The organism is Salinispora mooreana, from assembly GCF_000379065.1.
Lineage (GTDB): Bacteria > Actinomycetota > Actinomycetes > Mycobacteriales > Micromonosporaceae > Micromonospora > Micromonospora mooreana.
The window spans coordinates 663011-720681 of sequence record NZ_KB900614.1; the positions used below are offsets into that span (position 1 = coordinate 663011).

Annotated in this window: 46 protein-coding genes, 2 tRNA genes, 3 rRNA genes and 1 pseudogene (2 of these 52 running past the window's edge); 12 read left to right on the forward strand and 40 right to left on the reverse strand. The window is 68.7% G+C overall.

The genetic code is table 11. From position 1 onward, the window contains the following. Both lepA and SALPAC6_RS0103150 read right to left on the reverse strand, forming a co-directional pair. Positions 1–1871: the 5' portion of a translation elongation factor 4 gene (gene lepA / locus SALPAC6_RS0103145; RefSeq protein ID WP_018251996.1), read on the reverse strand. 10 nt of this gene lie to the left of the window's left edge; only the first 1871 of its 1881 coding nucleotides appear in the window; its start codon is at positions 1869–1871; its stop codon lies beyond the left edge, outside the window. Between the two features lie 196 nt (positions 1872–2067). Beyond that, the gene (locus SALPAC6_RS0103150; RefSeq protein WP_026189276.1) at positions 2068–2604 is read right to left on the reverse strand and encodes a DUF4240 domain-containing protein; all 537 of its coding nucleotides are present in this window, start codon (positions 2602–2604) and stop codon (positions 2068–2070) included. A 198-nt stretch (positions 2605–2802) separates the two neighbouring features. Here SALPAC6_RS0103150 and SALPAC6_RS0103155 point away from each other — a divergent pair, with 198 nt between their 5' ends. Together SALPAC6_RS0103155 and rpsT are read left to right on the forward strand one after the other, a co-directional pair. After that, the gene (locus tag SALPAC6_RS0103155) at positions 2803–3864 is read left to right on the forward strand and encodes a phosphotransferase family protein (RefSeq protein WP_018251998.1); all 1062 of its coding nucleotides are present in this window, start codon (positions 2803–2805) and stop codon (positions 3862–3864) included. A gap of 164 nt (positions 3865–4028) precedes the next feature. Beyond that, complete coding sequence (gene rpsT / locus SALPAC6_RS0103165) at positions 4029–4295, forward strand: 30S ribosomal protein S20 (protein WP_018251999.1); 267 nt, start codon at positions 4029–4031, stop codon at positions 4293–4295. Positions 4296–4423: 128 nt separating this feature from the next. Here the strand turns inward: rpsT and SALPAC6_RS0103170 are convergent, their stop codons facing one another. The 10 genes and pseudogenes from SALPAC6_RS0103170 to pepN all read right to left on the reverse strand — a co-directional run bounded on the left by SALPAC6_RS0103170 (position 4424) and on the right by pepN (position 15446). Next, on the reverse strand, positions 4424–4903 hold the full coding sequence (locus SALPAC6_RS0103170; RefSeq protein ID WP_018252000.1) for a hypothetical protein: 480 nt from the start codon (positions 4901–4903) through the stop codon (positions 4424–4426). Then, positions 4900–5880, reverse strand: coding sequence for a DNA polymerase III subunit delta (holA, locus tag SALPAC6_RS0103175; RefSeq protein WP_018252001.1), 981 nt, complete (start codon positions 5878–5880; stop codon positions 4900–4902). Before holA ends, SALPAC6_RS0103170 begins: the two co-directional genes overlap by 4 nt. 113 nt (positions 5881–5993) lie before the next feature. Then, complete coding sequence (locus SALPAC6_RS0103180) at positions 5994–8414, reverse strand: ComEC/Rec2 family competence protein (protein ID WP_018252002.1); 2421 nt, start codon at positions 8412–8414, stop codon at positions 5994–5996. Beyond that, the gene (locus tag SALPAC6_RS0103185; RefSeq protein WP_026189277.1) at positions 8411–9238 is read right to left on the reverse strand and encodes a ComEA family DNA-binding protein; all 828 of its coding nucleotides are present in this window, start codon (positions 9236–9238) and stop codon (positions 8411–8413) included. Before SALPAC6_RS0103185 ends, SALPAC6_RS0103180 begins: the two co-directional genes overlap by 4 nt. Positions 9239–9392: 154 nt before the next feature. Further along, positions 9393–10253, reverse strand: coding sequence for a DegV family protein (locus SALPAC6_RS0103190; protein WP_018252004.1), 861 nt, complete (start codon positions 10251–10253; stop codon positions 9393–9395). Positions 10254–10406: 153 nt separating this feature from the next. Beyond that, a pseudogene (locus SALPAC6_RS0103200) lies at positions 10407–10901 on the reverse strand (hypothetical protein); the annotation flags it as partial. Between the two features lie 91 nt (positions 10902–10992). Beyond that, positions 10993–11625, reverse strand: a complete 633-nt coding sequence (locus SALPAC6_RS0103205) for a histidine phosphatase family protein (RefSeq protein ID WP_018252007.1) — start codon at positions 11623–11625, stop codon at positions 10993–10995. Further along, positions 11622–12020: a ribosome silencing factor gene (gene rsfS / locus SALPAC6_RS0103210; protein ID WP_018216623.1), complete on the reverse strand. Its 399-nt coding sequence runs from the start codon at positions 12018–12020 to the stop codon at positions 11622–11624. Before rsfS ends, SALPAC6_RS0103205 begins: the two co-directional genes overlap by 4 nt. Positions 12021–12129: 109 nt before the next feature. Beyond that, positions 12130–12726: a nicotinate-nucleotide adenylyltransferase gene (gene nadD / locus SALPAC6_RS0103215; RefSeq protein ID WP_026189279.1), complete on the reverse strand. Its 597-nt coding sequence runs from the start codon at positions 12724–12726 to the stop codon at positions 12130–12132. 206 nt (positions 12727–12932) lie between these two features. After that, positions 12933–15446 carry an aminopeptidase N gene (gene pepN / locus SALPAC6_RS0103220; RefSeq protein ID WP_018252009.1) on the reverse strand — a complete coding sequence of 838 codons (2514 nt, stop codon included), beginning with the start codon at positions 15444–15446 and terminating at the stop codon, positions 12933–12935. 64 nt (positions 15447–15510) lie between these two features. Between pepN and SALPAC6_RS0103225 the strand changes: the two genes are divergently transcribed. Both SALPAC6_RS0103225 and SALPAC6_RS0103230 read left to right on the forward strand, forming a co-directional pair. After that, positions 15511–15729: a DUF397 domain-containing protein gene (locus tag SALPAC6_RS0103225; protein ID WP_018216626.1), complete on the forward strand. Its 219-nt coding sequence runs from the start codon at positions 15511–15513 to the stop codon at positions 15727–15729. 211 nt (positions 15730–15940) lie between these two features. Further along, entirely contained in the window at positions 15941–16411 is a 471-nt protein-coding gene (locus SALPAC6_RS0103230) for a DUF4383 domain-containing protein (protein WP_018252010.1), read from the forward strand. A gap of 81 nt (positions 16412–16492) precedes the next feature. On the opposite strand, the gene obgE is transcribed toward SALPAC6_RS0103230, so the two are convergent. From obgE to SALPAC6_RS0103260, 6 genes are all read right to left on the reverse strand, one after another. Continuing rightward, positions 16493–17938 (reverse strand): GTPase ObgE, encoded by a 1446-nt coding sequence (gene obgE / locus SALPAC6_RS0103235; protein ID WP_018252011.1) that lies wholly within the window; start codon positions 17936–17938, stop codon positions 16493–16495. A gap of 93 nt (positions 17939–18031) precedes the next feature. After that, positions 18032–18286: a 50S ribosomal protein L27 gene (rpmA, locus tag SALPAC6_RS0103240; RefSeq protein WP_018252012.1), complete on the reverse strand. Its 255-nt coding sequence runs from the start codon at positions 18284–18286 to the stop codon at positions 18032–18034. Between the two features lie 11 nt (positions 18287–18297). Continuing rightward, entirely contained in the window at positions 18298–18612 is a 315-nt protein-coding gene (gene rplU / locus SALPAC6_RS0103245; RefSeq protein ID WP_018223008.1) for a 50S ribosomal protein L21, read from the reverse strand. Positions 18613–18852: 240 nt separating this feature from the next. Beyond that, positions 18853–21960 (reverse strand): Rne/Rng family ribonuclease, encoded by a 3108-nt coding sequence (locus SALPAC6_RS0103250; protein WP_018252013.1) that lies wholly within the window; start codon positions 21958–21960, stop codon positions 18853–18855. A gap of 130 nt (positions 21961–22090) precedes the next feature. Continuing rightward, entirely contained in the window at positions 22091–22816 is a 726-nt protein-coding gene (locus SALPAC6_RS0103255) for a TIGR03936 family radical SAM-associated protein (RefSeq protein ID WP_080635991.1), read from the reverse strand. Between the two features lie 106 nt (positions 22817–22922). After that, positions 22923–24908 carry a TIGR03960 family B12-binding radical SAM protein gene (locus SALPAC6_RS0103260; protein WP_018252015.1) on the reverse strand — a complete coding sequence of 662 codons (1986 nt, stop codon included), beginning with the start codon at positions 24906–24908 and terminating at the stop codon, positions 22923–22925. 105 nt (positions 24909–25013) lie between these two features. On the opposite strand from SALPAC6_RS0103260, the gene SALPAC6_RS0103265 reads away from it, so the two are divergent. After that, entirely contained in the window at positions 25014–26111 is a 1098-nt protein-coding gene (locus SALPAC6_RS0103265) for a hypothetical protein (protein ID WP_026189281.1), read from the forward strand. Between the two features lie 77 nt (positions 26112–26188). On the opposite strand, the gene SALPAC6_RS0103270 is transcribed toward SALPAC6_RS0103265, so the two are convergent. The 4 genes from SALPAC6_RS0103270 to ndk all read right to left on the reverse strand — a co-directional run bounded on the left by SALPAC6_RS0103270 (position 26189) and on the right by ndk (position 32774). After that, the gene (locus tag SALPAC6_RS0103270) at positions 26189–26887 is read right to left on the reverse strand and encodes a lysophospholipid acyltransferase family protein (protein WP_018252016.1); all 699 of its coding nucleotides are present in this window, start codon (positions 26885–26887) and stop codon (positions 26189–26191) included. A 191-nt stretch (positions 26888–27078) separates the two neighbouring features. Beyond that, positions 27079–30258, reverse strand: a complete 3180-nt coding sequence (ileS, locus tag SALPAC6_RS0103275) for an isoleucine--tRNA ligase (RefSeq protein WP_018252017.1) — start codon at positions 30256–30258, stop codon at positions 27079–27081. Between the two features lie 336 nt (positions 30259–30594). Beyond that, positions 30595–32154 carry an alkaline phosphatase D family protein gene (locus tag SALPAC6_RS0103280; protein ID WP_026189282.1) on the reverse strand — a complete coding sequence of 520 codons (1560 nt, stop codon included), beginning with the start codon at positions 32152–32154 and terminating at the stop codon, positions 30595–30597. Between the two features lie 194 nt (positions 32155–32348). Beyond that, on the reverse strand, positions 32349–32774 hold the full coding sequence (gene ndk, locus SALPAC6_RS0103285) for a nucleoside-diphosphate kinase (protein ID WP_020493533.1): 426 nt from the start codon (positions 32772–32774) through the stop codon (positions 32349–32351). Between the two features lie 141 nt (positions 32775–32915). Between ndk and SALPAC6_RS0103290 the strand changes: the two genes are divergently transcribed. Then, positions 32916–34250 (forward strand): VOC family protein, encoded by a 1335-nt coding sequence (locus SALPAC6_RS0103290; RefSeq protein WP_018252022.1) that lies wholly within the window; start codon positions 32916–32918, stop codon positions 34248–34250. Between the two features lie 59 nt (positions 34251–34309). Here SALPAC6_RS0103290 and SALPAC6_RS0103295 read toward each other — a convergent pair whose 3' ends face one another. From SALPAC6_RS0103295 to SALPAC6_RS0103305, 3 genes are read right to left on the reverse strand one after another with little or no spacing between them, the layout of a single operon-like run. Beyond that, on the reverse strand, positions 34310–34750 hold the full coding sequence (locus SALPAC6_RS0103295; RefSeq protein WP_026189283.1) for a DUF4233 domain-containing protein: 441 nt from the start codon (positions 34748–34750) through the stop codon (positions 34310–34312). Further along, on the reverse strand, positions 34747–36081 hold the full coding sequence (locus SALPAC6_RS0103300; protein ID WP_018252024.1) for a bifunctional folylpolyglutamate synthase/dihydrofolate synthase: 1335 nt from the start codon (positions 36079–36081) through the stop codon (positions 34747–34749). The genes SALPAC6_RS0103295 and SALPAC6_RS0103300 overlap by 4 nt, the downstream gene beginning before the upstream one ends. After that, positions 36078–38696: a valine--tRNA ligase gene (locus SALPAC6_RS0103305; protein ID WP_018252025.1), complete on the reverse strand. Its 2619-nt coding sequence runs from the start codon at positions 38694–38696 to the stop codon at positions 36078–36080. The genes SALPAC6_RS0103300 and SALPAC6_RS0103305 overlap by 4 nt, the downstream gene beginning before the upstream one ends. 70 nt (positions 38697–38766) lie before the next feature. Here SALPAC6_RS0103305 and SALPAC6_RS0103310 point away from each other — a divergent pair, with 70 nt between their 5' ends. Next, on the forward strand, positions 38767–39447 hold the full coding sequence (locus SALPAC6_RS0103310; RefSeq protein WP_018252026.1) for a hypothetical protein: 681 nt from the start codon (positions 38767–38769) through the stop codon (positions 39445–39447). A gap of 95 nt (positions 39448–39542) precedes the next feature. Here the strand turns inward: SALPAC6_RS0103310 and rrf are convergent. The 3 genes from rrf to SALPAC6_RS0103330 all read right to left on the reverse strand — a co-directional run bounded on the left by rrf (position 39543) and on the right by SALPAC6_RS0103330 (position 44786). Next, a 5S ribosomal RNA gene (gene rrf / locus SALPAC6_RS0103315) occupies positions 39543–39659 on the reverse strand. Between the two features lie 84 nt (positions 39660–39743). Beyond that, positions 39744–42854: ribosomal RNA gene (locus SALPAC6_RS0103320) — 23S ribosomal RNA — on the reverse strand. A 415-nt stretch (positions 42855–43269) separates the two neighbouring features. Next, positions 43270–44786 (reverse strand): 16S ribosomal RNA (locus SALPAC6_RS0103330). The 16S, 23S and 5S rRNA genes sit together here, the layout of an rRNA operon. 634 nt (positions 44787–45420) lie before the next feature. Here SALPAC6_RS0103330 and SALPAC6_RS0103335 point away from each other — a divergent pair. Beyond that, positions 45421–45642 carry a hypothetical protein gene (locus SALPAC6_RS0103335; RefSeq protein WP_018252028.1) on the forward strand — a complete coding sequence of 74 codons (222 nt, stop codon included), beginning with the start codon at positions 45421–45423 and terminating at the stop codon, positions 45640–45642. Positions 45643–45714: 72 nt separating this feature from the next. Here SALPAC6_RS0103335 and SALPAC6_RS0103340 read toward each other — a convergent pair whose 3' ends face one another. The 6 genes from SALPAC6_RS0103340 to SALPAC6_RS0103365 all read right to left on the reverse strand — a co-directional run bounded on the left by SALPAC6_RS0103340 (position 45715) and on the right by SALPAC6_RS0103365 (position 51196). Next, positions 45715–46521 carry a carbon-nitrogen hydrolase family protein gene (locus SALPAC6_RS0103340; RefSeq protein ID WP_018252029.1) on the reverse strand — a complete coding sequence of 269 codons (807 nt, stop codon included), beginning with the start codon at positions 46519–46521 and terminating at the stop codon, positions 45715–45717. 126 nt (positions 46522–46647) lie between these two features. Then, positions 46648–47937 carry an ATP-dependent Clp protease ATP-binding subunit ClpX gene (gene clpX, locus SALPAC6_RS0103345; protein WP_018252030.1) on the reverse strand — a complete coding sequence of 430 codons (1290 nt, stop codon included), beginning with the start codon at positions 47935–47937 and terminating at the stop codon, positions 46648–46650. 205 nt (positions 47938–48142) lie between these two features. Next, complete coding sequence (locus SALPAC6_RS0103350) at positions 48143–48805, reverse strand: ATP-dependent Clp protease proteolytic subunit (protein ID WP_018216646.1); 663 nt, start codon at positions 48803–48805, stop codon at positions 48143–48145. Positions 48806–48819: 14 nt separating this feature from the next. Beyond that, positions 48820–49461, reverse strand: a complete 642-nt coding sequence (locus SALPAC6_RS0103355; protein ID WP_018252031.1) for an ATP-dependent Clp protease proteolytic subunit — start codon at positions 49459–49461, stop codon at positions 48820–48822. 171 nt (positions 49462–49632) lie between these two features. After that, positions 49633–50979, reverse strand: a complete 1347-nt coding sequence (gene tig / locus SALPAC6_RS0103360; RefSeq protein ID WP_018252032.1) for a trigger factor — start codon at positions 50977–50979, stop codon at positions 49633–49635. Positions 50980–51122: 143 nt separating this feature from the next. Next, a tRNA-Pro gene (locus tag SALPAC6_RS0103365) sits at positions 51123–51196 on the reverse strand. A 280-nt stretch (positions 51197–51476) separates the two neighbouring features. Here SALPAC6_RS0103365 and SALPAC6_RS0103370 point away from each other — a divergent pair. After that, positions 51477–51550 (forward strand) — tRNA-Gly (locus SALPAC6_RS0103370). A 305-nt stretch (positions 51551–51855) separates the two neighbouring features. Next, a complete protein-coding gene (locus SALPAC6_RS0103375; RefSeq protein ID WP_018252033.1) occupies positions 51856–52077 on the forward strand; it encodes a hypothetical protein in 222 nt (73 codons plus the stop codon). Here SALPAC6_RS0103375 and SALPAC6_RS0103380 read toward each other — a convergent pair. The 4 genes from SALPAC6_RS0103380 to SALPAC6_RS0103395 form a co-directional block, all read right to left on the reverse strand. Further along, positions 52067–53035, reverse strand: a complete 969-nt coding sequence (locus SALPAC6_RS0103380) for an NAD(P)-dependent alcohol dehydrogenase (RefSeq protein ID WP_018252034.1) — start codon at positions 53033–53035, stop codon at positions 52067–52069. The genes SALPAC6_RS0103375 and SALPAC6_RS0103380 overlap by 11 nt on opposite strands. 10 nt (positions 53036–53045) lie before the next feature. Further along, positions 53046–53327, reverse strand: a complete 282-nt coding sequence (locus tag SALPAC6_RS0103385) for a hypothetical protein (RefSeq protein WP_033666881.1) — start codon at positions 53325–53327, stop codon at positions 53046–53048. Next, the gene (locus SALPAC6_RS0103390; protein WP_033666882.1) at positions 53327–53677 is read right to left on the reverse strand and encodes an ArsR/SmtB family transcription factor; all 351 of its coding nucleotides are present in this window, start codon (positions 53675–53677) and stop codon (positions 53327–53329) included. The genes SALPAC6_RS0103385 and SALPAC6_RS0103390 overlap by 1 nt, the downstream gene beginning before the upstream one ends. Positions 53678–54191: 514 nt before the next feature. Further along, positions 54192–54785: a hypothetical protein gene (locus SALPAC6_RS0103395; RefSeq protein ID WP_018252037.1), complete on the reverse strand. Its 594-nt coding sequence runs from the start codon at positions 54783–54785 to the stop codon at positions 54192–54194. A 131-nt stretch (positions 54786–54916) separates the two neighbouring features. Here SALPAC6_RS0103395 and SALPAC6_RS0103400 point away from each other — a divergent pair, with 131 nt between their 5' ends. Beyond that, positions 54917–56146: a GNAT family N-acetyltransferase gene (locus SALPAC6_RS0103400; RefSeq protein ID WP_018252038.1), complete on the forward strand. Its 1230-nt coding sequence runs from the start codon at positions 54917–54919 to the stop codon at positions 56144–56146. A gap of 22 nt (positions 56147–56168) precedes the next feature. Continuing rightward, on the forward strand, positions 56169–56483 hold the full coding sequence (locus SALPAC6_RS0103405) for a hypothetical protein (protein ID WP_018252039.1): 315 nt from the start codon (positions 56169–56171) through the stop codon (positions 56481–56483). A 10-nt stretch (positions 56484–56493) separates the two neighbouring features. Here SALPAC6_RS0103405 and SALPAC6_RS0103410 read toward each other — a convergent pair whose 3' ends face one another. Next, complete coding sequence (locus SALPAC6_RS0103410) at positions 56494–56961, reverse strand: ribose-5-phosphate isomerase (protein WP_018252040.1); 468 nt, start codon at positions 56959–56961, stop codon at positions 56494–56496. Between the two features lie 104 nt (positions 56962–57065). Further along, positions 57066–57671: the final stretch of a DUF1015 family protein gene (locus tag SALPAC6_RS0103415; RefSeq protein WP_018252041.1), read on the reverse strand. The gene runs 609 nt beyond the window's last position; 606 of the gene's 1215 nt are visible here — the last part of the coding sequence; its start codon lies off the right edge, out of view — the gene reads right to left on this strand; the stop codon is at positions 57066–57068.

The following is a 57671-nucleotide window of genomic DNA, read 5'->3' on the forward strand; positions in this document are numbered from 1 at the left end:
CCGGACGTCTTGCCGCCGCCCCCGGAGTCCGCGGAGAGCGCGGCGATGAATGCCTCCTGCGGCACCTCGACCCGGCCCACCATCTTCATCCGCTTCTTGCCTTCCTTCTGCTTCTCCAGCAGCTTGCGCTTACGGCTGATGTCACCGCCGTAGCACTTCGCCAGGACGTCCTTGCGGATTGCGCGGATCGTCTCCCGGGCGATCACCCGGCTGCCGATCGCCGCCTGGATGGGCACCTCGAACTGCTGGCGGGGGATCAGGGAGCGCAGCTTCGCGGCGATGGTGGTGCCGTAGGCGTAGGCCTTGTCCTTGTGCACGATCGCGCTGAACGCGTCAACCGGCTCGCCGTGTAGCAGGATGTCCACCTTGACCAGGTCGGAGGCCTGCTCGCCGGAGGGCTCGTAGTCCAGCGACGCGTACCCCTTGGTGCGGCTCTTGAGCTGATCGAAGAAGTCGAAAATAATCTCCGCCAGCGGCAGGGTGTAGCGCAGCTCCACCCGGTCGGCGGAGAGGTAGTCCATGCCGAGCAGCGTGCCCCGACGGCCCTGGCAGAGCTCCATGACCGCGCCGACGAAGTCGTTCGGGGTCAAGACCGTGGCGCGCACCACCGGCTCGTACACCTCGGCGATCTTGCCGGTCGGGTACTCGCTCGGGTTGGTCACCACGACCTCCTCGCCGTCCTCGTTGATGGCCCGGTAGACCACGTTCGGCGCGGTGGAGATCAGGTCGAGGTTGAACTCCCGCTCCAGCCGCTCCCGGATGATCTCCAGGTGCAGCAGGCCGAGGAAGCCGCAGCGAAAGCCGAAACCGAGTGCACCGGAGGTCTCCGGCTCGTAGGTCAGCGCCGCGTCATTGAGCTTGAGCCTGTCCAACGCGTCCCGCAGGTTCGGGTAGTCTGACCCGTCGATCGGGTAGAGGCCGGAGTAGACCATCGGCTTCGGGTCCTTGTACCCGCCGAGCGGCTCATCCGCCGGCCGCGCGTTGATGGTGACGGTGTCACCCACCCGGGACTGCCGGACATCCTTCACGCCGGTGATCAGGTATCCCACCTCGCCGATACCGAGCGCATCCGCCTTGACCATCTCCGGGGAGATCACACCGATCTCCAGCAGCTCGTGGACCGCGCCGGTAGACATCATCTTGATCCGGTCCCGGGCGCTGATCTGCCCGTCAACCACCCGGACGTAGGTGACCACGCCCCGATAGACGTCGTACACCGAGTCGAAGATCATTGCCCGGGCCGACGACTCCGCCACACCGACCGGCGGGGTGAACTGTCGGACGATCTCGTCGAGCAGGTGCGGTACGCCCTCTCCGGTCTTGCCGGAGACCCGGATGCAGTCCGCCGGATCGCCGCCGATCAGGTGGGCCAGCTCCTCGGCGTACTTCTCCGGCTGCGCCGCCGGCAGGTCGATCTTGTTGAGTACCGGGATGATGTGCAGATCGTTCTCGAGCGCCAGGTAGAGGTTGGCCAGGGTCTGCGCCTCGATGCCCTGGGCGGCGTCAACCAGCAGGATCGCGCCCTCGCAGGCCGCCAGGGAGCGCGAGACCTCGTAGCTGAAGTCAACGTGCCCAGGGGTATCGATCATGTTGAGCACGGCACTCTCGCCGGCCCGCTCCCCCTCCCGAATCGCCCACGGCATCCGGACGGCCTGGCTCTTGATGGTGATCCCGCGCTCTCGCTCGATGTCCATCCGATCGAGGTATTGCGCCCGCATCTGTCGGGGGTCGACCACACCGGTGAGCTGCAACATCCGGTCGGCCAGGGTCGACTTCCCATGATCGATGTGGGCGATGATGCAGAAGTTCCGGATGCGCGCCGGTTCGGTGGCACCAGGAGTGTTCGCGCCGGAATCGAGCGTCGGTGGCACAGCGGTCCGTTCTGGTCGACTGACGTTGAGCGGGCCGGCGCGGCACCGGCCCCCTCTATGCTCCCACGCCATGCTCACGGGTCCGCTGTGCGGGCAAACCCGAGCACGCCCCGCCGACGGACCGGGCCTACTCAGCGGCCGTCCGGACTCTTCGGCGGAGCAGCCCGGCGAAGAGCTGATAACTGAACCAAACCGACTACTCGCCCGGTGGCTCGACGAAGAGGGCGGCGAGTTTCGGGAGCCGGCGGCGCGCCTCATCCGCGTCGTCGAAATCCCAGAAGTCGTTCAGGTCCGGCACCGCAACCGGGTCCCGGTCCGCCGGCAGCTCGGTCGCGGTCGCCTTCCGGTACGCCTCCCACGGCACCGCCAGCATTCGGGCGCAGGCGAACTCCTCACCCGACAACGACGCGGTCCGTACCGGCGGCAGGTCGGCCAGCGAGTCCGGCTCGGCGACGGCACGCGCGAACACCTCGCGCCCCTGGGCCATCAGCCAGCCGCGGAAGTCGTGGAAGCCGTCGTCGGAGATACCACCGTTGATCAGGTACGCCGCACCCCAGAGGTCCACTCGGTGCGAGGCGGCCAGCACCCGGGCCTGATGGCGCGTGTATCCGAGGATCTCCTCCGGCTCCCGCGCCGCAAGCAGGTCCACAGCCCGAACGGCGACCGCGTCCGACGTTCCCCCGCCCCCTATCCGGGCCTCGTCGATCAGCTGCCAGAAGTCGTCGGTCCGCATGACCCGCCAGTCTTCCAGAACCACCGGTCGCGGGCGCCCAACCGCCTTCCCAAGCCCACCGGTCACGGCTCGCCGCAGACACCGGCCGTTCCCGCATCGACACACCGCCTCGTAACCGTCGACACATTGCCTGCTTTACCCGGTGGACTGGCAAATCCGTACGACACTGGAAAGATGCCGAGTTCGCCCCCGCACCCCGTGACCACCCGCCGGCCCGGCTGGTCCGACCTGCCAGTGGGTATGCGGGCCGCCCTCGCCGACCGCCTCGGTGCTCCTGTGGTCGCCACCCGTACCGCGACCGCCGGCTTCACCCGCGGCTTCGCCGGCGTGCTGTCCGCCGCCGACGGCGGCCGGGTCTTCGTCAAGGCCGCGCCCCGCGACTCCCACCTGGCCAACTGGTACTGGCGAGAGGCGACGGTCCTCGACCGGCTCCCACCCGGGCTGCCGGCGCCCCGAACCCGCTGGACCCTGGCGGAGTCCGGCTGGTTCGCCGTCGCCCTCGACGTGGTTGACGGCTATCCGCCCGAACACCCGTGGGAGCCGTCGGAGCTGACCACCATCCTGACCGCGTACGCAGAGGTCGCCGCCGCCCTGGACCCACCACCCAGCGACCTCGGCGCGCTCAACCCACCACACCTGGCCGACCTGGCCCAAGCCGACATCCTCCGCTGGGGTGACGTGACAGCGGGCCGAGAGCTCCCTCCGCCGCTACCGGCCGGGCTCGAACAGCGGCTGCCCGAACTGGTCGGGCTCGAGTCCCGACTCCCGGGCTACCTCGCCCCGGCGTCCGGGTTGATCCACGGCGACCTGCGGCCGGACAACGTGCTACTCACCGCACACGGGCAGGTGTGGTTCTGCGACTGGACCTGGCTCTGCCGCGGTCCGGCCTGGTTCGACCTGGTCACGCTTCTCCTCGGGGGGCAGGCCGTGGAGCAGCAGGAGGTCACCGTCGCAGCGCTGGCCGGGAGCGGCGGCGCAGGCTCCCCGACCGAGCCAGCGAGCTCCCCCTTCCCGGAGGCCGCCGTCGGACCGACGCCCGCCCTGACCACCGATTGGCTGGATGCCGCCTTCGCGGCCCACCCGGCTGCCGCCGACGCCCCGCCGGATGCCCTGGATGTCACGCTGGCGGCACTGGCCGGCTACTTCCTCACCACGGCGGCCACGGTTCCGGAGACCGCGACCGAGCAGCTCGCGGCCCACCAGCGCCGCAGCGGCGAGTACGCGCTCGACTGGCTCGCCCGCCGCCAGGGCTGGAACTGAACCCCGCCGGAGCTCCGCCACCACTCGCACCGCGCCCGTCGGGTGGCCCAGGAGGCAACTTTGGCGCTACCCGAGCGACCTGGTAGCCTGGCACTTCGCGCGACGATGACGCATGCTCGCCGCGCGGATGCAGACCAACCCGAGCTATCAGACGAGGCTGTCGCGTGGCGAACATCAAGTCCCAGATCAAGCGCAACCGGCAGAACGAGAAGCGCCGGCTGCGGAACAAGTCGGTCAAGTCGTCGCTGAAGACCGCCATCCGCAAGTTCCACGAGGCCGCCGAGACCGGCGACATGGAGAAGGCGACGGTTCTCATGCGCGATGCCGCCCGCAAGCTGGACAAGGCCGCCAGCAAGGGCGTTATCCACGCCAACCAGGCTGCGAACCGCAAGTCGGCTATCGCCAAGCGCGTGGCGTCGTTCTCCGCCTGACCCAGCCATACCAGGTTGGGACGAAACCCCGGTCCGATCCGGTCCGGGGTTTTGTGCTGCCCCGTCGCACGCCGCTGATGCCGACCGGGGCAGCGGTCGCGCTGCCGAAGTCAGCGCTCGGCCCGAAGTCAGCGCTCGGCCGGGGGCGCTCCGGTCGCGGGCAACTCCCGCGCTCTGGTCGGGGGCAACTCCCGCGCTGCGGCTGGAGCCAGCTCCCCGGGACGCTCCGGGGCGGACGAGACGGCGACGCCGGGAACGCTGTGCCAGATCCAGCCAACCCGCGCGGTGCCGACCACCGGCTCCATCTGGTGGCGGAAGCGGTCCCGCTCCTGGTCGGGCACGAGCGCCGCGGAACGGACGACCCGCGCCGCCACCACGTCGTTGATCTTCACCATCACCGCGACCATCGCCGGCAGCACCAACACCGACCACCAGCTGACCAGTTCAGCGAGCGCCAGTAGCGCCGCCAGCGCGACAGCCCCCTCGAAAAAGACGAAGCAGAGCACTCCACCCGGGTTGACGAACCGCAGACCCAGAAGGCGCGCGTACAGCGGCCGGTAGCGCTCCTCCTCCGCCACCAGGGTGGCCCACGACCTCGGTCCGGTCACCGGGCGCCGCCCTGCCGCGCCGCTGCCACCGAGAAGACGGCCCGCTCCAGGGCGTACGCCCGGTCGTCCGAGCCCCCCTTCACGGCCGCGTTGCACTCGGCCGCGGCCCGCATGGCCTGCACCAGCCCCTCCGGCGTCCACCCGCGGCTCTGCCGCTGGGCCCGCTCGATCTTCCAGGCCGGCATACCGAGGGAGCTGGCCAGCTGGTAGGGGCTTCCCCGCCCGGCGGAGGCGACCCGGGCCACGGTACGCACGCCGTCGGCGAGCGCATCAGCAATCGGCACCGGGTCAACGCCGACGTGTAGCGCCCAACGCAGCGCCTCCAGCGCGGCCGGCACGTCGCCCACCATCGTCGCGTCGGCGACGGTGAAGCCGGACACCTCGACCCGCCCCCGGTAGTACCGGGCCACCGTCTCCGGGCTGATCTTCCCGTCGGTGTCGGCCATCAACTGCGAGCAGGCGGCGGCGAGTTCGCGCAGGTCATTACCGACCGCCGCGATGAGCGCCTCGGCGGCGGAGTCGGTACACCGGCCACCCGCCCGCCGAAACTCGTCGCGGACGAACGCCGCCCGCTCCCGGTGCCCCTTCAGCCGAACAGCCGGCACCACGGTCGCGCCGGCCGCCTTCAGCCCGTCCGCGAACGCCTTGCCCTTGGCCGCACCGAGGTGAAGCACGACCAGCTGCACCTCGGGGTCGGGGTCCTTCGCATATGCGAGGAGGGCCGCCGCCAGATCCTTACGCGCGTCCTGGCCGGACCGCAGGATCAGCAGCCGCCGTCCGCCGAAGAGCGACGGACTGAGCATCTCCGCGATCTCACCGACGGTGAGGGAGCCGGCTTGATACTCGCGGACGTCCACCTCCGGATCCACACTCCGGCTCTGGGCGACCGCCTCGGTGACCGCGCGAGTAGCGAGAAGTTCCTCGTCACCGAGGACGAGCAGAATCGGAGCGAGGCTGGTGGCGGTCACGCCGCCCATATTCGCATGGTCAGCCGAGCACGCCAGCCCGGTCGTCCGCCCTCCGATGTCAGAGCCCGCACTCAGCGCAAATCCCGACTTTTACGTCTGTTTCACCTTGAAAACTGACATAACTAACGCCTGGTCGGGTCCTCGGCGCCGCGGGTGACGACGGCCAACCCGGACGGTCGGGTCACCACGGCAATGTCCCCATCAAGGTCGGTGCGGAGGATCCGGGCTCCGCCGCGGGCAAGATGACCCAGCACCGACGCATCCGGATGCCCGTAGGTGTTCTCCTGGCCGACCGGGACCACCGCGACCAGCGGCCGGACCGCGTCGAGAAACGCCGGGTCCTGATACGCCGAACCGTGATGGGCGACCTTCAACACGTGCGCGCGGAGCCCACCCGCCGGCGCATGGTCGAGCAGGGCCTGCTGCTCCTCGATCTCGGCATCTCCAGTCAACAGGATCCGCACCCCGTTGACGGTGGCCAGCAGGACAAGCGAGTTGTTGTTCGGATCGGAACGGGTGCCCCGCAGCGGAACCGGTGGACCGATCAGGGTCAACTCCACCGCACCGGCCCGGTAGCCCCAACCGGCCGGCGCGGAGAATATCTCGATGGGACCTGCCGCCGCCGCAACCTGGACCAGGTCCCGGCCGAACGCCGGCTCCGACCACGACGGAGCGAGCACAGCCGCGACCCGCCGCCCCCGGAGGACACCGGCCACCCCACCCACATGATCGTGATGGAAGTGGCTGATCACCAGCAGCGGTACCTCCCGGACACCGATCCGACGTAGGCAACGATCCACCACCCCCGGCTCCGCCCCGGCATCCACCACCACCCCCCGCCCCGGCCCAGCCGGCAGAACCAGCGCATCACCCTGACCGACCGCACACGCCACCACCACCCAACCCGCCGGCGGCCAACCAGCAGCCACCAGCCGCACCGGCAACGCACCGAGCACGGCCGCAACCGCGGTCACCGCCACCAGCCGGCGCACCACCCGGCGACGGACCGCCACCAGCAACGCCACAGTCAACCCCGCCAGCAGTAACGCACCCCCGACCCCCGCCGGCCAGGGCAACGCCCCGGCCGGCGCCCGCGCCCCGTAGTGCGCCACCGTGACCAGCCACCACGCCGGCCAACTGGCCAGCCAGGCCAGAAACTCCGCACCCGCCGACCAGAGCGGCGACAGCGCCGCCGCCACCACACCGAGCACCGTGGCCGGCGCGATAGCCGGTGCCACCAACAGATTCGCCGGCACCGCGACCACACTGACCGTGCCCGAAATCCCGGCGACCACCGGCGCGCAGGCCACCTGCGCAGCGGCCGGCACCGCCAACGCCTCAGCAACCCCCGCCGGCACCCGACGACGGCGTAAGGCGTCCCGCCAACGCGGCGCCAACAACAGCAACCCACCGGTAGCGAGCACTGAGAGCGCGAAACCGAAATCTCCCGCCAGCTCAGGATCGACAAGCACCAGCACCGTGACCGCCGCGGCCAGAGCCGGCAACGCCGCTCGCGGCCGACCAACGGCGAGCGCAGCCAGCCCGATCGCGCCCATCGCAGCCGCCCGCACCACACTCGGCGACGGACGAACCAAGATCACAAACCCCACCAACGCGACCACACAGAGCCCCGCGGCAAGCCAGGGACCCGCCCGCCCCCAACGAGCAAGCAGCAACACCGCACCAACGACGATCGCGACGTTGGATCCAGATACCGCTGTCAAGTGGGTCATTCCGGTGTCGAGAAAGTCCTCCCGCACCGAATCGGGCAGCCGACTCGTGTCGCCCACCACCAGGCCGGGCAGCAGGCCACCCCGCTCGTCCGGTAGCGGCTCGCAGGCTTCCTGGAGGCCGGTGCGGAGCGTGCCGGCGGCACGCTGCAAGCCCGGCGGCGACCCGTGTGGGACCGGAGCCCGGTTTGACGACAGGACCGCAGCGGTCAGATCGCCGCCCCGCGGAGCAGCGAGCCGACCTTCGGCGGTCAGCCGCTGCCCCGGCAGCAGTGCTCGCCAGGCCGGCTCGGTAGCGAGGACCAGCATCCGGACCCGCGCCTCGACCCGGTGCCCGTCAAGACCGGTGATGCGAGTCGACTCCGCTGCCACCAAGAACGTGGCGGGTCGCCCAGAACCAGACCGGACCAGCCGAGGATCATCCCGGACGACCAGGTCGACGGTTACGGTGGCCCGCTCCTCGACGAGGGCACGCACCGGGGTAGCGTCCCGTACGGCTACCCGGGCGGCGGTGACGCTCGCTCCGCACACCACGCCGAGCAGGACGGCGATGGCCGTCCAGCCATACCGGCGGACGGCTGCGGGCGGCCGGCCGAGAAGCCCAGACAGGTAGACCCCACCGGCGGCGGCCACCACAGCGGCGATCGCGGCGACGAGCAGCGACGCCCCGGCGTGCAGGTACAGGCCGGCCAGCGCGGCCAGCCACGCGGCGGTGGCCAGGCCAGCCAGCCGGAGGTCCGGCGGGTCGGATGCGTCTGGTGCAGTTGCCCGACGAGCAGGCCCAGGGCGCTGCCCGTCGCGGTGGCTTCTCACACCGTCACCAGGTCCTTGAGCTGCTCGTACCGGGTGTCGCCGATGCCGCCAACCTGGCGCAGGTCGCTCACCGACCGGAAGCCGCCATGCTCTTCACGGTGGTCGAGGATGCGCTGCGCGAGCACCGGGCCGACTCCGGGCAGCGTGTCGAGCTGCGCCAGGGTGGCGGTGTTGAGGTTGATCTTGCCGCCGGGCACCGCTCCCGCCTCCCCACCAGCGGGAGCCATCCCCGGTGGCGCGGTGACACCGATCAGGATGAGTTCCCCATCGGCTACCTTCCGGGCCGGATTGAACAGCGCGACATCAACACCGGGCAGCGCCCCACCGGCTGCCTGCACCGCGTCGGCGACGCGGGCACCGGCCGGCACCCGGACAAGTCCCGGTCGGCGGACCTTACCGGCGACCGCCACCACCAACTCACCACCCGCCTCCGTCGGTTCGACGGAGGCGGACGGAGCGACCGGTGTCACCGCTGCGACCGGCTCGACCGGCTCGACCTGAGGCCGGGACTGCCACGCCCAGAAGCCCGCCCCGAGCACCACCAGCACGGCGACGAGAGCCAATGCCCGCACCCCACGCCGCCCCGGATCGAAAGCGCCCGGTCCCGACAAGACTCGGCTCGCAGGCTCTCCGTCCAGTTGGGCGGTGGGCAGCGGCTCCCCCTCCCACCCGTCAGGTGGGGTGCCTCGTGGACTGTCCGGCGCCTCCGGTCGCGTCATCGTTGCCGGGGCCTCCGCCATCTGCTGGCCGATGCCGGACAGTTCGCCTGCCGGCAGCACTCGGTGCAGGCGGTCCCGGACCACCCTCTCCTCGTCGTATGACACGGCGCGACGCTAGGCCGACGGGCGAAATGAGTGCTCACCGCGCAAGGCTCCGCTGTGGATGGGAGCGCGCCTGTGGACAGCCCCCTGACCATGGTCGCGATGTGCTACCAATCGCGCCTCCGACAGCCCATCCGCTGGAGCACGAGCAGCCTGGTCAGCCCTCGGCAGGCGGACGGCGGTGCACGACCACGCAGACCAGGCCGGGCCCCGCATGCGCGGCGACCACCGCACCGGCCTCTGTGACGTACGTGCTCCGCAGGCGGTCACCGAACCGCGCCGCCAACGCCGTCTGGAGTGCCTCGGCGCGCTGCGGCGCGGCAAGGTGATGCAGAGCCAGGTCAACGTCGGCGTCCCCGGCAGCCTCGACAGCGAGGTCCACCAGGCGGGCGACGCCCCGGCTGGCGGTACGCACCCGGTCCCGGAGGACGATCACCCCATCCGGCATGTGCATGATCGGCTTCACCGAGAGCGCAGTGCCGAGCAACGCCGAGGCGGCATTGATCCGGCCGCCCCGACGGAGAAACTCCAACGTGTCGACGTAGAAGTAGATGGTGGTCCGCGCTACGGCCTGCTGGGCGGCAGCGTGAGCGGCGGTCAGGTCGGCACCGGCTGCCGCAGCCTCGGCAGCGGCCACCGCGGGGAATCCGATGCCCATGCCACAGGAACGGCTGTCCACCACCGCCACTCGGTCGCCGAACTCCGCGGCGGCCAGGCGCGCGGACTCGACAGTGCCGGAGAGCCCCGCGGACAGGTGCACCGAGACGATGCCGTCGGCACCGTCGTCGAGGAGTCGACGGTACGTGCGCACAAACTGCGCGGGGGCCACCCGGGAGGTACTGACTGACACCCGCCGCGCACTCAAGGCCTGGGTGGCGTCAGCGGGAAAGGTCTCCACCCCCTCCCGCCCTTCCACGCCGTTGAGCACGACGGTCAAGGGCACCACTGTTAGCTGGTGAGTGGCCAGCAGCCCAGGGGGAAGGTAGGCGGTGGAGTCGGTGACAACCGCGATGGGCATGCCGGAACGCTAGCCGATGCGGACCGGCGTCGCCGAGGCAGAAACCGGTCAGAACCGCCGGAGACGACTGGTGGCCGGCACCCTGGTTCGGGTGCTGGCCACCAGTTTCTTTCCCCCTTGTGTGGGTTGGGTCTGGTGTGTGGTGCGGGTGGGTTAGCTGGTCCAGTGCTCGGCGACGAGGTCGGCGGCCTGGGTCTCCCACTGGGCGTAGTGGAACGGGAACGCCGACACCTGCACCGTCTGCGCGGCTTCGGTCAGGGGCATGTCCTGCCAGCCCTCGACCTGCTTGAGAGCATCCAGGAACGCGGTGGTGGAGTAGGCGGGGTCGGTGATCTGCTCCACGCTGCCCCAACCACTGGACGGGCGCTGCTGGAACAGGCCCTGCGAGTCGTGGTCGTTGCGCGCACCCAGGTGGCCCAGGTTCTCCAGCTTCGACTCCTGCAGACTGGTGGCGATGGCGACCACGGCGGCCCGCTCGTCCATCCCGGTGGCCTTGGTGGCCTCGATGATGGCCTTCACGTTGCCGGTCTGCTCGTCGCCCAGGTCGATGCGGGACTGCTCACCCTGGGTGCCGTGCGGGATCAGCGTGCCCATGTCCGGCTTCTCCGCCCGCACCACAGCCGCGGCCGAGGCGGGGGTGGGGTCGGTGCCCCCGACCACACCCAGTCGGGCACACACCAGACCCCCGGAACTTAACCGATGTATGCCTACAAACCGGAGAGCCGCCGGCGGAGATCCGCTACAGGTTGCTACAGGTGAGGTCGGCGTCGTAGCGGGGCCCAATGTTGTGTGCCCGTAGGCGCCAACCCCGCAGTTCGTCGTGCCACAGCTCGGTCCAGTGGCAGTTACGCAGCGAGTCGATCGTACGCAGCACGGCGGGCTCCCAGCCGAGTAGCTGACCGATGCCCTGCCGGGCACCACCAGCATGGGTGGCGACCACCACCGTCCCGTCGCCGACGGTGTCGGCGGCCTCCTGGAACGCGACACCCAGCCGCTTACCGAGGTCGTCCAAGGTCTCGATGCCGGCTCCTGGGTCCGGGTCACCGGCCCGCCAGCGGGCGTACTCGTCCGGGTACTGTTCGGCCGCCTCGGTGAGCCGCAGCCCCTGCCAGGGCCCGAAGTGCCGTTCCCGCAGCCGGATGTCGGTGTGGATCGGCAGCCCGGTCAGGGCGCCCAGAGCGGCGGCCGTGTCTGCCGCCCGCCGCAGGTCACTGGCGAAGATCGCATCGGGCTGCAGCCCGGCGAGTAGCTGGGCCGCAGCACGGGCTTGCTCCCGACCGAGGTCGTTCAGACCGGTGTCGGTCTGCCCCTGCACGCGGCCGCTGGCGTTCCAGTCGGTGTTGCCGTGCCGCCAGACAATCAGCCGAGTCATTCGGCGGCGCCGGGCTCAGCGGCGGCAAGATCACGGTCAACGAAGGGAATCTGCGGGCAGTCCTTCCAGAGCCGGTCCAACGCGTAGAACTCGCGCTCCTCGGTGTGCTGGACGTGCACAACGATGTCCACGTAGTCGAGCAGCACCCAACGACCGCCCCGCTCCCCCTCACGCCGGACCGGCTTGGCCTTCTCCGGCAGCTGCAGCAGGCGCTCCTCGATCGCGTCAACGATGGCGAGCACCTGACGCTCGTTGGGGGCGGCGGCGAGCAGGAACGCGTCGGTGATGGCGAGCTGATCACCCACATCAATGATGACGATGTCCTGCGCCCTCTTGTCGGCGGCGGCCTGGGCGGCGGCGGTCGCCAGCTCGTGTGCGCGTTCGGAAACTGTCACCGTTCTCCTTCGATCATGCGTGCGACCCTCCAAGCGTCTCACATGAAAGGGCGAGACGGCCGGTCGGTTACGGCGCGTCCGGGCCGTAACGGCCCCAGACCGGGACGGATCACTGCTGGTAGAGCCGCCGTTTTGCGATGTACTGCACCACACCGTCGGGCACCAGATACCACAGCGGCTCGCTCCGGGAGACCCGGGCCCGGCAGTCGGTGGAGGAGATCGCCATCGCGGGCACCTGCACCAGGCTCACCGTGTCGGCGGGCAGGTGGGCGTCGGACAACCTGAAGCCGGGCCGGGTCACCCCGATGAAGTGGGCCAACTCGAAGGCCTCGTCCAGGTCCTTCCACGAAAGGATCTTCGCCAGGGCGTCCGCGCCGGTGATGAAGAAGAGCTGCACCTTGGCGCCATACAGGGCCCGCAGGTCACGCAGCGTGTCGATGGTGTAGGTGGGACCACCGCGGTCGATGTCGGCCCGACTGACCTGGAAGCGAGGGTTGGAGGCGGTGGCGATGACCGTCATCAGGTATCGGTCCTCGGCGGGGCTGACCGGCTCGTCTGCCTTCTGCCACGGCTGCCCGGTGGGGACGAAGATCACCTCGTCCAGCCCGAACCGATCGGCGACCTCGCTCGCTGCGACCAGGTGCCCATGGTGGATCGGGTCAAACGTGCCGCCCATGATTCCCACCCGCCGGATATCTTGCTCCACCCCGCGATCTTAGGCCGACCGCAGCCAGCACCGGCGCCGCCCCGGCTACCCGTCGCCCGAGGCCGACGCGGATCCGGCCTTCCCGCTGCACGAGGCCGACCCGGATCCGGCCTTCCCGCTGCCCGAGATCAACGCGGGCTCGGCCGAAAAGTGGGATTGCGCCGAGTCGGCTATGACTGTGTCCGCGCCGGCCTGACCCGCGCTCCTCAGGCGTCCACCGCCGCGACGGCGGTCCGGGCGACCAGCGCCCGGCGCATGTCGTCGTCCGCGTCGATCAACGTCCGACGAAGGCCTCGGGTGAGATCCCCCCGGGTGAGCAGCTTCGCGACGCCCTCCCGGGTGCTCTGTGCGACCGCATAGCGCGGGAACGCCCGCTCCGCGATCCGCTCCGCCGCCCACGGGGTACGCAACCGCGAGGCGGCCGGCATGTCGGCAAGGTACCGCCCCACGTATGGGGCGGTCAGCGTCGCCTGCTCCGGTTGCCAGAAGCCCCTCGCGGTAGCCTCAACCAGGCGGTTGGAGCATTCCGTGTCCGCCACGATGATCTCCCAGGCAGCCTCTTTGGCCGCCACGTCGGGCAGGGCCGCGCGACAACGAGCAGCCCGCTCGGCCCCGGTGGCACTCGGGTCGGCTGCCGCCTCAGCGGCGATCTCCGCCGCACCGGCTCCACCCAGCGCCACCAGCCGCCCCAGCACCGCCCACCGCAGCTCCGCGTCGATCGCGAGCCCCGGCGGCCTGCCCTGGCCGGCCAGCCAACCGGCCAGCCGGTCCACGTCGTCGGTCGCGGCGACCCACCCCCGAGCTGCGGCGAGCTGCAGCGAACCACCGGGCGGCGCGGTGGCGAGCAGCTGCCCGGTGGCGGCGGCGACCTGGGCCAGGGCCGCCTTGCGGGGGCGGGGGGCGAGGTAGCGGTTGATCAGCGACCGACTGATCACGACCACATCCTCGACGATCACCACCTCGGTCTCGGCCGGTAACGCGGTGGTGATCAGCTGCACCAGCTCCAGCACCGGCCGCTCCCCATCAGTGACGGCGTCCAGCTCGGCTCCCCAGAGCAGCGCCCGCGCGAGCGAGTCGGTCAGACGGGGCAGCAACAGCGGTACCGCGTCCGCCGATGCCGGGTCCAATCGGATCTTGGCGTAGGTCAGGTCGCCGGCGTTCGGCAGCAGCAGCCGGGCGGCCACCTGCCCAGCCAGGTCCGTGAGCACCGTGCGACCACCATCAACGGAGGGCTCAAGGTCCACCAGACAGTGCTCCGCGGTGCCGTCAGCGGCGTACCGAGCGACGCCGATCCGGTGCGGGCGCAGCACCGGGTGGGACTCCGGTCCGCTCTGCACCAGGGCCACCTCGGCGTATCGGCCATCGGCGTCGAGCGATACCTCTGCCCGCAGCGTGTTGACCTGCGCGGTACGCAGCCAGCACCGGGCCCAGCCGGTCAGGTCGCGTCCGCTGGCCGCGGTCAGGCTGGCCAGCAGGTCCGCCAACGTGGCGTTACCGAACCGGCGCTCGGCGAAGTACGCGTTGAGCCCGGCCAGGAAGTCGTCGTCGCCGAGCCAGGCCACGAGCTGGCGCAGCACCGCGGCGCCCTTCGCGTACGAGATGCCGTCGAAGTTGAGCATGGCCTGGGCGGCGTCGGTCACCTCCGCCGGGGCGACCGGGTGGGTCGACGGGCGCTGGTCGGCCGCGTACCCCCAGATCTTGCGCCGCATCGCGAAGGTCGTCCAGCCGCGATCGAAGCGGGTGACCTCCGCGATCACCCGGGTGGCCAGGTACTCGGCGAACGACTCGTTCAGCCACAGGTCGTCCCACCACCGCATGGTGACCAGGTCCCCGAACCACATGTGCGCCATCTCGTGCGCGATGGTGCTGGCCCGCCACTCGCGCTCGCTCTCGGTGACCGCGGACCGGAAGACGTAGTCATCCCGGATGGTCACCAGCCCCGGATTCTCCATGGCCCCGGCGTTGAACTCCGGTACGAACGCCTGGTCGTACTTGCCGAACGGGTACCGCTGCGCAAAGAGCTGGTGATACCGGTCCAGGCACTGTTTCGTGATCGTGAGAATCTCGTCGATCTCCGAGTCCAGGTGCCTCGCGAGCGACCGACGACACCAGACGCCGAGCGGGATGCCGTCATGCTCGTCCCGGTGGACGTACCAGGGCCCGGCGATCAACGAGACCAGATACGTGGCCAGCGGTGCGGTCGGGGCGAACTCCCACCGCCCTGGACGGGGCGCGGCAGCCAGTGCGCCGTTCGCGGCGACGGTCCAGTGCTCGGGGGCGGTCACCGTGAGGGTGACCGGGGCCTTGAGGTCGGGTTGGTCGAAGGCGGCGAAGATGCGCTGGGCATGGTCGAGGAAGGACATGGCGTACAGGTAGGTCTCCCCGTCGGCCGGGTCGACAAAGCGGTGCATCCCCTCACCGGTATTGGTGTACGCCATCTCCGCCTCGACCGTCAGCGTATTCCGCTCGGCGAGGTCGGTCAGTGGCAGCCGGTTGTCGACCAGCAGGGCGGGGTCAAGGTCGGTGTCGTTGATTCGGACCGAGCGCAGCGTCTGCGGCTGGCACTCGACGAACGTTCGGGAGCCGGGGGTCGCCCGAAATCGGATGGTGACCTGCGAACGAAACCCTTTGTCGCCGGTCACGTCGAGGTCCACCTGATAGGACTCGACGGAAATCACAGCGGCGCGCGCGGTCGCCTCTACGCGGGTAAGGCTCGGCATCCGCTTATCCTGCCCGATGGAACAATACGAACTCCCCCCACCCACGGCACTGGAGGACTGGACCATGACGACGCACCCCAAAGGCGACTTCGATGTCTCGCGGGCCGTCTGGCAGCGAGCCGAGGGCGACACCTCCGAGGCCGCCGTCGAGGTCGCGTTCGTTGACGACCTGATCGGCATGCGGAACTCCGCCGAGCCGGACGGACCGGTACTCGTGTTCACCCAGGCCGAGTGGGACGCCTTCGTCGCCGGCGCCCAGGACGGCGAGTTCGACCTGGACTGACTCGGCTGGACCGCCTCGGCCTGGATCTACGGTCCAGGCCGAGGCGCTGCGTCCTCCCCTTCGCCCGCACACCCGGGTTCTGGCCGGCCACCGGTGTGATCCACCGTTTGGCTGCGGAGTCCGCTGGTGGGACCGGACAATGATGGACTGTCGGGTCGGGGGCGAGCCCGCGCCACGGCGCCATGGGCTGCGGATCGACGGAGGTGCACGCATGGCAGAGCACGCACGAGCGCGGTCGAGGACCGGGCTCCAGGTCGCGGCCCTCGCCGTGGCGGGAATCCTCCTCCTACTGGGAGTACTCGGCTTCGTACCCGGAATCACCACCGACTATGACGAGTTGCGGTTCGCCGGGCCGGACTCAGGAGCGAAGCTGTTTGGCCTGTTCCAGGTCTCTTTCCTGCACAACATCCTGCTCCTGGGCTCCGGCCTGGCCGGGCTGGTGCTGGCCCGTCGGGTAGGCGGGGCACGGGTCTTCCTCACCGTGGGTGGCGCGCTCACCCTCGCCCTGTGGATCTATGGGCTCGCGATCGACCGGTCCAGCTCCGCCAACGTGATCCCGGTGAACGACGCCGACAACTGGCTACACCTCGGGCTCGGCTTCGCGATGCTCGTACTCGGCCTGCTCCTGTCCAACCAGAAAGGCACCGGGGGACGACTCGACACTCCCCTGGACCGGCCCTGACCCATCCGCCGGCCAACTGCCCGCCAGCCCAAACTGGCCCTCGCCCGGTGCGGAGGCCGGGCGCTCAGCCGGTGCGGTCGGTCACTCCGCGTCGTCGCCGACCGGCTCGCCGGTTTCGGCCTCGTCGTCTGGGCGCTGCCGCCGGGCCTTGCGGGCCGCCAGCCGCTCGGCGGCCGACGGCCGCTCCGACTTCTCCGCCAGCCGCTGGTCACCACCGCGTACCCCGGGGACGAACTCGGTGTACAGCGTCGGCTGCCAGTCGAACTCGCGTTCGCCGATTCGGACCAGGTCGCCCGCCTGCGCACCGGCCTTGCCGAGCTTCTCCTCGACGCCGAGCCGGGCCAGTCGGTCAGCCAGGTAGCCGACCGCCTCCTCGTTATCGAAGTTCGTCTGCCGGACCCACCGTTCCGGGCGGGTACCCCGCACCACCCAGGCACCGCCCGGCACAGCCTCCACGGTGAAGCCCGCGTCGTCGACGGCCTTGGGACGGATCACGGTCCGGGCGGGCTCCGCCGGCGGTGCCGCCGCACGCGCCGCCGCCACCAGCTCGCCCATGGCGTACATCAGTTCCTTGAGCCCGGCCCGGGTGGCCGCCGAGACCTCGAAGACGCGGAAGCCGCGGGCCTCCAGGTCCGGCCGGACAATCTCGGCCAGGTCCCGCCCGTCCGGCACGTCGACCTTGTTGAGGGCGACCAGGCGCGGCCGATCAACCAGGCCACCGTACGCGCCCAACTCCGCCTCGAGGGCATCGATGTCGGCCACCGGGTCGCGCTCCGTCTCCAGGGCCGCGGTGTCGACGATGTGCACGAGCACCGCACAGCGCTCGATGTGCCGGAGGAACTCCAGGCCGAGCCCCCTGCCGGTGGCCGCGCCCGGAATCAGGCCGGGTACGTCCGCGACGGTGAAGGTGTGGTTGTCCGCCCGGACCACGCCGAGGTTCGGCACCAGGGTGGTGAACGGGTAATCAGCGATCTTCGGCTTCGCAGCGGAGATCACCGAGATCAGCGACGACTTACCCGCGGACGGATAGCCGACCAGACCGACGTCGGCAACGCTCTTCAGCTCCAGCACCACGTCCGTCTGATCGCCGGGCTCGCCCAGCTCGGCGAAGCCCGGGGCCTTGCGGCGGGCGTTGGCCAGCGAGGCGTTACCCCGGCCACCTCGGCCGCCCCGGGCCACCTCGAAGGTCGTCCCGGCACCCACCAGGTCGGCGAGCACCGTACCGTCGGCGGTCTGCACGACGGTGCCGTTGGGAACCTTCAGGACCAGGTCGGCACCGTTCGCGCCGTCCCGGTTCGATCCGGCCCCGCCCCGACCGTTGGCGGCCTTGACATGCGGACGGAAGTGGAAGTCGAGCAACGTGTGCACCTGCGGATCAACCACCAGCGAGACGCTGCCGCCATGCCCGCCGTTGCCCCCGTCCGGACCGCCGAACGGCTTGAACTTCTCCCGGTGAACCGAGACACAGCCGTGCCCGCCGTCGCCGGCCTGCAGGTGTAGGACGACCCGGTCAACGAACGTCGTCACGCCACCAATCCTTCCAGCGGAGGGTCGTACTGATCACAAGAAAAGCCGAAGCGGGCCGGGACACCAGGTCCGCGGCCCGCTTCGCCGGAGAGCCTACTGCTGCGGAACGATGCTGACGGTCTTGCGACCGCGCTTGGAACCGAACTGGACCGAACCGGCGGCCAACGCGAAGAGCGTGTCGTCCCCGCCTCGACCGACCAGGTCACCCGGGTGGAACTTGGTGCCACGCTGGCGGATGATGATCTCGCCCGCACTGACGAGCTGACCACCGAAGCGCTTCACGCCGAGCCGCTGGGCCGCAGACTCACGGCCGTTACGCGAGCTGGACGCACCCTTTTTGTGAGCCATTGGAGGACGACCTACTTCCCGCTGGAGATGCCGGTCACCTTCACCTGGGTCAACGGCTGACGGTGACCCTGGCGCTTGTGGTAGCCGGTCTTGTTCTTGAACTTGTGGATCCGAATCTTCGGGCCCTTGGTGTGCGCGGCGATCTCACCGGACACCTCGACCTTGGCAAGCTTCGCCGCGTCGGTCACCAGGTCGTCACCGTCGACGAGGAGCACCGCGGCAAGCTGCACCGCGTCACCGGGGGCACCGGCGAGCTTCTCGACCTCGATCACGTCGCCCTCGGCGACCTTGTACTGCTTGCCGCCGGTCTTGACGATCGCGTACATCGGAGGCGGACTCCCTGTCGTTGAGGCTGCTGGCGGTCGTTCCCACGGCGGCTCGCCGGATGACACAGGCACGGCGGCGCGGGCACGCGGGAGGTCGGCACACCAAAGTGCGCCGTCGGCAAGCGTACGCCATGGTCTGGAGCTCCCCCAAACCGGCCGGCCGAAACGCCGAACCCTACCCGCCATGAGGGCGCGCCGACCGGACCCGCGGGGCGGGTTCCGGTCGGCGCGGCACAGCCGTCAGGGGCGGGTACGACGCCGCGTACCCGCCCGGCGGGAGCGCCGCCGGCCCACGGTCTCGGACTCCTCGCCGTCCTCGCCGCCCACCGCGTCCGGATCGTCGGGCGCCGCGAGCCGCGCCACCTCGCCGCCCTGGCCCGCTACCGCGCTCGGGGCAGCCGGCGCTTCCACCTCATACCGAGACAGGTCATAGCCCATCGTGTCGTAATAGTCAGCACCGGGTGTCGTCGAGGTGGCCTCCGGGGCGGTGGTGGTACTGGTGTCCCGCGCCTCCTCGCTCTCGGCCGCGGTCCGCTCGGCGGCTGCGGTCCCCTTCCGCGCCCGCCGGCGGGACGACCCGCCCGCCTCGGCCGACGCCACCGCCTTGACCCTCTCTCCGGTGCTGCCGCCCGCACGGGGCTTCTCCGGCACCGGCTCGGTGTGCAGGATCAACCCACGACCCTTGCAGCACTCACAGGTCTCGCTGAACGCCTCCAGTAGGCCGGCACCGATCCGCTTACGGGTCATCTGTACCAGGCCAAGTGAGGTGATCTCCGTCACCTGGTGCTTGGTGCGGTCCCGCCCCAGGCACTCAGTCAGCCGACGCAGCACCAACTCCCGGTTCGACTCCAGGACCATATCGATGAAGTCGACGACGACGATGCCACCGATGTCGCGCAGCCGCAGCTGCCGGACGATCTCCTCGGCGGCTTCCAGGTTGTTCCGGGTGACCGTCTCCTCCAGGTTCCCGCCGGCACCGGTGTACTTACCGGTGTTCACGTCCACCACGGTCATCGCCTCAGTACGGTCGATCACCAGGTGCCCCCCGGAGGGGAGGAAGACCTTGCGATCCAGACCCTTCAGGATCTGCTCGTCGATCCGGTACTCGGTGAAGACGTCCACGGTGCCCACGTGCCGACGCAGCCGGGCGACCAGGTCCGGCGAGACGTGCGACAAGTACGACTCGACCTGGTCGTACGCACCCTCGCCCTCAATCACCAGCTCCCGGAAATCCTCGTTGAAGAGGTCCCGGACAACCCGGATGACCAGATCTGGCTCCTCGTAGAGCAGCACCGGCGCACCACCCCGGGCCGCCTTCGCCTGGATGTCCTCCCACTGCGCCTGCAAGCGCTTGACATCCCGCGCCAACTCGTCCTCGGTGGCACCCTCAGCGGCGGTACGGACGATCACGCCCGCCCCCTCCGGAACCAGCTTCTTCAGCACGTCCCGCAGGCGCTTACGCTCGTTGTCCGGCAGCTTGCGGCTGATCCCGGAGGCGTTGCCGCCCGGCACGTAGACAAGGTGCCGGCCGGAGAGCGCCACATGGCTGGTCAGCCGAGCGCCCTTGTGTCCGATCGGGTCCTTGGTGACCTGTACCAGGACCGAGTCACCGGACTTGAGGGCCTGCTCGATCGAGCGGGCTCGCCCTTCCAGCCCGGTGGCGTCCCAGTTGACCTCACCGGCGTAGAGCACGGCGTTGCGGCCGCGCCCGATGTCAACGAACGCTGCCTCCATGCTGGGCAGGACGTTCTGCACCTTGCCCAGATAGACGTTGCCGGCCATGGTGACAGCCGAGTTACGGGTGACGTAGTGCTCGACCAGCACCCCGTCCTCCAGTACGGCGATCTGCGTCCGGTCACCCCGCTGCCGGACCGCCATCACCCGGTCCACCGCCTCCCGGCGGGCCAGGAACTCCGCCTCGCTGAGGATCGGCGGCCGGGTCCGGCGCTGCTCGCGGCCGTCCCGTCGGCGCTGGCGCTTGGCCTCCAGCCGGGTTGAGCCGGAGACGCCCTGCACCTCGTCAACGGTGCGCCGCGGCTCCCGGATCTTGACGACCGTGGGCACCCCGTCCTCTGCGGCGGCCTCCACGTCTCCGGCACCACGCCGGCGCCGACGGCGGCGTCGGCGGGTCAGCCCGTCGCCTCCTCCAGCCTCGGCCTCATCGTCCTCCTCGGCCTCCTGCTCCACCGCCTCGGTCTGGACAGCGGCCTCCTCGGCCCCCTGCTCCTCGCCCTCGTCGGCGCCCCCCTTGCCCCGGCCACGACCGCGACGACCCCGCCGACGGCGGCGTCGGCCACCGATGGTGTCGTCCTCGTCCTCGTCCTCAGGGGGCTCCCCGGCTTCCCCGGTCTCCCCGGTCTCCTCGATCTCCTCAGTCTCCCGGGCCTCCCCGGTCCCGGCCTCCGCGGTCGGCTCGCCGTCGCGGCGACCCCGCCGGCGTCGGCGCGACGTCTCGACCGGCTCCTCCACGACCGGTTCCTCCACGGCCGGCTCCACGGCAGCCCGTGCCGGCACTGACTCCTCGGGCAACGGAGCCATGAACAGCACTGTCGGAGCGGAGAGCCGGGCACGTCGGCCCCGGGCCGGGCGCTCCGGCTCGACCGGCTCGGCCACCACCCCGGGCGGCACCTCCCCCACCGCAGCACCGGCGGGTGGAGTCGACTCGGTCTGCTCCTGCTCAGTCGCCGCAACCGGTTCGGTCGTGTCGGGCTCCACCGGAGCACCGGTCGGCTCGACCGGAGCAGTCGGCTCCACCGGAGCGCCAGTCGGCTCCACCGGAGCAGCGGCCTCGGCCGGAGCAGCCGAGTCAGCCGGCGTGGAGGTGGGCTCGGCCGGCGCGGGGGCGGCCTTCTTGCGGCGGGTCCGCGTCGCCTTCACCGGCGGCACGATGTCCGCCACCACCTCCTCCTGCGCGTCGGAGGCCGGCACCGGCTCCGCCGGCGCCTTGGCCGTCGTCGCCTTCCGACGACGACGCGTCGCCTTCGTCGGCGACGCACCCTCGCCCGCGATCGGGGCAAGCACTTCGGCCTGGGGTGCCTCGCCCGCCCCCGGCACGGCGGCGCTACCCGCCTCGATCGGTGCCTCGGTCTGTTCCGGTCGGCTGACTGGGGTCACCCGCTTTCGGCTGACCCGCTTGCGGACCCGAGCGGCCGGCTCGGCCGTGCCGGTGGCCGCCGCCTCGCTGGTGGCTGGGCCGGCCAACCCCTCAGCGGGTTCCCCGCCGGCCCCGGCGGCCCCCTCCGACGTGGTGTTCGCGGAGGCAGCGCTGTCGCTAGCACGGTGTTCGGCGGTCTCGCCATCCGGATGGAAGCCGGTGCGTTCGCCGCCCTCGGGCTCGTTCTCGAGCATGGACGTTCTCCAGTTCTGGCTACCCCGGGCGCGGGTGAGCGCTGCCACGCAGGGTCGCCGCAAAAGGTGTTTCCGCCAGTCGCGATCCACGCGACCGGCGAAGTCTGCCTAGCCAGACACCGACCGTCGGTCAGCGTCCACCGATAACTGCCCCGTCGCGGCCCGTGTCCAACGGATCCGCGATCGCACCCTGCGCGGTCAACGTGCCCTGAGCCAGCCGGGTCACGCGCGGCGACACCGGCGGCTCCAGGTCAGCCACCACGCGGAGGCCGGAAAGGACGTCATCGGGTCGAACAGCGGGAGTGACCTGCCGCACGACCAGCTCGAGTATCGCACACGGTACTGCCACCGCCTCGGAAGGTGCCTCATCCGACATGATCATATTTACATCGATCACAGCCGCACGAGCGTCAAAAGTCCGCCGGCCCTGCTTGGTCATCCGCTCGACGAAGACCTCGTCCGCAGCGGTGAAGGCGGCCACCGCCGCGCGCAGCACCTCCGGACCCACCCCCGGCAACTCGATCCGCCAGTGCGCCGCCTCGATCCGGTCAACGAGGCTGCCGCCGGTCGCCACCACCGCATCCAGCACATCGAGTCCGGGCGAGAGGGCCGCGTCAAGCGCTGCCCGCAACGCCGCCGGGTCGACCGACTCACGCAACCCGATCTCCAGGTACTCGGCCTCGCTCGCCACACCGGTGGGCGCGGCGCTGGCGTAGGAGATCTTCGGGTGCGGGGTGAAGCCCTGGGAGTACGCCATCGGTACGCCGGCCCGACGCAGCGCCCGCTCGAAGGCGCGCGCAAAATCTCGGTGCGAGGTGAACCGCAGTGGCCCCCGCTTGGCGTACCGGAGGCGGATCCGCTGGACGACCGGCGCCTGCCCGCCCTCCGGCTGTCGTTTCCTACTGATCGTTGCGCTCCTCGGTTTCAGGCCGACGACGGTCGCCGGTCCCCGGGACCTACTGCTACTGCTGGGCGTTGCTGGGGACCCGCAACCCGTTGACCGGGGTCAACGGAAGCAGTTTCCTACCCGTCGGGCCGATCTGGATCTCGGTGTCCATGGCCGGGCAGACACCGCAGTCAAAGCACGGCGTCCACCGGCAGTCGTCCTGCTCATACTCGCCCAGGGCGTCCTGCCAGTCCTGCCAGAGCCAGTCCTTGTCCAGGCCCGAGTCCAGGTGGTCCCAGGGTAGGACCTCCAGCTCATCGCGCTCCCGGGTGGTGTACCAGTCGAGGTCAACGCCGAAGTCGGGCAGCACCTCCGCGGCGGCCTCCACCCAACGCTGGTACGAGAAGTGCTCGCTCCAGCCGTCGAACCGGCCGCCGTTCTCCCAGACCCGACGGATCACCGCGCTGACCCGGCGGTCACCGCGGGAGAGTAGGCCCTCGATCAGCGACGGCTCGCCGTCGTGGTAGCGGAAGCCGATCGCCCGGCCCAGCGAACGATCCGCGTTGACCGCCTGCTTGAGCAGCCGCAGCCGATTGTCGATGACCTCCGGCCGGGCCATCCCCGCCCACTGGAACGGGGTGTGGGGCTTCGGCACGAACCCGCCGATGGAGACCGTGCAGCGGATGTCCCGGCTGCCGGTCGCCGCCCGGCCGGCCCGGATCACCTCGTGCGCCATCTCCGCGATCTCGAGGACGTCCTCGTCGGTCTCGGTCGGCAGGCCGCACATGAAGTAGAGCTTCACCTGCCGCCAGCCATTGGTGTAGGCGGTGACCACGGTCCGGATGAGGTCGTCCTTCGACACCATCTTGTTGATCACCTTACGAATCCGCTCCGACCCGCCCTCTGGGGCGAAGGTCAGACCGGTCCGCCGGCCGTTGCGGGCCAGCTCCTGCGCCAGGTCGATGTTGAACGCGTCCACCCGGGTGGACGGCAACGAGAGCGACACGTTGGTGCCCTCATACTGCTGGGCCAGGCCGGAGCACATGTCGCCGATCTCTGAGTGGTCGGCCGAGGAGAGCGAGAGCAAGCCCACCTCGTGGAAGCCGGAGAACTCCAGCCCCTCCCGCACCATCTGCCCCACCGTGGTGATCGAGCGCTCCCGCACCGGCCGGGTGATCATGCCAGCCTGGCAGAACCGGCAGCCCCGGGTGCAGCCCCGGAAGATCTCGACCGCATACCGCTCGTGGACCGTCTCCGCCAGTGGCACGAGCGGCTTCTTCGGGTACGGCCACGCGTCCAGGTCCATCGTCGTGCGCTTGTGCACCCGAAACGGCACGTCCGGGCGGTTCGGCACGACCCGCTGAATTCGGCCGTCGGGCAGGTAGTCCACGTCGTAGAAGCGCGGCACGTAGACGCTCTCGGTGCGGGCCAGCCGCAGCAGCAGCTCATCCCGGCCACCGGGAGAGCCCTCGGCCTTCCACTCCCGAACGATCGTGGTGATCTCCAGGACCGCTTCCTCGCCGTCACCGAGTACCGCGGCGTCAACAAACGCGGCGATCGGCTCCGGGTTGAACGCGGCGTGCCCACCGGCGACGACCACCGGGTCGGCGTCGCCGCGGTCGGCGGCCAAGAGCGGAATTCCCGCCAGGTCGATCGCGGTGAGCAGATTCGTGTAGCCCAGCTCGGTGGCGAAGGAGACGCCGAAGACATCGAAGTCCCGCACCGGACGGTGCGCGTCGATGGTGAACTGCGGCACCTGGTGGGCGCGCATCAGCCGCTCCAGGTCCGGCCAGACGGCATACGTCCGCTCGGCAAGCACGTCGGGCTGCTCGTTGAGCACCTCGTACAAGATCTGGACACCCTGGTTGGGCAGGCCGACCTCGTACGCGTCGGGGTACATCAGGGCCCAGCGCACGGCCGCGGTGTCCCAGTCCTTGACCACCGCCCCCAACTCACCACCGACGTACTGGATGGGCTTGGCGATCTGAGGCAGCAACGGCTCCAGCCGGGGCCACACGGAGTTGGCCACGGCGCTGCGCGGCGTGGTGGACAGGGCACTCATGATGCTCAAGGGTACGCGCCCGACGACGAGACCAACGGCGGCGGCTCACGGACGTGCGCGCGTATGTCGGTACTAGCCTTGGGCCGGCGAGAGGAGATGGACACGATGCCGGAGCCGACCAACGGCGAACCGGGCGGCCCGACCGGCACTCAGCGGTTCCGGGCAGACGAGACCGCCCAACCACCGTCTCCCACCAGGAGCGGCTCCGCTGCCGTGCCCCTGCCGCGCCGGCGACAGCGGGACGAGCCGGTCGAGCCCGCCGCGGCAGCGAGGCACCCGGAGGCACCGGAGGACCAGACCCCGGTTGACCCGTGGGCCGGCACCGACACCACCGGGTGGGAGCTACTCTCCATCGAGCTGCCACCCCTGTCGCCGACCCCAGCGGACCCGTCGGAACCGTCCATCCCACCGGCCCCGTCGGCCTCGTTCCCTTCGTCGGCCCCGCGGCAGCCGCAGCCGCCCTCCGCCGGCCCGGCGGAGCCAGCGTCACCGCCGACCGGACCTGCGGTCCTCCCTTCGGCCGCACCAGCCCCCACCGGCGCTCCCGCCCCACCCCCCAGCAGCTGTCCGGTCCCGGCGCCGGCCGACTCGGCCCGCCCACCAGCCCCCGCTCAGCCGACGTCGAAGCCAACCGACACGGCAGCACGGAGCCGCAACCGCCGAAGGTGGCCCTGGGTGCTGCTGTTCGTCATCGCGTGCTGCTGCGGCGGCCCGGCCTACTGGGCGGCACCGGCGCTCAACCAGTTCCCGGCGCACGCCGCCCTCCCCAGCGAGTTCAGGGACCTGCGACTACGCGAGGACCAGAGCAGCGGGCAGACCGCGGCGGAGTTGGCACGGCGGGTGGACGAGGCGCACTGGACGGCCAGCGACACCTTCGCCGGCATATACCACACCGGTGCGGGCAAGCAGGTGACGGTCTTTGGTGGCACCGGAATCTGGCTCGCGCCGAAGTCGGCGGCGGAAGACGAGATGGAGCGGCTCACCGGCGAGTACGCGCTCGGCGCGTCGCAGGTCGTCGGGACCGGGGTCCACGGCCAGCACGGGCGATGTGCCATCGGTCACGACGGTGGCACCGACGTGGTGGTCTGCACCTCCGTTGACCACAGCAGCATCGCCACCGCCGTCTTCACCCGGCTCTCGGTGGCAGACAGCGCCATCCTCCTCGGCGCCCTACGGAATCAGATCGTCACCCGGTCGGACTGACCCGACTCCGGCTCCATTCCCGCGACTCGGCGTCCCGGCTGGGCCAACCAGCCGGGCCCTCCGCCACCGCGCATCGGTCAGACCGCGCCCGGCTCCCCGTCCGCGGGCGGACGTCCACGTGCCGGCGCGTACCGCGGGACATACTCCTGACCGGTGAGCTTCTGGATCTCGCCCATCACCTCATCGGTCATGGCCCGCAGCGAGGCACGGTCGTCCGACCGCCCGGTGAAGTCCAACGGCTTGCCGAACCGCACGGTGATCCGGCCGGTGAGGGGGCGAGGCATCCGCGCGCCGATCGGCTGCACCTTGTCGGTGCCGATCATGCCGACCGGGATGATCGGCACCCCCGCCGTCACCGCGAGCCGGACCGCGCCGGTACGTCCACGGTAGAGCCGCCCGTCCGGGGAGCGGGTCCCCTCCGGGTAGACGACGACCAGGTCACCGGCGCGGAGCGCGGGGATCGCCGCATCGAACGCCGACAGGGCTGCGCGCCCGCCGCCGCGCTCCACCGGGATGGCGCCGAGGCCGGTGAGCACGAACCTGGAGAACCGCCCTTTCAGGCCGGTGCCCTTGAAGTACTCGGACTTGGCCCAGAAGGCCAGGTGCCGGGGGACGGTCGTGCCGAGGAAGAGCTCGTCGGCGACCGAGAGGTGGTTGCCAGCGAAGATCGCGCCGCCGGTCTCCGGCACGTACTCCAGCCCTTCCACGGTCGGACGGAAGCCCAACCGAAGCGCGGGCGCCAAGGTGAGCTTGCCGATGGTGTAGAGCAGCGGCACTGGTCCTCCGGCAGTTCGAATACGGGTACAGGGGCGGTGTCACGGTAGCGGACCCCCACCAGACACCCCGGGCGAGGTGTGGCGGGTCCGCTGACCGAGTGACCGATTTAAAGATCAACTTGATGGGGTGGGGGTGAGGAAGGACCCGCTCGCACCGTCGCCGGCGTCGACCGGGCCCATCCGCACCTGTTCTAAACCCGACGGACGGTCACCGCAACCTGCTCACCGTCGCCCACCTCACCGGTGAACCCGGCCAGCCCGGGGGCGAGCTCCACCGAATCGGCCAGCACCTCCCGGGCCACCACATCGCGGTACGCGGAGACCGCCGCCCACACCTGCTCGGATGCGGCGAGCGCGACCACGATCCGGTCCGACACATCCAGGTCGGCGTCCCGGCGGGCCTGCTGCACCACCCGGATCACATCTCGGGCCAGCCCCTCGGCGGCCAGCTCCGGGGTGACCTCGGTGTCCAGAACGACCACGCCCTCACCGCCGGGCAGCGGCGCCGACTGCTCGGCGTCCGCGGCGACCAGCCGCAGCTCGTACTCACCCTCGGCGAGGGTGACTCCGGCGGCGACCGGTGCGCCGTCAACCAGCTCCCACTCGCCGGCCTTGACCGCCCTGATCACCTGCTGGACCGCCTTACCGACCCGCGGGCCAAGGGCCCGGGGCACCACCGTCAACACCTGCTCGCAGTAGCTGCCCAGCTCGTCGGTGAACTCGACCCGCTTCACGTTGACCTCGTCGGCGACCAGGTCGGCGAAGGGCCGCAGCGCGGCAGCGGCCGGCGTGGCGACAGTCAGCACCGACAGCGGTAGCCGCACCCGCAGGCCACGCGCCTTACGCAGGGACAACGCCGCCGAGGCGACCCCCCGCACCGCGTCCATCGCAGCGACCAGGTCATGGTCGGCGGGGAACTCCGCCGCCGTCGGCCAGTCGGTCAGGTGCACCGAACGCTCACCGGTCAGGCCCCGCCAGATCTCCTCGGCCGTCAGCGGCGCCAGCGGCGCGACCACGCGGCAGAGCGTCTCCAGCACCGTCCACAAGGTGTGGAAGGCGTCCTCGTCGCCGGACCAGAACCGGTCCCGCGAGCGGCGTACGTACCAGTTGGTCAACGCGTCCAGGTAGGACCGGATCGTGGCACAGGCACCGGAGATGTCGTACCCGTCCAGCTGCGCCTGCGCCGTTGATACCAGCTCGTTCGTCTTCGCCAGCACGTACCGGTCGAGCAGGTGCGCCGAGGCGGTGCTCCGCCGCGCCTGACGTCCGTCGGCGTTGGCGTAGAGCGAGAAGAAGTACCAGACGTTCCAGAGCGGCAGCAGCACCTGCCGGACCGCGTCCCGGATACCGGCCTCGTGCACCGCCATGTCACCACCGCGCAGCACCGGGGAGGACATCAGCATCCAGCGCATCGCGTCCGAGCCGTACGTGTCAAAGATGTGATACACATCCGGGTAGTTGCGCAGGCTCTTGGACATCTTGCGCCCATCCGACCCAAGCAGGATGCCGTGGCTCAGGCAGTTGCGGAAGGCGGGCCGGTCAAACAGCGCCGTGGCGAGCACGTGCATGGTGTAGAACCAACCGCGGGTCTGCCCGATGTACTCGACGATGAAGTCACCCGGGTAGTGGGACTCGAACCAGTCGGCGTTCTCGAACGGGTAGTGCACCTGGGCAAACGGCATCGCACCGGACTCGAACCAGCAGTCCAGCACCTCCGGGACCCGGCGCATCATGGACTTCCCGGTCGGGTCGTCCGGGTTCGGGCGGACCAGCTCATCCACCGCCGGCCGGTGCAGATCGGTCAGGCGTACGCCGAAGTCCCGCTCCAGTTCGGCGAGGGAGCCGTAGACGTCCACCCGCGGATAGGCCGGGTTGTCGGACCTCCACACCGGGATCGGTGAGCCCCAGAACCGGTTCCGGCTGATCGACCAGTCCCGGGCGTTGGCCAGCCACTTGCCGAACGAGCCGTCCTTGATGTGCCCCGGAGTCCAGTTGATCTGCTGGTTGAGCTCGACCATCCGATCCTTGAACCGGGTCACCGCGACGAACCAGGACGACACCGCCTTGTAGACCAGTGGGGTGTCGCAGCGCCAACAGTGCGGGTACGCGTGGGTGTAGGTGTCCTGCCGGAGCACCACGCCCCGCTCCTTCAGCTCCCGGATCACCGGCTTGTTGACGTCGAAGACCTGCTCCCCCTGGTACGGCGGGACGAGCGCGGTGAACCGGGTACGGTCGTCCACCGTGACCACGGTCGGTATGCCGGCGGCGTTGCAGGTGTTCTGGTCGTCCTCGCCGAACGCCGGCGCCAGATGCACGATCCCGGTGCCGTCCTCGGTGGTCACGAAGTCCGCGCCCAACACCTGGTACGCGTGCTCCCCCGCCGGCTCGACCAGGAAGTCGTACAGCGGGGTGTATCGGCGCCCGATCAGGTCCCGGCCGTACACGGTGCCGACCTGCTGGTACCCCTCCAACTCCTTGGCGTACGCGGCAACCCGGGCGGCGCCCAGGACGTAGCGCTGCCCGTCCCGCTCCAACACCGCGTACTCGATGTCCGGGCCGACTGCGAGCGCCAGGTTGGACGGCAGCGTCCACGGCGTGGTGGTCCAGACCCCCAGCGCGACGTCGCCGCGCAGCAGCTCCGGGGCGTCGGAGTCCGGGGTGAGCGTCAACCACACGCTGAGCGTCGGGTCGTGCCGGTCCCGGTAGACATCGTCCATCCGGGTCTCGGTGTTCGACAGCGGCGTCTCGCACCGCCAGCAGTACGCGAGCACCCGGAAGCCCTCGTAGACCAGGCCCTTGTCGTGCAGGCTCTTGAAGGCCCACAGGACGCTCTCCATGTAGTCCAGGTCCAGTGTCTTGTAGTCATTGGAGAAGTCGACCCAACGGGCCTGACGGGTGACGTAGCGTTCCCAGTCCTGGGTGAACTCCAGCACCGAGCTCCGACAGGCCTCGTTGAACCGGTCCACTCCCAGGTCGAGGATCTCCGCCTTGCTGGTGATGCCGAGCTGCTTCTCGGCGACCACCTCGGCGGGCAGGCCGTGGCAGTCCCAGCCGAACCGACGCTCCACCCGCCGACCACGCATGGTCTGGTAGCGCGGCACCACGTCCTTGACGTAGCCGGTGAAGAGGTGGCCATAGTGCGGCAGGCCGTTGGCGAACGGCGGACCGTCGTAGAAGACGTACTCGTTGTCGGCGGGGGCACCGTCGGCGACGATGCCGTCCACCAACCGTCGGGAGGCCGGCCGGGCCTCCACGGAGGCCTCGAAGGTCTTGTCGGCCGTCCAGTGCTCCAGGACCCGACGCTCGATCGCGGGCAGGTCCGGGCTCGCAGGGACTCCGGTCGCGGTCGGGTCATGCAACGGATAGGCCATCGGGGGGTCGCGCTCCTTCGCAGCTCACTCTTCGTGGGTCTGCGAGGACGAACCCGCTCCGGACGCCGTCAGCGTGCCGGGGCCGGGCCCGCGGTACCACCCCGCTTGGCAGCCAAGATCGACCGCCCGCTCGTTGGCCGGCTGTGACGGGCCGGACCCGTCCGGTTCTACTCGGGCGCGGACGCCCTTTCTTCCGGAGGCTCACCGGTGATAGCCGGGTCGTCGCCGTGTGGTCGCCAACCCTACCCGACCCCGGGCAGAGATCGCCGCCGACTTTCCCACCGCGGAACCGGCCGATCATGAAGCCCCGACCAGCTCCATGATCGGCCGGCGTGGTCACCGTGGAGCGGGAAGCGTGATGCTCCAGAGCGAGTTGCCGATGCGATCCCGCAGGTGGACCGTGCAGGCGCCGCTGTCGGCGTCGATACGCACCTCGCCGAAGTGCTGGAAACCCGCCGCGGGGCTGGTGTTCGCGCTGGGCGGCGCGTTGACGAAGACCGCTTGCGGGCCGAACGTGCCATCCATCTCGTTGGGGCCGAAGGCGCCGGCGTGCGCCGGGCCGGAGACGAACTCCCAGAAGGGCGTGAAGTCGCCAATCGCCGCCCGGGCAGGGTCATAGTGGTGGGCGGCGGTGTAGTGGACATCGGCGGTGAGAAAGAAGATGCCGGTCACCCCGGCGCGATGGACCGCCCGAAGCACCTCGGCGAACTCCAACTCCCGGCCCGCCGGCGCCCCCGGATCACCCTGCGCCACGCCCTCCTGGGCCGAGCCGTCCGGCACCACCAGACCGAGCGGCAGGTCGGCCGCGATCACCTTCCACGTCGCCCGGGAGCGGGTCAACTCGCGAATCAGCCACTCCCGCTGCTCCCGGCCGAGCAGCCCCCGGTCCGGATCCGGGTAGGTGTTCCCGTCGTTCGGGTCCTTGTGCGTACGCATGTCCAGCACGAAGACATCCAGCAATGCCCCGTACGGCAGCCGTCGGTAACGGGGTGCCCGGATCGGGGTGGGCAACCACTCGTCAAACGCCTGCCGGGCGCGGGCGGCGAGCACGTCTACCCGCTTCTCCGTGTACCGGTCATCGGCCAGCACCTCGCCCGGGTACCAGTTGTTCGTCACCTCGTGGTCGTCCCACTGGTTGATCTGTGGCACCTCGGCCACGAACGTCCGCAGGTGCTCGTCGAGCATGTTGTACGCGTACTGCCCCCGGAACTCCGCCAGGGTCTCGGCGACCTTGCTCTTCTCCGGGGTGACGAGGTTCCGCCAGACCCGCCCGTCCGGCAGCGACACCATCTCGGTCAGCGGGTTGTCGGCATACACCGTGTCACCGCTACAGAGGAAGAAGTCGGGTTCGGTGGCGCGCATGGCGGCGAAGATGGGCATGCCACCGAAGTCGGGGGCGATGCCCCAGCCCTGCCCAGCGATGTCCGCGGTCCAGACAAACCGGATGTCACGCCGCCGACGTGGGCCGGGGGCGGTCCGCAGGGAACCGGTCAGGGGCTCACTACACAACCCTGGCCGGTCCAGGCTCTCCGCCCGGACCCGGTAGTACCAGCGCTCACCGGCCGGCAATCCGCGCAGTCGTACCTTGCCGGTGAAGTCCCCGGTCGGATCCAGGACCGGCCCGCGCAGCCGCCGGGCGTCCCGCAGGTCCGGCCGGCGGCTCACCTCCACCAGCATCCGGCCGGGCCGATCAGCCCGGGTCCACACCACCGCCGACTCGGCGGAGACGTCGCCGCTCTGCACCCCGTGCGTGAGAACGGGACGACCGGCCGGGCGCCACCCCGCAGCGGCGGGCCCGGCGGCGCCGCCGGCACTCCCCAGGAGCGCTCCGCCAGCGGCTCCCGCACCCACGGCAAGGCCGGTCCGCAGGAGCGTACGTCGATCGAAATCGGTCATGGTTCCTCCCGGATCGGGGACTCACCCCCGGTCTACCGAACCGACATGACCTTTCCCCGCGGCCCAGATGACCAACCCGGGAACACCCGGTGACCGACCGCGCCCCAAGGCGCTACAACACCCCGCCGCGGACGCAACCCTGCCGTGGACGCGACAACGCCCCGCCGCGCGCGACAGCGCCTCGGCCGCGATCCTCAGACCAACTCCGGGAACCAGAGCCCGATCTCGCGCTTCGCGCTGTCGACGGAGTCCGAGGCGTGCACGAGGTTCTCCCGGTTCGACAGCGACAGGTCGCCCCGGATGGTGCCGGCCGCGGCCCGCCGGCCGTCGGTCACGCCGATCATGCCGCGCACCACCTCGATGACCTGGTCGCCCGAGAGCACGAGCGCGACCAGTGGGCCGCTGGTCATGAAGGTCTTCAGCGGCGGGTAGAAGGGCTTGTTGACATGCTCGGCGTAGTGCTGATCGGCGAAGTCCGCGTCCAGCGTCCGCTGCACCAGCGCGTCGAGCCGCAGGCCCTTACTCTCAAATCGGGAGACAATCTCGCCGACCAGCCCGCGGCGGACCGCGTCGGGCTTGATCAATACGAGCGTACGCTCCTCCGGGCTGCTGCTGGACACGCTGTTCCTCCTGTACACCGAAGGCGACCGGGATGGGTACGGTCAGCGTATCGGCCCGGTCTCGGCGCCGGTGCGGCGGTCGGTCCTTCCCCCGGCGGCCGAGTCGGCCTAGCCTGGCCCCTACCCCCCAGGAGGTCCACAGTGGCGAATGGCGGTAGCCGCCCGATCGCGCCGGTCCGCAAACTGGTCGGCGCGGCGCTGGGCACGGTGGCCACGTTCGTGGTCTTGTTCGGCCTGGGCATGCCGAGTTGGTCGATCGTGGCGCTCGGCGGCGCCATCCTGGTGCTGGCGGTCGCCCTCGCCACGGTTCGGGCCGGCGGGCGCACCTGGGTCATCGGTGAGGGGACGGTGCACACCGTCTCCGAGCCGCCAACCCAGTACGCGTTCGGCCGCTGCGAGTTGCAGCTCTTCATCGACGCGCCCGGGCTACCGCCACGATCCAAGAAGATCATCGAACCGCGGGTACCGGTCGCCAAGTGGCCGGCGCCGGGCCAGGCCCTACCGATCCGGGTGGCGCTCGACGACCAGCGGCACGTACGCGTCCTCTGGGACGAGGTGCTCACCCACGCAGAAACCGCGCGGGTCAGCGCCGCGGACCTGCCCCTGCACCACCCAGACCCGGACCTACCGATAGAGGAACTGCTGATCCAGCAGGAGGCACCGCCGTGGGCCGGCCGGCCAGCCGACGACGAGTTCCGGGACCCGTACGCCGACCCGGTTCCGCCGCCGACCGAGCCCAGCACAGTCGTCGTACACCATGTCCCCGGCAGCCCGCCGGTTCTCGACGGGGAACTGGTCAACCCACCCGCCCCCGGCGACCTACCGCGCCGCTCCGCGCCGAGCCCCCGACCCCCCGCCGAGCAACGATTCGACCCATCGGCCGAGGCAGCGCCCTTCCAGACGGCACCATTCGAGGACGCCTCCGCCGCCACGCCAGCTCGACCGACCGCCGAAGAGCCCGGACCGGCCGGCGACGGGTTCCGGGTCCCCGCCCCGGCGGACCCGGTCGACCTGCCCCTGGACGACCCGATGCCGCCGTACGCCGAGGAACCGGTGATCCCGGACCTGGACGAGGCGATCTTCGGGGAGCCCGCCGGTGACCCGCCGATCGCCGGGGTGGGGTTCACCCTGCTCGTCACCGACCTGGCCCGGTCGCTCACCTTCTATCGGGACCTCGGCTTCACCGAGGTCGACCAGGGCTCCGGTAACGCGGTGCTCGCCTCCGGGGCGACCCGCCTGGTGCTCCGGGAGGTCACCGAGGCCGTCCCCATCAGCCGTCGGCTCGTGCACGTCAACCTTGAGGTTGACGACATCCAAGACGCGTACGCGCGGCTGCGCGAATCCGGCGTCCGCTTCACCTATCCGCCCCGGGTCGTCAACCGCGGGTCGAAGCTGGAGGTGTGGGCAGCCGCCTTCCGCGATCCGGACGGACACGGCATCGCCCTCACCCAGTGGCGGGAACGCGCCGAAGCCTGAATGGGTCGGTCGGCCAATCGGCCTGAGCAGGTCGGTCAGCCGGGGCCTGAGCAGGTCGGTCAGCCGAGGATCACCCGCCGCACGTGCAGGGCGTACACCCACACCAACGCGAAGATGACCCCGAGCACCAGCAGCGACCAGTGCAACGCGCCGGCGAGCAGCAACGCGCCCTGCAGCACGATCCCCGCCGACCAGGCCCAGGCGCGACGGATCACTCCGGCCAGCAGCACCGCCAGCACCGCCAGCGCCACCACAGCGGCGATCGCGGCAGCGCTCAGCCCGCCGCCGACCACCCGCATCGGCTGGATGGCCAGCACCAGGACCAGAGCCTCAAGGCTCAGCAGCCCGGCACCGAGACCGGCCACTGCCCGCTGCGGATTGCGCAACCCGGAGCGGCGCGGCGGCGACACCGAGCCCTCTGGCAGCTCGGCCGCCGGAGGCGAACCCGGCGACCGCCCGGCCGCCGGCCCCGGCCCGGTTGGACGCCCCGCGGCAGTCATCGCTTCAGTAGCCGACGGGCATCGGCCACGGTAACCACCGAGCCGGTGACGAGTACGCCGATCCCGGCCAGTTCACCCGGGACATCCTGCTCGGCCAACGCCACCGCCGCCTCAATAGCGTCTGGCATCTGCTCCGCCACCACCACCCGGTCCGGGCCGAAGACGTCAACGGCGAGCGTCGCCAGCTCCCGGGTCGGCATCGCCCGCGGCGAGCTGTTGCGGGTGACCACCAGCTGGTCAACCACCGGCTCCAGCAGTTCGAGCAGGCTGACCGCGTCCTTGTCAACGAGGACACCGAGGACGGCGACCAGTTTGCTGAACGCGAACTCCTCCTGCAGCGCGGTGACCGTGGCCGCCATGCCCTGCGGGTTGTGCGCGCCGTCGAGCAGCACGGTCGGCGCGGTACGGACCCGCTCCAACCGCCCGGGCGAGCTCACTGCGGCGAACCCCTCCCGGACCGTCTCGACGTCCAGTTGGCGGCGTGCCCCCGCACCGAGGAACGCCTCCACCGCCGCGAGCGCCATGGCGGCGTTCTGCGCCTGGTGGGCACCGTGCAACGGGACAAAGAGCTCCTCGTACTGCCCGCCGAGCCCCTGCAGGGTGAGCACCTGTCCACCGACTGCGACGGCCCGGCGCAGTACCCCGAACTCGGCGCCCTCTCGGGCGATCGTCGCGTCGACCTCGGCGCAGCGCTCGAGCACCGGACGCGCCGCCTCCTCCTCCTGCCCGGCCGAGATCACCGTCGCGCCCTTGTGGATGATGCCCGCCTTGTGGAGCGCGATGTCGGAGATCGTGTCGCCGAGCCACTCGGTGTGGTCGAGCCCGATCGGGGTCAACACCGTGACGCCGGCCTGAAGGACGTTGGTCGAGTCCTCCGCACCGCCGAGACCCACCTCGACAACGGCGACATCCACCGGGGCGTCGGCGAAGGTGGCGAAGGCCAGCGCCGTGGTCAGGTCGAAGTAGGTCAGGGGCTCCGCGGACCGTTGGTCAACGAGTCGGGCCAGCGGCGCCACCTCGCGGTAGGCGGCGACGAACCGCTGTTCGTCAACCGGCTCACCGTCCAGGCTGATCCGCTCGCGGACGGTCTCCAGGTGTGGGCTGGTGTACCGCCCGGTGCGCAGCCCGAACGCCCGCAGCAACGAGTCGATCATGCGGGCGGTCGAGGTCTTTCCGTTGGTGCCGGTGAGGTGGATCGACGGGTACGCCCGCTGTGGGCTCCCGAGCAGGTCCAGCAGCATCTCGATGCGGTCCAGCTCGAAGACCATCCGGGTGAACCCGCGAGTGGCGAGCTCCGCCTCGACGGCAGCGAAGTCAGTCTGGTCGGTCACGAGGAGAGGGCCTCCAAAGCTGCGTCGATCCGCACCAGGTCGGCCTCGGCGGTGGCGAGCCGGTCGCGGATCTTCTGCACCACCGGCTCGGGTGCCTTCCCCACGAACGCCGGGTTGTCGAGCTTCGTCCGGGCCTGTCCGACCTCCTTCGCCGCCGCCGCCCGGTCCTTGGTCAACCGCGCTCGCTCGGCTGCCACGTCGATCGACCCACGGGTGTCCAGCGCGACGCCCACCTCACCCGGCAGGGTCAGAACGGCGCTGGCCTGGAAGTCCGTACCCGCCGCATCGAGGCGCACCAGCGACCGGATCAGCGGTTCGTGCCCAGCAATACCGGCGCCGGCCAACCCGTCGAGCCGGGCGACGACCCGCTGGGTCGGACGCAACCCCTGGTCAGAGCGGAACCGCCGGATCTCGGTGACCACCCGCTGGAGCGTGGCGATCTCCGTCTCCGCGGCAGCGTCAACCAGCGCCTGGTCGACGGCCGGCCAAGCTGCCGTCATGACCGTCTCGCCGCCGGTCAAGGCGATCCACAACTCGTCGGTGATGAACGGGATCACCGGGTGCAGCAGCCGCAGTAGCTGGTCCAGCACCTCCCCGAGGACGCGCCGGGTGGCGTCCGCAGCCGCACCGCCGGCCGCCAGGAGCGGCTTGGTCAACTCCACGTACCAGTCGCAGACCTCGTCCCACGCGAAGTGGTACAGCAGGTCACAGACCTTTGCGAACTCGTACGCCTCGAACTGCTCGTCCGCCTCGGCGGTGACGCGCGCGAGCCGGGACAGGATCCACCGGTCGACCGTTGACAGTTCCGTCGCCGGCGGTAGCGCCCCCTGGGTGTGCGCGCCGTTCAACAGGGCGAACCGGGTCGCGTTCCAGAGCTTGTTGCAGAAGTTACGGGAGCCCTGGCACCACTCCTCGCTGACGGCGACGTCCCCGCCGGGATTCGCACCACGGGCCAGGGTGAACCGGGTGGCATCGGCGCCGAACCGATCAATCCAGTCCAGCGGATCAACCACGTTGCCGAACGACTTCGACATCTTCTTGCCGTGCTCGTCGCGGACCATGCCGTGCAGCGCGACCACATCGAAGGGCTGTCGGCCGTCCATCGCGTACAGGCCGAACATCATCATCCGGGCGACCCAGAAGAAGAGGATGTCGTAGCCGGTGACCAGGACGCTCGTCGGGTAGAACGTGGCCAGCTCCGGGGTCTGCTCCGGCCAGCCGAGGGTGGAGAAGGGCCAGAGGCCGCTGGAGAACCAGGTGTCCAGGACATCCTCGTCCTGGCGCCAACCGTCGCCGGCCGGCGGCGTCTCGTCCGGACCGACGCAGACGACCTCGCCGGCCGGGCCGTACCAGACCGGGATGCGGTGCCCCCACCACAGCTGGCGGGAGATGCACCAGTCGTGCATGTTGTCGACCCAGGCGAAGTACCGCTTGGCCAGCTCCGCCGGCTCAATCCTCACCCGTCCGTCCCGCACCGCGTCACCAGCCGCCTTGGCCAACGGCGAGGTGTTGATGAACCACTGCAACGACAGGCGGGGCTCCACCGTCGTGCGGCAACGCGAGCAGTGACCAACCGCATGCGTGTACGGGCGCTTCTCGGCCACGATCCGGCCCTGCTCCCGCAGTGCGGCGACGATGGCGGGGCGCGCCTCGTACCGGTCCAGGCCGGCAAATGGCCCGGGCGCGGTGATAACCCCCCGCTCGTCCATGATCGTGTGGGACGGCAGGCCGTGCCGCTGACCGATCTCAAAGTCGTTCGGGTCGTGCGCCGGGGTTACCTTCACCATGCCGGTGCCGAAGGTCGGATCAACGTGCTCGTCCCCGACGATCGGAATGCACCGGCCGGTCAGCGGCAGCTCGACCTCGGTGCCGATCAGGTGCTGGTACCGCTCGTCCTCGGGATGCACGGCGATGGCGGTGTCACCGAGCATCGTCTCCGCCCGGGTGGTAGCCACCACGACCTCGTCGCTGTATCGGATCGACACCAGCTCACCGTCGTCGTCCGTGTGCTCCACCTCGATGTCCGACAGCGCGGTGAGGCAGCGCGGACACCAGTTGATGATCCGCTCGGCCCGGTAGATCAACCCGTCGTCGTACAACGCCTTGAACATGGTGTGGACGGCCCGCGACAGGCCCGCGTCCATGGTGAAGCGCTCCCGCTCCCAGTCGACGGAGTCGCCGAGCCGGCGCATCTGCCCAAGGATCGCGCCCCCGGACTCGGCCTTCCACTGCCAGACTCGTTCGACGAACGCCTCGCGGCCGAGGTCATGCCGGGACAGGCCCTGCTCGCCCAGCTGCCGCTCCACGACGTTCTGGGTGGCGATGCCGGCGTGATCCATGCCGGGCAGCCAGAGCGTCTCGTAGCCCTGCATGCGCTTCCGCCGGGCCAGGGCGTCCTGCATCGTGTGGTCCAGCGCGTGCCCCATGTGCAGCGAGCCGGTGACGTTCGGCGGTGGGATGACGATGGTGTACGGGGGCTTGTCGCTCTCCGCCGACGCGTGGAAGTGTCCGCCGGCTACCCACTGCTCGTACCGTCGCTGCTCCACCTCGCCCGGCAGATACTGGCCGGCAAGGGTCGGGGCGTCGGGGCGTCGGGCATCCAGTCTCTCGGTCACCCCTGGAAGTCTACGGAGAGCTTCCGCGGACCTTACGTGCGCCACCAGGGCTTCGCGTACGGTGTCGGTTATGTCCCACGGGCACCTCAGCGAGCGCGCCGTCAACGAGGCCCCCGAGCCAGTCAACCTGACCGACGAGCCGATCCGACTCGATGGCGAGGACCCGGCTCCGGAGCCCAGACGCGCGGGCGTCCGAGCGCGCCGCCGCCGGGTGGCGTGGCTGCTCGCGACCGCCGTGGGGCTCGCTGGCGCCGGGGCCTTCGGCACCGTGGCCTGGCCCATCTTTCAGCAGCAGGACGCCACGATAGGCAGCCCAGCGCAGCTGGCCGGGTTGGCTCGGGACGACAGCGAGCCGGCCCGCAGCACCGCCGACTATCTCCGGAACGGGTTCGCGGCCAACATCGAGGTGGACCAGAGTTTCGGAGCCGTCTACCGGGATCCTGCCGGCGAGCGCCGACCGGTGCTCGTCTTCGGTGGCACCACGCTGCTCTGGCAACCCGAGCGGGACCTGGACAGCCTCTTCGGGCTGATGGCCGACGAGACTGGTCACGTCAGCGGGCTGCAGCACCTCTCCCCGGGCCCCCTCGGCGGAGTGCTGAAGTGTGGCACTACCAGCGGCCTGGGTGGGGAGTTCGCCGTGTGTGGCTGGGCAGACCATGGAAGCGTGGTGATGGGTCTGTTCCCGGATCATCCGGTAGTGGAAGCCGGTGACCTGTTCCGGACAATGCGCAACGAGATGCAGACCCGCTGATCGACAATCTGTGGCGGTGGTGCCGTGGTGGTGTTGTCGGGCTGGAAACACGTTGAGGGCCGACCCGGGTAGGGTCGGCCCTCAACTGAAGTTTTGCCCGGCGGTGTCCTACTCTCCCACACCCTCCCGAGTGCAGTACCATCGGCGCTGGAGGGCTTAGCTTCCGGGTTCGGAATGTAACCGGGCGTTTCCCCTCCGCCATGACCGCCGTAACACTTATCGACATATCAAACACACCCAACACCACAGGCAATGTTTGTTTGCCAAGAGTTACACAGTGGACGCGCAGCAACTTAGTAATCAAGTCCTCGGCCTATTAGTACCGGTCAACTGAACCCGTTACCGAGCTTACATTTCCGGCCTATCAACCCAGTCGTCTAGCTGGGGGCCTTACCCCACCAAAGGTGGATGGGATACCTCATCTTGAAGCAGGCTTCCCGCTTAGATGCTTTCAGCGGTTATCCCTTCCGAACGTAGCCAACCAGCCGTGCCCCTGGCGGGACAACTGGCACACCAGAGGTTCGTCCGTCCCGGTCCTCTCGTACTAGGGACAGCCCTTCTCAAGTATCCTACGCGCACGGCGGATAGGGACCGAACTGTCTCACGACGTTCTAAACCCAGCTCGCGTACCGCTTTAATGGGCGAACAGCCCAACCCTTGGGACCTGCTACAGCCCCAGGATGCGACGAGCCGACATCGAGGTGCCAAACCATCCCGTCGATATGGACTCTTGGGGAAGATCAGCCTGTTATCCCCGGGGTACCTTTTATCCGTTGAGCGACACCGCTTCCATTCGCCAGTGCCGGATCACTAGTCCCGACTTTCGTCCCTGCTCGACCCGTCAGTCTCACAGTCAAGCTCCCTTGTGCACTTACACTCAACACCTGATTGCCAACCAGGCTGAGGGAACCTTTGGGCGCCTCCGTTACCCTTTAGGAGGCAACCGCCCCAGTTAAACTACCCACCAGACACTGTCCCTGAACCGGATAACGGTCCGAAGTTAGATACCCAAACCAACCAGAGTGGTATTTCAAGATTGCCTCCACATGCACTGGCGTGCACACTTCACAGGCTCCCACCTATCCTACACAAGCTAATTCAGATACCAATGTCAAGCTATAGTAAAGGTCCCGGGGTCTTTCCGTCCTGCCGCGCGTAACGAGCATCTTTACTCGTAATGCAATTTCGCCGGGCCTGTGGTTGAGACAGTGGGGAAGTCGTTACGCCATTCGTGCAGGTCGGAACTTACCCGACAAGGAATTTCGCTACCTTAGGATGGTTATAGTTACCACCGCCGTTTACTGGCGCTTAAGTTCTCCGCTTCGCCCCGAAAGACTAACAGGTCCCCTTAACGTTCCAGCACCGGGCAGGCGTCAGTCCATATACATCGAATTACTTCTTCGCATGGACCTGTGTTTTTAGTAAACAGTCGCTTCCCCCTGCTCTCTGCGGCCATACAACGCTCCAGCAGCACGTGCCTTCACGTCTCCGGCCCCCCTTCTCCCAAAGTTACGGGGGCAATTTGCCGAGTTCCTTAACCACAGTTCACCCGATCGCCTTGGTATTCTCTACCTGACCACCTGTGTCGGTTTAGGGTACGGGCCGCTCGGAACTCGCTAGAGGCTTTTCTCGACAGCATAGGATCACTGACTTCACCTGAATCGGCTCGGCATCACGTCTCAGCCACACGCGCCGCGGATTTACCTACGACACAGCCTACACGCTTACCCCGGCACAACCACCGGCCGGGCTCAGCTACCTTCCTGCGTCACCCCATCGCTTGACTACTACCCGCCAGGTTCCCACGCTCCCCCAGCACAGTCCGAAGACCACACCAAGCTCGGATGGTTAGCACAACGAAGTTCATCAGGGACGCTCCTTCGCGGGTACGGGAATATCAACCCGTTATCCATCGACTACGCCTCTCGGCCTCGCCTTAGGCCCCGACTCACCCAGGGCGGATTAACCTGGCCCTGGAACCCTTGGTCATCCGGCGGAAGGGTTTCTCACCCTTCTTTCGCTACTCATGCCTGCATTCTCACTCGCACCGCGTCCACAACTCGATCACTCGGCTGCTTCACCCCCGGCACGACGCTCCCCTACCCATCCACACACCTACACACAACCCAAAGGCCATGCGAAGTACACGCGTGAATGCCACAGCTTCGGCGGTGTGCTTGAGCCCCGCTACATTGTCGGCGCGGAACCACTTGACCAGTGAGCTATTACGCACTCTTTCAAGGATGGCTGCTTCTAAGCCAACCTCCTGGTTGTCTATGCGACCCCACATCCTTTTCCACTTAGCACACGCTTAGGGGCCTTAGCTGGTGATCTGGGCTGTTTCCCTCTCGACTACGAAGCTTATCCCCCGCAGTCTCACTGCCGCGCTCTCACTTACCGGCATTCGGAGTTTGGCTGATTTCAGTAAGCTTGTAGGCCCCCTAGACCATCCAGTGCTCTACCTCCGGCAAGAAACACACGACGCTGCACCTAAATGCATTTCGGGGAGAACCAGCTATCACGGAGTTTGATTGGCCTTTCACCCCTAACCACAGGTCATCCCCCAACTTTTCAACGTTGGTGGGTTCGGCCCTCCACGCAGTCTTACCCACGCTTCAGCCTGCCCATGGCTAGATCACTCCGCTTCGGGTCTAGGACACGCGACTCTAACGCCCTATTCAGACTCGCTTTCGCTACGGCTCCCCCNCCCGGGTTAACCTCGCCACATGCCACTAACTCGCAGGCTCATTCTTCAAAAGGCACGCCGTCACCCCACAAAAGAGGCTCCGACGGATTGTAGGCGAACGGTTTCAGGTACTATTTCACTCCCCTCCCGGGGTACTTTTCACCATTCCCTCACGGTACTATCCGCTATCGGTCACCAGGAAGTATTTAGGCTTACCAGATGGTCCTGGCAGATTCACGGCAGATTACAGGAGTCCGCCGCTACTCGGGAACACCCACAGGAGACTGGCAGCTTTCACCTACCGGACTTTCACCGTCTACGGTCAGCCATTCCAGACTGTTCAACTAACCACCAGCTTTATAACTCCCCACACGAGTGTCAGCCCGTGTCGCAGGATCCCACAACCCCAACCACGCAACCCCTGACAGGTATCACACGCAGCCGGTTTAGCCTCAATCCGCTTTCGCTCGCCACTACTCACGGAATCACAATTGTTTTCTCTTCCTACGGGTACTGAGATGTTTCACTTCCCCGCGTTCCCTCCACACACCCTATGAGTTCAGGTGCAGGTGACACCACATGACTGATGCCGGGTTCCCCCATTCGGACACCCTGGGATCACAGCTCGGTTGACAGCTCCCCCAGGCCTATCGCGGCCTCCCACGTCCTTCATCGGCTCCTGGTGCCAAGGCATCCACCGTTCGCCCTTGACAACTTGACCACAAAGATGCTCGCGTCCACTGTGTAATTCTCAACAAACAACCAACCCGCAACCACCACCCCGCACCAGCAACACCAACCCCACCCACACAAGGGCAAAACCAGCATCCGGTATACGAGACAAGCCACGCCAGGCAAAACCACCATCCCCGCAACACCACCACAACAGTGACATCACAGAAACAACGGCCCAAGAAACAACCACACGGTCATTCCTTCAGGACCCAACAGGGTGTTCACCGCCAACCCCAGCCGCATCATCAACCCCTTCCCCCACCCCCACAAGAGGAGCGTGTACAAGAGCATCAAACCGCTGCCAAGACCAACTAGCCAGTGTCTCCGACCAATGAGCACCCCATCACCCAACACAGGCAACCGAGGCTCCATACCGCCCTTCGACGGATGGCGCTCCTTAGAAAGGAGGTGATCCAGCCGCACCTTCCGGTACGGCTACCTTGTTACGACTTCGTCCCAATCGCCAGCCCCACCTTCGACGGCTCCCCCCCACAAGGGTTAGGCCACCGGCTTCGGGTGTTGCCGACTTTCGTGACGTGACGGGCGGTGTGTACAAGGCCCGGGAACGTATTCACCGCAGCGTTGCTGATCTGCGATTACTAGCGACTCCGACTTCACGGGGTCGAGTTGCAGACCCCGATCCGAACTGAGACCGGCTTTTTGGGATTCGCTCCACCTCACGGTATCGCAGCCCATTGTACCGGCCATTGTAGCATGCGTGAAGCCCTGGACATAAGGGGCATGATGACTTGACGTCATCCCCACCTTCCTCCGAGTTGACCCCGGCAGTCTTCGATGAGTCCCCGCCATAACGCGCTGGCAACATCGAACAAGGGTTGCGCTCGTTGCGGGACTTAACCCAACATCTCACGACACGAGCTGACGACAGCCATGCACCACCTGTCACCGGCCCCGAAGGACCCCCCATCTCTGGGGGATTTCCGGCGATGTCAAACCCAGGTAAGGTTCTTCGCGTTGCATCGAATTAATCCGCATGCTCCGCCGCTTGTGCGGGCCCCCGTCAATTCCTTTGAGTTTTAGCCTTGCGGCCGTACTCCCCAGGCGGGGCGCTTAATGCGTTAGCTGCGGCACAGAGAACCGGAGAGGCTCCCCACACCTAGCGCCCAACGTTTACAGCGTGGACTACCAGGGTATCTAATCCTGTTCGCTCCCCACGCTTTCGCTCCTCAGCGTCAGTATCGGCCCAGAGACCCGCCTTCGCCACCGGTGTTCCTCCTGATATCTGCGCATTTCACCGCTACACCAGGAATTCCAGTCTCCCCTACCGAACTCTAGCCTGCCCGTATCGACTGCAAGCCCGCAGTTGAGCCACGGGTTTTCACAGTCGACGCGACAAGCCGCCTACGAGCTCTTTACGCCCAATAAATCCGGACAACGCTTGCGCCCTACGTCTTACCGCGGCTGCTGGCACGTAGTTGGCCGGCGCTTCTTCTGCAGGTACCGTCACAAACGCTTCGTCCCTGCTGAAAGAGGTTTACAACCCGAAGGCCGTCATCCCTCACGCGGCGTCGCTGCATCAGGCTTCCGCCCATTGTGCAAGATTCCCCACTGCTGCCTCCCGTAGGAGTCTGGGCCGTGTCTCAGTCCCAGTGTGGCCGGTCGCCCTCTCAGGCCGGCTACCCGTCGCCGCCTTGGTAGGCCATTACCCCACCAACAAGCTGATAGGCCGCGAGTCCATCCCAAGCCGAAAAATCTTTCCACCAACCACCATGCGGCAGCCAGTCATATCCGGTATTAGCCCCGGTTTCCCGGGGTTATCCCAAAGCCTGGGGCAGGTTACTCACGTGTTACTCACCCGTTCGCCGCTCGAGTACCCCGAAGGGCCTTTCCGCTCGACTTGCATGTGTTAAGCACGCCGCCAGCGTTCGTCCTGAGCCAGGATCAAACTCTCCAACAAAAACTTGAAGAAAATCCCAGCAACAAAAATATTTGCTGCCAAATTCAAGCCCAAGCCAACCCACCACACAGCAGGCCAACCCAGACCAAAACGGCACTGGCTTTCCAAACACCCTGTTGAGTTCTCAAAGAACAACCACACACCATCAGAACCCCACACCAGGGCCCCTCCGGAGGCAACCGCTCTAAGCTACCCGGACCATTCCGCGATTGTCAACCTGACCATTCAGGCAACAAACTCGTCGTAGCCGGCCCACAATCACGCACGCCAAATTTGGCGGTCGCTACTGTTGCGGGAATCGACAGACCGGCCGATACCCGCTTCGCGGCCATCCGCCCGGCTCCTGCCGGCTTCAGTACTCTACCCGGTCGGCTTCGTGATTGCAACTCCGTCTCCGGAAGTGCCTCACACCGCCCGCGCCCCAGTCCCGCTCGGCGGTATCGCCACGGTCCTGGTGCCCGCTCTCTGCCGGTTTGCCCGGCTTCCCGCGTACAAAGAGAAAGTTACGCGGTCGTCCGGCAGAAGGCAAATCAAGATCCATCACTGGCGCCGACCGGCGGCGTCAGCCGCCGGCAGCCACCCACTCCCCCGCGTGCGGAAGACCGGAACCGCTCATCCGTGGGAGAGTGTCTGCATGGCCGAGCTGACAGCAACCCCGGTGCTGGCCAAGGACACGCTACTCGGACTACTCCTGCCGTTCTGGCAGCTCGTCATCGGCGCCTTCGTGCTCGTCGTCCTGGTCCTGTCGATCGGGCGGCTGGCTCGTCGGGGACCCTCCCGAATGACGACGGCGCTCCTGGTCACGGCCGCCGCCATCGTCGGCCTCGCAACGATCGGTGTCCTGCTCCAGGGGTGAGCCGGCCGGCAACGAACAGCGGCCCCGACGACGAGCCGTTCACCGCCCGCGGCGCAGTGCGCTCGGTCGGGCTCAGGAAAGCTGGAGACGACGGTTGGCCAGGCTCGGCAACTCGGCCCGGACCGTCCGCAACCGCTCCAGGTCGAGGTCGACAATCGCGAGGCCGGAACCATCGGGCACCTGGGCGAGCACTGTCCCCCAGGGATCTATCACCATGCTGCGGCCGAAGCAGGTACGGCTCGGCTCGTGGTCCCCCGTCTGGGCGGCTGCCGCAACGAAGCACTGATTCTCGATGGCCCGGGCACGCAACAGCACCTCCCAGTGGTCCCGCCCCGTGTGCAGCATGAATGCTGCCGGGACGAGGAGTAGGTCTGCCTCGCCGTCCGTGGCGAGCTGGCGATAGAGCTCGGGGAAGCGAAGGTCGTAGCAGATCGACAGCCCGACCCGAATTCCCTCCACCGCTACGACTACCGGCTGCGACCCAGCGGCGACCGTGGCTGACTCCAGATACGACACCCGACCGGGAATCTCCACGTCGTACAGATGGATCTTGCGATAGGTGGCGGCGAGCGTCCCTGAGCGATCGAACACCAGGCAGGTGTTGTAGCAGTGCTCCGGATCTGGGCCCCGCTCATGGATCGAGCCAACGACGACCCAGATGCCGAGCCGCTGCGCGGCGTTCGCGAAGAACCGCCCGGCCACGCCGTCGACCGGCTCCGCGACTGGCTGCCCGGCGACCGGGCCGAGGTAGTCGACGTACTCGGGGAGGATCGCGAGATCGGCACCACCGGCTGCCGCCCGCTCCAGCAGGGCCTCGGCGGCCGCCAGATTCGTCTCTCGGTCATCCCGGGCGTTCAGCTGGCAGACCGCGACTCGCATGGACCCAGGTTACGGGGAGGCGGGTCGGCTGAACAGGAGCAGGATTAAGGCCACGGCAAAGTCGACAACAGCGGAACGCCTTGGCGCGTCAAGGGCTCGGTTAGCCCCTGGGGCGGGCCACCCCGGTCACGCGGACTTCTCCTCGCGCTCCCGCCGCGCCCGGCGGCTGGTGAACTCACGCGGAACGATCGTCGGGTTAACGTTCTCCAGCACCACTTCACGATTGATCAAAACGCGCGCCGCATCGGGGTTGCTGGGCACCTCGTACATCACGGAGAGCAGAACCTCCTCCATGATCGCGCGGAGTCCGCGGGCCCCGGTGCCACGGAGCATCGCCTGGTCGGCTATCGCCTCCAGGGCCGACTGCTCGAACTCCAGCTCGACGCCGTCCAACTCGAAGAGGCGCTGGTACTGCCGAACGAGCGCATTCCGCGGCTCGGTGAGGATCTGCACCAGGGCCTCCCGGTCGAGGCTGCGAACGTTGGTGATCACCGGGAGCCGACCGATGAACTCGGGGATCAGGCCGAACTTCAGCATGTCCTCCGGCATCACCTGGCTGAAGGTGTCATCGGTCGAACGCTCCGAGACCGCCCGCAGCCGGGCACCGAAACCCGTGCCACCGTGACCGGTACGCGCCTCAATAATCTGGTCGAGGCCGGCGAAGGCACCGCCGCAGATGAAGAGCACGTTGGTGGTGTCGATCTGGATGAACTCCTGATGCGGATGCTTGCGGCCACCCTGGGGCGGAACGTTCGCCACCGTCCCCTCCAGCATCTTGAGCAGCGCCTGCTGCACCCCCTCGCCGGACACATCGCGAGTTATCGACGGATTCTCCGACTTACGCGCGATCTTGTCGACCTCGTCGATATAGATGATCCCGGTCTCGGCGCGCTTGATGTCGTAGTCGGCAGCCTGGATCAGCTTGAGGAGGATGTTCTCGACGTCCTCCCCGACGTATCCGGCCTCGGTCAGGGCAGTCGCGTCCGCGATGGCGAACGGCACGTTGAGCATCCGGGCCAGGGTCTGCGCCAGGTGGGTCTTGCCGCACCCGGTGGGACCAAGCAGCAGAATGTTGGACTTGGCCAACTCAACGCTGTCCGCGCTGGGAAGGCCGGCCGCCTCGGCCTGGATCCGCTTGTAGTGGTTGTAGACCGCGACGGCGAGAGCCTTCTTGGCCTGCGCCTGACCCACGACGTAATTATCGAGGAACTGACAGATCTCCATCGGCTTGGGAAGCTCTTCCCACTTCACTTCGCCCGACTCGGCCAGCTCTTCCTCGATGATCTCGTTACAGAGATCGATGCACTCGTCGCAGATATAGACACCGGGACCAGCGATAAGCTTCTTGACCTGCTTCTGCGATTTCCCACAGAAGGAGCACTTCAGCAGGTCGCCGCCGTCACCGATCCGTGCCACCTACAGTCTCCCTGCACTCGTCGGCCAGCGATCCGGCCATGGCCCCCGGACACCGCGCGCCGCCCATCTCAGCTACCCGCCGGCTCGACCGGCGAAGCGGTACAGACCTGACGTTACCCGCTGGCGCGGGTTTCTCCGACCCCTAAAACGGGTGTGTCAGAGGTCGGTCGAGGCTACCCCCGGCCGACCTCTGACGTGATCGGGCTCAGTTGGCGGCGTTGGCAGCCAGCAAGCCCTTCTTACGGCTCGTGAGGATGGTGTCGACCAACCCGTACTCGCGGGACTCCTCGGCCGTCATAATCTTGTCTCGGTCGATATCTTTACGGACCTTCTCCACCGGCTGGTTGCAGTGCCGGGAGAGCATCTCTTCCAGCTGGGTACGCATCCGCAGAATCTCCCGGGCCTGGATCTCGATATCCGATCCCTGCCCGTAGCCCCCCTCCGTGGCAGGCTGGTGGATGATGATCCGCGAATTCGGCAGTGCCATCCGCTTACCGGGCGTGCCGGCCGAGAGCAGCACCGCCGCCGCACTGGCCGCCTGCCCCAGGCACACCGTCTGAATGTCCGGCCGGACGTACTGCATGGTGTCGTAGATCGCCGTCATGGCCGTGAACGAGCCACCCGGCGAGTTGATGTACATGATGATGTCGCGGTCCGGGTCCGTGCCCTCCAGCGTGAGCAGCTGGGCCATCACGTCGTTGGCCGACGCGTCATCCACCTGGACCCCGAGAAAGATGATCCGATCCTCGAAGAGCTTGTTGTACGGGTTGGACTCCTTCACCCCGTACGACGTGCGCTCGACGAATGACGGCAGGACATAGCGGTTGTGCACAGCCGCGAACTGCGGCGGCAGGCTCAGGTCGGTCATCGTCAGCTCCTCGCTCAGCTCAGGGTCCCGGCGCCTTCCGGAACCTGGGCGGCCCCGGTGATCACCTTGTCGATGAAGCCGTACTCCATGGCCTCCAGGGCGGTGAACCAACGGTCACGGTCCGAGTCCGCCTCGATCTGCGCCTGGCTCTGGCCGGTGTGGAAGGCGACCCGTTCCTGGAACATCCGCTTGGTGTAGAGCATCTGCTCCGCCTGGATAGCGATGTCCGAGGCGGTACCGCCCATGCCACCCGACGGCTGGTGCATCATGATCCGGGCGTGCGGCAGGGCGTACCGCTTGCCCTTGGTGCCGGCGCAGAGCAGCAGCTGGCCCATCGAGGCCGCCATCCCCATCGCCACGGTGGACACGTCATTGTCGATGAACTGCATCGTGTCGTAGATCGCCATGCCCGAGTAGACCGAGCCGCCCGGCGAGTTGATCCAGAGGTTGATGTCGCGGTCCGGGTCCTCCGCGGCGAGCAACAGCAGCTGCGCGCAGATGCGGTTGGCGACCTGGTCGGTCACCTCGCTGCCCAGGAAGATGATCCGTTCCTTGAGCAACCGGTTGTAGACCGAGTCGTCGAGGTTGCCAATGTTGTCGCCACCGCGGGCGTCGATCGCCCGGAGCGGCGTCGGCGGGATATGCATGTCGGTCATGGCAGCCCTTCGCTCTCCGTACCGTCCTACCCGACACTAACGGCTCGACCGAGTGGCAGAACCCCGGTCGGGACCCTGTTCGCTCTCAGCGCAGCCCCGGTCAGGCGTACCTGAAAACAGGTTTCGGCCGTCGCCCCAGCCAACGGCGGGGACGGCGGCCGAAACCTACGATCATTCCGCGTGGGCGTGCGCGGCCTCGTTCTCGGCGCGCAGGGCGTCGAGGCTGACCGCCTCGCCAGCGGCGTCCTTGATCGTGATGCGATCCATGATCGAGGCCAGGGCCTTACCCCGCCGGACGTCACCGTAGACCGCACCGGCGGCACCGGAGCGGACCAGCTGGTCGTAGAACTGCTGCGGAGCCACTCCGGCGCGCTGCGCCCGGTGCACGATCTCGTGGCCGAACTCGTCGTCGGAGACCTGAACCTCCTCCGCGTCGGCGACGCTGTCCAGCAGGAGCTGGATCTTCACGCCCTGGGTGGCCGCCTCGGTCAGCTCAGTGTTGATCTGCTCCTCGGTCTTCTCCTCGGCCGTGAGGTACTCCTCCATCGAGGCACCGATCCGCTCGAGCTGATCCACCATCGCCGCCTTGCGGCTCTCGACCTCCTCGCGGACAACGCCCTCCGGCGCCGGCACCTCGGCCGCCTCGACAATCTGCTCGAGGGCCTTGTCCCGCGCGGCGTAGATCTGCTCGAGGCGCTTGCTCCGGGTCGCCCGCTCGCGTACGTCGTCGCGAAGCTCCGCCATGGTGTCGAACTCACTCGCCATCTCGGCGAACTCGTCGTTCAGCTCCGGCAGCTCCTTCTCCTTGACCGTACGGACGGTCACCGAGACCTCGGCGTCGCGGCCGGCGTAGTCCCCGCCGACCAGCTGCGTGGTAAAGGTGGTGCTCGCGTCGGCCGCCAGGCCGACGACGGCCTCGTCCAGGCCCGGCAGGAGCTGCTTGCTGCCGACCTCGTGCGAGAGGTTGGTCGCCGAGCCGCCGGGGACCTCCTCGCCGTCGACGGTCGCGTTCAGGTCGATCTGCACGAAGTCGCCCTCGCCAGCCGCCCGCTCGACGGTCTTCAGCGTCGCGAACCGCTCTCGCAGGCTCTGCACCTGCTCATCGATCTCGCTGTCATCGATCTTCAGCTCATCAACGGTCACCTCGACCGTCGACAGGTCGGGGAGGTTGAGCTCCGGCCGGATGTCCACCTCGGCGGTGAAGTTGAGCGAGTCACCGTCCGCGAACTCGGTGATCTCGACCTCGGGGCGGCCCAGCGTCTTCAGATCGTGCTCGCGCACCGCCGAGAGGATGTTCTGCGGGATGGCCTCCTGGACCGCCTCGTTGAGCACGGTGCCCCGGCCGACCCGCTGATCGATCACGGCGGCCGGAACCTTGCCCCGACGGAAGCCGGGAACCTGGACCTGCTGGCCGATCTCCCGGTACGCCTTCTTGAGGCTCGGCTCGAGCTCGACGAACGGCACCTCGATGGCGAGCCGCACGCGCGTCGGGCTCAGAGTCTCGACGGTGCTCTTCACAGGCGTACTCCTTGACGGATCTTGGTGGTCTGGGCGCTGTCTACAGCCCATCGAGTGTAGGCGAGCCGGTACGGCCTGCAGGCAGTGCCCGGGAACCACACGTAGAACGGCGGCACCCGGGTCGACCCGGCCGCGAACGACAGTCGGGGTGGCGGGATTTGAACCCACGGCCCCTCGCTCCCAAAGCGAGTGCGCTACCAAGCTGCGCCACACCCCGTGGCGGGATGCAGTCTATGCCGTCCACGCCACCGCATAGTTCCCCGGGGCCACATCCGATCACGTGTTCCGCCGTGGGGTCGACCGATGGAGCCCACCGGCCGGCTCGGGGTAGCGGCAGCGGCAACCCGTCCGGTCGCACCGCGCTGCCCGGGAGCAGTACTCCCCCGAGCCTGCCCGGCCTACGCCCGAGGTTCGTTTCCCGACCACAGCCATGGGCGGGCTACGCGGAGATCGGCGGCATTGGGTACGCTGTCGGCGCACCTCCACACGGGGGCGTCGCGGGCGTAGCTCAATGGCAGAGCTTCAGTCTTCCAAACTGACGGTGCGGGTTCGATTCCCGTCGCCCGCTCCACACCTTCCGGCCCTGACCACCGGAATGAGCCACCTTGCCCGCGCCCCAGGGGCGACTCAACGCGGCGATCATCCAGATCGACGACGTCGTTTCGTGGGGACCGCCGCCCGCCCCGAGGCGGTCCCGGTGCCGCCGTTCCGGTGGCCCGGGCCTACCATTCGCCGGGGATGGCCGCTGGCGCGTTCCCCGCACCCCGCCAGTGGCACCGCCGAAGAAGTCAAGAGGTAGGAAGCTCCGTGGTCGGATCTACCGATGTAGCCGTCCCTCACCCAACGTCGAGGTGATTCGCTCGTACGGTCACGGAGGTGTTCGCGCCGGCGGTGTGGGCGACGGCCATGCCACTCGCCGTCGCCCTCCACGCCACCGCGCCGTTGTGGTCTGCCGGACTCGGTTGGGGCCTGCTCGCCGTACTGTTCGGCTCCCTCGTGCCGTACGGCATCATCCACTTCGGCGTACGCCGCGGCACGCTTACCGATCACCACCTCTGCGTACGCGAACGAGGGGTGAACGGGACGGTCAGACGGTGATGATGACCTTTCCCCGGGCGTGGCCTTCCTCGAGGTAGCTGATCGCCTCGGACACCTCACTCAGGGGGTAGGTCCGGTCGAGGACCGGGGTGACCTTCCCGGATTCGAGAAGATCACAAAGCGCTGCCAGGTCGTCCCGCTTGGGGCTCGCCACGAAGAACACCAGGCGTTGCCGTACGAACGGCGACAGGGCGAACCCACGGAGCACGCGAGCCAGGGGGCCGAGCAACCCGTCGCCCGAACCGCTGTTCAGGATGAGTGTGCCCCGCGGGGTGAGCATGCGTCGGCAGGCGAGGAGCGGGTGGTTACCGACGTTGTCGAGGAGCACGTCGTAGCGTTGTCCGCGGCGGGTGAACTCCTCCTTGGTGTAGTCGATGACGTGGTCGGCGCCCAGGTCACGGACCAGCTCGACGTTCCGACTGCTGCAGACCCCGGTCACCTCGGCTCCCAGCGCCTTCCCGATCTGCACGGCGAAGGTGCCCACGCCGCCCGCCGCACCGTTGACCAGGAGTCGCTGACCGGGTCGTAGCCGCCCGTGGTGGCGTAGCGCCTGGTAGGCGGTGAGTGCGGCCACCGGAACGGAAGCGGCCTGTTCCGGGGTCAGGCTGGCCGGCTTCTTCAGCACTCCGGCGTCGTGGCGCATCGTGACGTACTCGGCGAACGCCCCCTGCTGCAGGGCGAACACCTCATCTCCTACCTGGAGCGTGGTGACGTTACTGCCCACTGCTTCGACCTGTCCGGCCAGGTCGTGCCCAAGCGTGTTCGCCTTGGGGCGCTTCAGCCCACCCTGGGCCCGGGTGATGTACGGGCTGCCGCGCATCATGTGCCAGTCCACGGGGTTGACCGAGGCGGCCCGCACCCGGACCAGCACGTCGTCCTCACCGACGGCAGGCATCTCGAGATCCTCAAGGGTGAGGACCTCAGACGAGCCGTACGCGTAGAAACGGATGCCTTTCATCGGTTCCCTCTCATTCCACGCTGCGTAGTATTTGTTCGATCGATGCCGTACGGGTTCGTAGCTCGGCGAGGTCAACGGCGCTTCGCTGCTGGGCGTCGAGAGTGTTCTCGGCGAGCTTCTCGAACCGGTGCACGAGCTGACGCAGGTCGTCTGCGCGGGCAGCTGCCCGCTTCTCTTTTCGGCCTTCGAACAGCCCGACGATGACCAAGGCGACCAGAAAGGCCGCCACGATGACCACGACCAGCAGGAAGACTGTCGTTGGCCAGGACATTTCCCCTCCAAGCAGGTCCATTACGTTGACTCCTTGGGTGCGGGACCCTTTCCTGGGTCCGGCCGAGTAAGGCTCTGGGCCGCCTCGGCCACCGTCGATGCGGTCAGGTGCAGGTCGAAGTCGGTGACTTCGTAGTACTTCATCGCTTTGCCATCGTCGGAGAGCTCGAGCCGGCCGGTGATCAGACCTGCCGCCTCCAGCCGCCGTAGATGCATGTGTAGGAGTGGACGACTCACCCCAATCTCGCGGGCCAGCTGGCTCACGTAGTCACGGCGGCCGGCCAAGGTCGCAACAATGCGTAGTCGAATCGGGTTGGCCAGAGCCGCCAGCATCTCGACCAGGTCGTCTCCGGTCGGTCCGCCCACTGCCACAAGACCCCTTCACGTGTCATCTTTTTCTTACACGTGAAAGCCTAGCAGTCCCCACCCCCGCCGGCAACGCTCACCGCTGTTCGACCCGGAGCTACAGCAACAACCGCCCGACCGGCCAGGGCCACGATGCCGACCCACGATCGAGACCGCCACGGGATTCGGGGTGGTCAACAGCGAGGTGGGCGGCGGTTAGCTGGCCGCCACCCGCAGCGCATAGAGCGCAGAGGTCACCACAGCTGGAGCCAGATCCGCCGCTCCTGGTCGGTGCGGGCCACACCGGCAACAGGAGCGATGTGGTCGACGCTCTATTTGGTAAGACCGGATTCGGTAAGACCGGTCAAAAGCTGACGGCAGTTCCCGTGCGCAGGTAGCTGGGCACGGTCAACCGCAGCTACCAGCCCGGCCACTGATGCACACGGCACGGGGTTCCTCGAGTTCAGCTCCAGGCTGAGCCGACCGACTCTCCCGAGCCCCGTTCAACGCCGACGCAGATCGGCGACGAAAGACCCGCCCGTCAGCTGTTGGTGATCCAGCTCCAAAACGAAACCACCCACTCGGTCTGGTTGAGCCATCCGAAGCCGAGACTGACGAGAAAGACGGCCGTCACCAGGTGCGCGCCGCGGGCGCCGCGCCGAACCCGGCCCAGACGCTGCTCCAGCACCACCCGGCCAACCAGCCGGGCGAGGGCGAACAGCCCGGCCGCGACCAGCAGACTCAGCACAAAGATCAACAATGGCGCGGCGAGGTTGCCGCCACCCGAAATCGCCCAGATCCCCCAACAGACGAACGCGAAAAGCGCTCCGCCGGCGCTCCACTCCCGGCCCGGGCGGAGCTGCGCGAGGTGCCAGCTCAGTGGCCGACGCGGAGCCCGCGCCTCCGGCCAGCCCGCCCCGACCTCCTCCTGCTCGATCATCGGGAACGGTGTGGTCCGACGGGCATCGGTCTGCCCCACCGAGGCCACCCCCCGCTGAAAGGCATCCGGCTGCGGCGGCACCCCGACCTCCGGCTGCGGCGGCACCCCAGCTCCCCGCTGCGGCGGCACCCCGACGCCTGGCTGCGGCGGCACCTCGACGGTCCGCTCGGCCCACGGTTGCGTCTGGTCGGCCATGTCGTCCCTCCCCTGGACCGGACGGGGACCGGCAGGCCCCGTCTGACTATCGAGGGTAGCCAGCACACAAATGTGGGTCCGCCACGGTCACCGGGCCTGCCGACCCAGCTCAATGCGCTAGACACGAAGACATGACCTTCGTACCGGACTTCGGCGTCGCCCGTACCGAGGATCTCGAAGAGTTGGGCGAGCTACTCGGCAGCCTCTTCCACAGCAGCTTGGACGCCGAGTCACAGGCCGTTCAGTGGGGCGTCCTGGAGCTCGAGCGCACCCTGGTCGTCCGCGACGACGCCGAGCCGGTGGCGACCGCCACCGCCTTCACCCGCGAACTGACCGTACCGGGGGCGCGCCTGCCCGCAACGCACGTCAGCATGGTCGCAGTGGCACCGACGCACCGCCGCCGTGGCCTGCTCACCGAGTTGATGCGGCGGCAGCTCCGCGACGTACGCGACGCCGGCGCCGAGCCGGTCGCGCTGCTGTGGGCCAGCGAAGGACGGATCTACCCACGCTTCGGGTACGGCCTGGCCTGCCAGCAGTTAACGGTGGAGTGTGAGACCACCGAGCTACGCCTGCCCGGGCCCACCGCCGCTGAAGGTCGTCTCCGCCTGACCAAGCCGGCGCGCTGCCGGGCCGAGCTGGCCCGGGTCTACGACCGGGTTCGGCCCGACCGGCCCGGCTGGTCCAGCCGCAGCGGGGTGTGGTGGAACTTTGTCCTCGCCGACCCGGCCGCCCGCCGGGAGGGGGCCACCGAACGTCGAGCTCTGCTGCACGAGGGCTCCGACGGCGTCAACGGGTACGCGCTCTTTCGCACCCGCAACGCCTGGGACGCGGTCGGACCGAAAGCCGTCACCATGGTTGACGAGGTGGTGAGCGGCGATCCGGCCGCCCTTCTGGCGATGTGGCGCCTGCTGCTCACCCTCGACCTGACCCGCCGGCTCACGCTGCGCGGCATACCGCTGGACGACCCGCTGCTGCGGCTGCTCAACGAGCCACGCCGGCTCGACGCGCGGCTGACCGACGCCCTCTGGCTGCGGGTGGTGGATCTGCCGGTGGCCCTCTCCGCCCGACGGTACGCGACCTCGGTTGACGTGGTGCTGGAGGTCACCGACGACCTGCTGCCGGAGAACACCGGCCGGTGGCGGCTGACCGGCGGGCCGGACGGGGCCACCTGCGTACCCAGCGCCGGGGCAGCCGACCTGGCCTGCGACATCCGGGCCCTCGGTGAGCTGTACCTGGGCGGGACCGAACTGGGTCAACTAGCCGCTGCCGGCCGGGTTCGGGAACTGCGGCCCGGTGCCCTGGCCACCGCTGGGCCCGCCTTCGGTTGGCACCGGGCTCCCGCCGCCATGGAGATCTTCTGACGCCGCGGGGTACGGTCAGTTGATGGGTGACGTGGAGCGACGACGGCGGCACCGGCAACCCGCTGACCGCACCGTCGAGAGCCCGAACCCGGCCCGGACAACGGCCGGGGGGCAGAGCGGCGGCCGACCGGCCCGAGTCCGCCGGGGCGGTGCCGAGGAGAGCGAACGCGGGCTGCGGGGCCTGGTCGGCGCCGGCTCGTCGCAGGTGAGCGTGACCGCGGCGATGCGGGCTCGGGACGCCACCCAACCGACGGAGCAGGACCTGGCGGAGGCGGAGGCCCGGGTAGTCCTGGTCCGCCGGAACTGGGTTCCGCGCGAGGACCTCCCCCGTCGGTGAACGGCCCGGTTCAGGGCAGGTCCGGGAGCTTCCGGGTGCGCTCGTAGTCGGCCACCTGGTCGATGCGGCGGACGTGACGCTGACCTCCGGAGAACGGGGTGGTCAGAAACGCCTCGATGATGGCGGTGGCCTCATCGAGGGTGTGCTGCCGCGCGCCGATCGCGACGATGTTGGCGTTGTTGTGCTCCCGGGCCAGGTGTGCGGTATCGATGCTCCAGGCCAGCGCGGCCCGGATACCATCGACCTTGTTCGCAGCGATCTGCTCACCGTTGCCGGAGCCCCCGATAACCACGCCGAGGCTACCCCGGTCGGCAACCACCCGGTCGCCGGTGTGTAGGCAGAATGCCGGATAGTCGTCGTCCGGGTCGTAGGCGTGCGGGCCGACGTCAACCACGTCGTACCCCTCCTTGGCCAAGTGGTTGGCCAAGTGCGCCTTCAGCTCGAAACCGGCGTGGTCGGATCCCAGGTAGACACGCATACTGGGCAGTCTGACAGGGCGTGTCTCCGACCGACGCTCGCGGGTCGGTCGGAGACACCTTCGGCACAGTCCGGAAAGACGGCCGACAGCCCGGGTGGATGCGCCTATCTTCCGCGCTGTCCGGGCAGCAACTCGGCGACGACCAGTCCGCCCCGGGCCTTCGGGGTGAACCAGGTGCTCTTGCGGGGCATCTTCTCCCGCGCCAGGTTCACCGCGACGAAGTCGTCCACGGTCACCGGTGCGACGAGCACGGCCAGCTCGGCGCGGCCGGCGTCGACCTCACCGGTGAGCCAGCTCGCCGGGTAGTCGCCGCCGACATAGGTGATCCGCTTGTTGCCCGGGTCCAGCCCCAACGCGTCCCGCAGCAACAACCGCTCGACCAGGGCATGGTCCAGGTTCTCCAGGCGCCCCGCGCCGACCTGGGGCAGGCGTACGGCGTACGCCGCATCGGGGAGCCGGAGGTGGATGGTGCCGCCGGCCGCCGGGACCTCGACCGGGCCGTCGATCGGCTCGACGTGGGCGCCGGCGGAGCGAAGCCGGTCGATCAGCTCATCCGGGCTGGTGGTGAGCTCGTCCACCAACCGGTTGTACGGGGCGATGGCGACCGAGGCCGGCGTGGTGACCACGGCCAGGAAGCGCGGTAGCCCGCCGGTCTGGGCCGCGAGGCTGCGGTGGTTGCCGTCGGCGACGACCAGCTCACCGCCGCCGGC

Excerpts from the sequence above, each read along its gene's own strand:
- SALPAC6_RS0103150 (WP_026189276.1), bottom strand. The coding sequence starts at position 2,604 with ATGCGGACCGACGACTTCTGGCAGCTGATCGACGAGGCCCGGATAGGG.
- holA (WP_018252001.1), bottom strand. The coding sequence starts at position 5,880 with ATGGGCGGCGTGACCGCCACCAGCCTCGCTCCGATTCTGCTCGTCCTC.
- SALPAC6_RS0103190 (WP_018252004.1), bottom strand. The coding sequence starts at position 10,253 with ATGCCCATCGCGGTTGTCACCGACTCCACCGCCTACCTTCCCCCTGGG.
- SALPAC6_RS0103205 (WP_018252007.1), bottom strand. The coding sequence starts at position 11,625 with ATGACTCGGCTGATTGTCTGGCGGCACGGCAACACCGACTGGAACGCC.
- pepN (WP_018252009.1), bottom strand. The coding sequence starts at position 15,446 with ATGCCGAGCCTTACCCGCGTAGAGGCGACCGCGCGCGCCGCTGTGATT.
- SALPAC6_RS0103225 (WP_018216626.1), top strand. The coding sequence starts at position 15,511 with ATGACGACGCACCCCAAAGGCGACTTCGATGTCTCGCGGGCCGTCTGG.
- SALPAC6_RS0103230 (WP_018252010.1), top strand. The coding sequence starts at position 15,941 with ATGGCAGAGCACGCACGAGCGCGGTCGAGGACCGGGCTCCAGGTCGCG.
- rpmA (WP_018252012.1), bottom strand. The coding sequence starts at position 18,286 with ATGGCTCACAAAAAGGGTGCGTCCAGCTCGCGTAACGGCCGTGAGTCT.
- rplU (WP_018223008.1), bottom strand. The coding sequence starts at position 18,612 with ATGTACGCGATCGTCAAGACCGGCGGCAAGCAGTACAAGGTCGCCGAG.
- SALPAC6_RS0103250 (WP_018252013.1), bottom strand. The coding sequence starts at position 21,960 with ATGCTCGAGAACGAGCCCGAGGGCGGCGAACGCACCGGCTTCCATCCG.
- SALPAC6_RS0103260 (WP_018252015.1), bottom strand. The coding sequence starts at position 24,908 with ATGAGTGCCCTGTCCACCACGCCGCGCAGCGCCGTGGCCAACTCCGTG.
- SALPAC6_RS0103265 (WP_026189281.1), top strand. The coding sequence starts at position 25,014 with ATGCCGGAGCCGACCAACGGCGAACCGGGCGGCCCGACCGGCACTCAG.
- ileS (WP_018252017.1), bottom strand. The coding sequence starts at position 30,258 with ATGGCCTATCCGTTGCATGACCCGACCGCGACCGGAGTCCCTGCGAGC.
- SALPAC6_RS0103280 (WP_026189282.1), bottom strand. The coding sequence starts at position 32,154 with ATGACCGATTTCGATCGACGTACGCTCCTGCGGACCGGCCTTGCCGTG.
- SALPAC6_RS0103295 (WP_026189283.1), bottom strand. The coding sequence starts at position 34,750 with ATGACTGCCGCGGGGCGTCCAACCGGGCCGGGGCCGGCGGCCGGGCGG.
- SALPAC6_RS0103310 (WP_018252026.1), top strand. The coding sequence starts at position 38,767 with ATGTCCCACGGGCACCTCAGCGAGCGCGCCGTCAACGAGGCCCCCGAG.
- SALPAC6_RS0103335 (WP_018252028.1), top strand. The coding sequence starts at position 45,421 with ATGGCCGAGCTGACAGCAACCCCGGTGCTGGCCAAGGACACGCTACTC.
- SALPAC6_RS0103340 (WP_018252029.1), bottom strand. The coding sequence starts at position 46,521 with ATGCGAGTCGCGGTCTGCCAGCTGAACGCCCGGGATGACCGAGAGACG.
- SALPAC6_RS0103350 (WP_018216646.1), bottom strand. The coding sequence starts at position 48,805 with ATGACCGACCTGAGCCTGCCGCCGCAGTTCGCGGCTGTGCACAACCGC.
- SALPAC6_RS0103355 (WP_018252031.1), bottom strand. The coding sequence starts at position 49,461 with ATGACCGACATGCATATCCCGCCGACGCCGCTCCGGGCGATCGACGCC.
- SALPAC6_RS0103380 (WP_018252034.1), bottom strand. The coding sequence starts at position 53,035 with ATGAAAGGCATCCGTTTCTACGCGTACGGCTCGTCTGAGGTCCTCACC.
- SALPAC6_RS0103385 (WP_033666881.1), bottom strand. The coding sequence starts at position 53,327 with ATGGACCTGCTTGGAGGGGAAATGTCCTGGCCAACGACAGTCTTCCTG.
- SALPAC6_RS0103395 (WP_018252037.1), bottom strand. The coding sequence starts at position 54,785 with ATGGCCGACCAGACGCAACCGTGGGCCGAGCGGACCGTCGAGGTGCCG.
- SALPAC6_RS0103400 (WP_018252038.1), top strand. The coding sequence starts at position 54,917 with ATGACCTTCGTACCGGACTTCGGCGTCGCCCGTACCGAGGATCTCGAA.
- SALPAC6_RS0103405 (WP_018252039.1), top strand. The coding sequence starts at position 56,169 with ATGGGTGACGTGGAGCGACGACGGCGGCACCGGCAACCCGCTGACCGC.
- SALPAC6_RS0103410 (WP_018252040.1), bottom strand. The coding sequence starts at position 56,961 with ATGCGTGTCTACCTGGGATCCGACCACGCCGGTTTCGAGCTGAAGGCG.